The organism is Stutzerimonas tianxiuensis (assembly GCF_053470365.1).
Genome location: NZ_JBPVWS010000001.1, coordinates 458,332 through 515,334, shown reverse-complemented (window position 1 = coordinate 515,334; position 57,003 = coordinate 458,332). Strand labels below are relative to the sequence as shown.

Here is a 57,003-nt window from a genome sequence, read left to right as displayed (position 1 = left end):
CGGCTGCGCTCTTCGAGCCACTGCGTTGGTGTATCGAAATCGCGCTCCAGCGCCTCGGCAGCCAATAGCGCTTCGCTAGGCGGCTCGCCATAGTGCAGTCCACCGCTCGCCAGGATTGGCAGACCCGACGCCTTCGCCAATCGCGATGCATAACGCAGCCGCTCAAGGGCGATATGGCTGGGCTGATCGGAACCCCACGCGGGATCGGCCTGTTCTCGACCCGCGCCCAGCACGACAATTGCCTGTGCACGCTTTCCGAGGCTGCTCCATTCCGAACGATGCAGCGCCACTTCGCTTTCGATCGCTCGTGCTGCCCACTCAACAGTCACCGGCAGGCTCATCAGCCACAGCCCGCCGAACCCCAGCATGAAACAGAACGCTGCCAGCCGTGGTGAGCGACGCCGCAGCCACCAGGCCGCGAGCAATAACAACAGCAGCCCACCGGGCGGCAGCAGTAACTGTTTGAAGAAATAGCGTATTGGCATGTGCAGCTCCGGTCGATCGGCCGCTGCCACTTTACCTGCCGAGGCGCCCGCTTGTCGGCAGCACGGACGCCGTCAGTGCTTTGGGTAGGTATGCAACCGTTGCCGAGCACGAAGCAACTGCGAACCGCAAGCCGAGCAAGCGACCGCGCCGGCGCCCTCTGGCCAATGCACGCTGGTGCCACAGAGCGCGCAGACCATCGATTGCCGCAGCGCAGGCGGGCTCTGCTTGCAGTGCTTGCTCGAGTGCTGCCGCAACACATTGCGCAACGCTGGCCGGGTCGCCTGACGGTCCAGCTGCGCCTGTTCTTCGGCGGCGGCGTGCCAACCGGACAACCACTGCGAATCCTGCTGCAGGTAGGCACGGATCAGGTCGAACTCCGCAGGGGTCAACCCACCGACCTCCAATTCGGCCGTAGCGCCAGTCTCATCACCCGTTCTTCGTTCGGCTTCTTCCAAGGCCAGTGTCAGCCGCTGCAGCACGCGTCCGTACAGATTGCCCTCACCCGCCTGGCGTTCTTTACCCATGATTCACCTCGTGTTCATCCCGCCCCCTGTACAAGCGTAGTTCAGACTCGAACATCCACCTCGCGCGCGACAAACGGGGCGCTCAGCGCTGGCAAATCGGGTTTCCCTCGGTTGCGGAGGGTCATGTATGCTACGGCGCTTCTATGCGTTCGTATCCAACCCGTTGCGCCGCCGTGTCAGGCTTAGTGCCAGCCATGCGACAGCCCGAGCTGCCATGCGAACAGCCAGCCCCCTTTCCAACGCCAGTAGCCATGCACGAACAGTATCAGCCCCGCGAAATCGAAGCCGCCGCGCAGTCCCACTGGGACTCGCAGAAATCCTTTGAAGTAAGCGAACAGCCAGGCAAGGACACTTTCTATTGCCTGTCGATGTTCCCCTACCCCAGCGGCAAGCTGCACATGGGGCATGTGCGCAACTACACCATTGGCGATGTGATTGCCCGCTACCAGCGCATGCAGGGTAAGAATGTGCTGCAGCCCATGGGCTGGGACGCGTTCGGCATGCCGGCGGAAAACGCGGCAATGAAGAACAAGGTCGCGCCAGCCAAGTGGACCTACGAAAACATCGACTACATGCGCACCCAGCTCAAGAGCCTGGGACTGGCTGTCGACTGGACGCGAGAAGTCACGACCTGCAAGCCGGACTACTACCGCTGGGAGCAGTGGCTGTTCACCCGTCTGTACGAAAAGGGCGTCATCTATCGCAAGAACGGCACCGTCAACTGGGACCCGGTTGACCAGACCGTACTGGCAAACGAGCAGGTCATCGACGGTCGCGGCTGGCGCTCTGGCGCTCTGATCGAAAAGCGCGAAATCCCCATGTATTACTTCAAGATCACCGCCTACGCGGATGAGCTACTGGAGAGCCTGGACGAGCTGGATGGCTGGCCCGAACAGGTCAAGACCATGCAGCGCAACTGGATCGGCAAGTCGCGCGGCATGGAGATCAGCTTCCCTTACGACGCTGCCAGCATCGGCAGCGAAGGCGTGATGAAGGTCTTCACCACCCGCCCCGATACGCTGATGGGTGCCACCTATGTCGCGGTGGCCGCCGAACATCCGCTGGCCACCCTTGCGGCTCAAAATGATTCAGAACTGCAAGCGTTCATTGATGAATGCAAGCGCGGCGGCGTCGCTGAAGCCGACATCGCCACCCAGGAAAAGAAAGGCCTTGCCACTGCTTTGAAGGTACAGCACCCACTCACTGGCGAGCTGCTGCCGGTGTGGGTCGCCAACTACGTGCTAATGAACTACGGCGAAGGCGCAGTGATGGCCGTTCCGGCCCATGACGAACGCGACTTTGCCTTCGCGACCAAGTACGACCTGCCGATCAAACCTGTTGTGCGCACCAGCGCAGGAGACGAGACGCCTGCACCTTGGAACGACGCCTACGGTGAGCATGGCGAGCTGATCAATTCCCACGAATTCAACGGGCTGGATTTCGACGGCGCGTTCGACGCCATGGAAGCAGCCCTGCAGCGCAAAGGCCTCGGCCAGGCCCGCACCCAGTTCCGCCTGCGCGATTGGGGCATCAGCCGCCAGCGCTACTGGGGCTGCCCGATTCCGATCATCCACTGCCAGAGCTGCGGTGACGTACCGGTACCGGAAGACCAGCTCCCAGTAGTGCTGCCCGAAGACGTCGTTCCGGATGGCGCCGGTTCACCGCTGGCGCGCATGCCGGAGTTCTATGACTGCAGCTGTCCCAATTGCGGCGCCGCAGCCAAGCGCGAAACCGACACCATGGACACCTTTGTCGAATCGTCCTGGTACTTTGCTCGCTATGCCTCGCCGCATTATGACCAGGGCATGGTCGATCCTGCCGCAGCCAACCACTGGCTGCCGGTAGACCAGTACATCGGTGGCATCGAGCACGCGATCCTGCATCTGCTCTATGCGCGCTTCTTCCACAAGCTGATGCGTGACGAGGGGCTGGTCAGCTCCAACGAGCCGTTCAAGAACCTGCTCACGCAGGGCATGGTCATCGCGGACACCTACTACCGCACCCTGGAAAATGGCGGCAAGGACTGGTTCAACCCGGCCGACGTCATCGTCGAGCGCGACGCCAAGGCCAAAGTCATCGGTGCCAAACTCGCCAGCGATGGCCTGCCGGTAGAAATCGGCGGCACCGAGAAGATGTCGAAGTCAAAGAACAATGGTGTCGACCCGCAGGCGATGATCGACAGCTACGGCGCCGATACCTGCCGCCTGTTCATGATGTTCGCCTCGCCGCCGGACATGAGCCTGGAGTGGTCCGATTCCGGCGTCGAGGGTGCCAGTCGCTTCCTGCGCCGCGTCTGGCGCCTGGCACACGCCCACGTCAGCGCGGGTGCCGTTGCCCGACTGGACATCTCCAGCCTCGGTGATGAGCAAAAGGCCGTACGCCGCGCGATTCACCTGGCGATCAAGCAGGCCAGTCAAGATGTCGGCCAGCACCACAAATTCAACACCGCCATCGCCCAGGTGATGACGCTGATGAACGTCCTGGAGAAGGCAGCCGCGGATACCGAGCAGGACCGCGCGCTGCTTCAAGAAGGCCTCGAAACCGTTGCGCTGCTGCTGGCGCCGATTACGCCGCATATCTGTCATGAGCTCTGGCAGCAGCTAGGTCACAGCGGCTCGATCATCGATGCACAATGGCCGACGGTCGACGAGACTGCCCTGGTTCAGGACAGCCTGACACTGGTGGTCCAGGTCAACGGCAAGCTGCGCGGACAAATCGAAGTGTCCGCGAGCGCCACTCGTGAAGAGGTCGAAGCCACGGCCCGCGCCAACGAGAACGTTGTGCGCTTCACTGAAGGTCTGACGATCCGCAAGGTCATCGTGGTACCGGGCAAGCTGGTCAATATCGTCGCTAACTGATTCGTCTTGGCGCGTGCGCTAAGGCTGGCAAGGGGAAAACAACATGATCAAACGCAATCTGGTGGTGGTTGGCCTGGCCCTGCTGTTGAGCGCCTGCGGCTTCCAGCTGCGGGGAACGGGCGATACCAACTTCGCGCTCGATGAAGTCAATCTGCAAGCCCGCAACAGCTACGGCGAAACCGTGCAGCAGCTTGAAGAGTTACTCAAGGACAGCGGCGTCAGGGTTTATCCGGGTGCTCGCTACACCCTTGATCTGGTGCGTGAGCAGACCCGTCAACGCACCGCCAGCTATACGACCGCAGCACGCACTGCCGAGTACGAACTGACCCAGAGTCTCGACTACGAGATCCGCGGCCCGCAGAACACAGTGCTGCTGGAAGACCAGGTCGAAGTATCCAAGGTGTATGTCCATGACAGCAGCAACCTGATCAGTTCGGATCAGGAAGCCAGCCAGCTGCGCCGGGAAATGCGCCGCGAACTCCTGCAGCAGCTGAGCATGCGCCTACGCAATATCACACCGGCACAGCTCGACCAGCTGCAGCAGACCGCGGAAGCGAAGAAGCGCGCCGAAGCCGAGGCGATCGAGGCACAGATGCGCGAGCAGTCTGCACAACCTTTGCAGCCGCCCATCGAACTGCCGCTGCAATGAAGACCGGGGAGCCTGCTGACGCAGGCTTCCGATCGTTCCGATGAAGTTACCTCCCGCCCAGCTTGCCAAGCACCTGCAAGGCCCCCTAGCGCCGGTCTATGTGGTCAGTGGCGACGAGCACCTGCTCTGCCAGGAAGCCAGCGACGCCATCCGTGCGGCCTGCCGCCAACAAGATTTCAGCGAGCGCCAGGTACTCAACGTCGAAACCGGTTTCGACTGGGGCCAGCTCATCGAAGCCGGAGCCAGCCTCTCCCTGTTTGCGGAAAAGCGTCTGCTGGAGCTGCGCATCCCCAACGGCAAACCCGGCGACAAGGGCGCCGCGGCGCTGATCGACTACCTTGCACGACCTGCAGAAGACACCGTGCTGCTGATCAGCCTGCCCAAGCTTGACGGCAACACCCAAAAGACCAAGTGGGCCAAGGCGCTGATCGATGGCAAACAGGTGCAGTTCCTGCAGATCTGGCCGGTGGATGCGCAACAGCTGCCGCAGTGGATTCGACAACGCCTGGCACAGGCCGGTCTCGCCGCAGACCAGGAAGCCGTAGAACTGATCGCAGCCCGCGTCGAGGGCAATCTGTTGGCCGCCGCGCAGGAAATCGAAAAGTTAAAACTGCTAGCCGAGGGCGGCCAGGTAACCACCGAAACCGTGCAGGCTGCCGTGGCTGACAGCGCCCGCTACGACGTCTTCGGGCTGATTGATGCCGCGCTGCTTGGTCAGCCGGAGCACATTCTGCAGATGCTGGCTGGCTTGCGCGCCGAAGGGGTCGAGGCGCCGGTGATCCTCTGGGCCGTCGCGCGCGAAGTCCGCCAGCTGGCCAATATTGCCCATCAGTACGCTCAGGGCGTACCGCTAGACCGTGCGTTCAGCCAGGCTCGACCGCCGGTATGGGATAAGCGCAAACCTCTGGTCAGCAAAGCGCTTCAACGTCACGATGCAGCGGGCTGGCAACGCCTGCTGATGAGCGCGCAACAAATTGACGAACAGATCAAGGGCCAGGCCGAAGGCGATCCCTGGGTCGGATTGACTGATCTGTGCCTACAGCTGTGTGGACGTCAGATCCGGTTGTAGCGCGAGGCGAAGCAGTGCTGGGATCGGTCGCCTGATTCTCGCGAGTTGAATCGCGCTCCAGGCTTGCCAGCCCTCGGCAGGTGCTGGACATTTTTTGTACAACCCCTATGATGCCCTCGCCTGATCATGAGCAAGCAAGAGGGTACGTGATGAGCAAGCAACGAAAGCGGCCGAACAAGGCCAAAAGCCTGGCAGCGCAACCTCTGTTTCGCTGTCGCCAGGAACAGCCGAAAAAAGGCAAAGGCAGCTACCGCCGCGAAGCCTCCCAGTCCACCAACTGGGAGGCTTCGGTCCTTCTGGCGGCTTGAAAAGCCAAGCCCTTCAAAGCGTGATAATGTCACCTGCCGATGACCTGCCGAGAGTGGTGCATGCTTTACACCTTCGTCCCCGTCCTGCTGCTGCGAACTCTGATTGCCGGATCAGCCCTGAGCATAATGGTTGCCTGTGCCGCAGAGCCGGCCGCACCAACCGAGGTGGCCGCGACTAGTCAGCCGGCTCAGAGCACTGCCGAATCCAACGTGGTGCCACCCGAAGCCGAGCCTGCTCAACTGAGCTTCGCTGAATGGCGCGACGCTTTTCGCAGCGAGGCCCTTCAGGCGGGTGTCTCAGCGCAGGTTTTCGACCGCGCCTTTGCAGGTGTCACGCCTGACCCGAGCATCATCATTGCGGATCGCAGCCAGCCCGAATTCAGTCGACCGGTCTGGCAATATCTGGACGGCGCGCTATCAAAGCAGCGGGTTGAGCGCGGCCAGCGCCTGCTAACCCAACATCAAGCGACGCTGGACGACATTGAGGCGCGCTATGGTGTGGACCGGAACACGCTGGTGGCCATCTGGGGCCTGGAAAGCAGCTACGGACAGATCATGGGCGACAAGAGCGTCATTCGCTCGCTCGCAACTTTGGCACACGAGGGGCGACGCCCGGGCTTTGCCAAAAGCCAGTTGCTGGCTGCGCTGGAAATCCTCGAGCATGGCGACGTGAGTGCCGATCAGCTACGGGGTTCCTGGGCCGGCGCAATGGGACAGACCCAGTTCATTCCAACCACCTACAACACTCATGCCGTGGATTTCGATGGCGACGGCAGCCGTAACATCTGGAGCAGCTCTGCCGATGCGCTGGCTTCGGCCGCGCACTACCTGCAGGCCTCTGGCTGGAACGCCGGGCAACCGTGGGGCTTTGAGGTCAAGCTGCCGGACGGGTTCGAGTATGCGCAGGCTGACAACGCTATCCGCAAAACGGTAGCCGCCTGGCGCCAGCTCGGATTGACCGAACTACCGAGCGGCACTGATATGGATGAGGCAACAGCTACGCTGTTGCTCCCCGCTGGCTATCGCGGGCCGGCGTTCCTGGTGTTGGATAATTTCCGGGCCATTCTGCGCTACAACAACTCGTCATCCTATGCGCTGGCGATCGGGCTGCTGTCCGAGCGCTTCAACGGTGCCGGCCGGGTACGTGCAAGCTGGCCAAAAGGTGAGCAGCCACTGAGCCGCTCCGAGCGCGTCGAATTGCAGGAGCGCCTGACGATGCATGGCTTTGACCCAGGCACACCGGACGGCATCATTGGCGCCAATACCCGCAGTGCTATCCGTGGCTTTCAGCAACTGTTGGGCTGGCCCGCCGATGGCCATCCGACGCAGGAATTGCTGGGACGGCTCCGCGCGGAACCTTAGCGCACATGGCCGGATTATTCGGCTAGTGCCTGCCCCCGCCCTCTCACCGGCAATTCACATAGCAACCGCACGGCTCGCCTGACGCGACTGAACGGTCAGTGCCTGTGATAAACTGCGCAGCGGCCACAAGCCGCCTCGTCCACGGAGCCTCTAGCGGAGCCCAGAAAGCCGATGTCCGACACCTCCCAACCCAAGGCCATTGCCAGCGGCGAAAAATTCCGCACCACCCAGGGCATCACTGCAATCAAGGACGGCCAAAAGCGTCGCGCCTCAAGCGAGCCCCAGGTCTTCGAACCCAAGCCCAAATGGCTGCGGGTCAAGGCACCAAGCGGTAGCCGCTTCGAAGCGGTCAAGCGCAATGTCGGCGAACACCGCCTGAGCACCGTATGCCAGGAATCCCACTGCCCGAATATGGGCGAATGCTGGTCCAACGGTACTGCCACCATCATGCTGATGGGCTCGGTGTGCACCCGCGCGTGCCGCTTCTGCGCGGTAGACACCGGTAATCCCAACGGCTGGCTGGATCAGGAAGAGCCACAGAACACCGCCAAGTCGGTGGAGCTGATGGCGCTGCGCTATATCGTGCTGACCTCAGTGGACCGCGACGATCTGGATGACGGCGGCGCCGCACACTACGCGGCCTGTGTCCGCGCGATCAAGGAGCGTACGCCGCAGGTGGTCGTGGAGGCCCTGACGCCCGACTTTGACGGCGACCTGCAAGCTATCGAACGCGTGGCGGACTCAGGCCTTGAAGTGTTCGCGCAGAATGTCGAGACAGTCGAACGCCTGACCCATGAAGTACGCGACCCGCGTGCAGGCTACGAGAAGACCCTGCGGGTGCTGGAGCACGCCAAGCGCCATCGCCCCGAGATGCTGACCAAGACCAGCCTGATGCTGGGCTTGGGCGAAACCGACGAGGAAGTGTTGCAGACAATGGATGACCTCCGCGCCATTGGTGTGGACATCCTTACCCTTGGCCAGTACCTGCAGCCAACTCGTAACCACCTGCCGGTCAAACGCTGGGTCAGTCCGGAAGAATTCAACCGCTTCCGCGATATCGGTCTGGCGAAGGGCTTTATGGAAGTAGCCGCAGGCCCACTGGTGCGCTCCAGCTACCGAGCCGACCGGGTCTTCGAGAAGAACAACCTGGGCCTGGCCGCCCCGGTGCCGGTCCCCGGTCAGCCATTCGACAGCAGCCTGATACCAACCCTCAACCTGAACTGATCGAACCGGACACCGCCTGCTCCTGGCAACGCGCCTGGGCAGGCGGCGTCCTATCCGCCACTGGAAAAGCTGGCAGTCGCCCTACCTAGACTATTGCTACGTTTGTCAGGGTTTGCTGCTGCGCGTAGCCGAGGTGCTTGGCCAGCTGTTCGCGCATACGGGCACTGACCTCGGCAAAGGCTATTGGCCCAGCGACCAGATCCGCCAACTGTGTCATGCGCATGCCGGCATAGCCGCATGGGTTGATTCGCCCGAAGGGCTCGAGGTCCATGTCCACATTGAGCGCCAGCCCATGGAACGAGCGGCCGTTACGGATGCGCAGGCCGAGAGAGGCGATCTTGGCGCCACTAACGTACACGCCAGGCGCATCGGGCTTGGCCAAGGCGTCAACACCGTAGCTGGCAAGCAGATCAATCAAGCTAAGCTCGATACGGCTGACCAGCTCGCGCACACCAAAGCCCAGCCGCCTGACATCCAGCATCAAATAGCACACCAGCTGCCCAGGACCATGGTAGGTCACCTGTCCGCCCCGATCGGCCTGAACCACAGGAATATCGCCTGGTAACAGCAAGTGCTCCGGCTTGCCAGCCTGCCCCTGAGTAAACACCCGCGGATGCTGTAGCAACCAGATCTCGTCAACTGTGTCCGGCAGCCGTTCATTGGTAAAGCGCTGCATGGCTTGCCAGGCGATCGGATAGTCCACCAGGCCGAGCTCGCGCACCACCAGCGAGGGGCCACTCATCGTTGGGGCATCCTCTACCACAGAGCTAGCACCCAAGACAGGATTGGCGGGCTCGCCGCTCATCACAGCACCATGTGCACGCGCCCGGTAGCGCGCAGATCGACATGGATCGCCTGCAGCTGATCGACGCTGGTGGCGGTGATCAAGACCTGCACGGACAGAAACCGGCCGTTGCGACTGTCTCGAGTCACCAGAGTGGTTTCGTCAAAATCCGGCGCATGCCGACGGATAACCTCGACCACCGTGTCGCTGAAGCCCTCCCCCGCATCTCCAATTACTTTGATCGGATAACGCTCGCAGGGAAATTCGATTTTCGGCGGCTGTGTTTCGCTTTTACTTTCAGTCATGGCAACGGACTCATGATCCGCAAAGGGCGCGCCCGACGGACAGCCTGGGCGCGCTCAAGAGGTCAGTTGAAGAGATTGAAGAAGAACAGCTGAATGCTATCCCACAGACGGCTGAACAGCCCACCTTCTTCCACGGTCTGCAGTGCAATCAGATCGGTGCTTTGCACCACCTGTCCATCGAGACTGACCTCAACCTTGCCAACCACATCACCCTGCTGGATTGGCGCCGTGAGTTCGGGGTTAAAGGTCAGGCCGGCCTGCAGCTTGTCCATCTGCCCGCGCGGCAGGGTCATGGTCAGATCACCCGCAAGCCCGGCGCTCACCTGGTCCTGCTGACCCTTCCAGACACGGGACGTCGCTAGCTCAACACCTTTCTGATAGAAGGTCCGGGTTTCGAAGAAGCGGAAGCCATAGGTCAGCAGCTTCTGCGTCTCGGCGGCACGCGCCTGCTCGCTATTGGTGCCGAAGACAGCGGTGATCAGACGCATGTCATCACGCACTGCAGAAGCTACCAGGCAGTAGCCAGCCTCTTCAGTGTGGCCGGTCTTAAGGCCATCGACGGTTTTGTCACGCCACAGTAGAAGGTTGCGGTTCGGCTGCTTGATGTTGTTCCAGAAGAACTCCTTTTGCGCATAGATGCCGTAGTGCGCGGGATCCTCATGGATGATCGCGCGAGCCAGCTTGGCCATGTCGGCAGCGGACGAATAATGCTCTGGATGAGGCAGCCCGGTGGCATTCATGAAGTGCGTATTGCTCATGCCCAACCGCTGCGCTGTGCTGTTCATGAGGTCGGCGAACGCCTCTTCGCTACCGGCGATATGCTCAGCCATTGCCACGCTGGCGTCATTACCGGACTGGATAATGATGCCGTGCAGCAGATCGTCCACCGAAACCTGCGTATTGACCTGGATGAACATCCGCGAGCCGCCGGTGCGCCAGGCTTTTTCGCTGACGGTCACCATGTCGCTTTCGGAGATCTGCCCCTTCTTGATCTCCAGGGTGGCGATGTAAGCCGTCATCAGCTTGGTCAAGCTGGCGGGCGGCAGGCGCTCATCACCGGCATTCTCGACCAGAACCTTGCCGCTGGCGGCGTCCATCAGGACGTAAGATTTGGCCGCCAGCTGTGGCGGTGACGGAATGATCGGCTCGGCCCAGGCGGTGGGCGCTACGGCCAGCACGGTTAGGAGGAACAGCCGGTGCACGAAGGTGGTGATAGTCATTGCGCTCTCAGAAAGGTGGTGTGGCAAAAACGGTACAGGTCAGCGTGGTGTATCTATCAACGAGGTACAGGTTTAATCGCCGCTTACTCGCCGCGGGTTTCCCAGATTGGCAAGGCGAACGCTCTGTTCGAGCTGCGCAGCTTCATCGGGGGAGTCAATGGGCCCCAGGCGTACCCGGTGCAAGATCTGCTGCTGATGGACAACCGAACTTACGAACACCGGCGCACCGGTCATGCTGCTGAGCTTGTCACGCAGCAACTGAGCCGCATCCGGGTTTGCAAACGCGCCGACCTGCAGGTAGACCCCCGCCCCAGATACGTCTCGCGTGGTGTCATTGGCAACCTCAACCGGCACAGTTGCGCCAGCATGCTGCGCCGGTGGCGGCGTGTATTGCTCGACAGGTTGCGCCAGCGCAGCAACTGAGGGCTTAGCAACCTTTTGAGGCTGGGCCAGTACCATAGGCGCCGGCCTGCCACGCTCGGCCCACCACTGCTTCGGATCGATGCCTTCGACCTTGACCCGCGCGGTCCCGGTTTCGGCATAGCCCAGTTTCTTCGCCGCAGCAAAAGACAGATCAATGATTCGATCCGAGTAGAACGGGCCGCGATCGTTGACTCGAAGCACCACGGCCTTGCCATTGTCGAGGTTGGTGACCCGAACATAACTGGGTAGCGGCAGCGTCTTATGCGCGGCGCTCATGCCATACAGATCGTACTTTTCGCCGTTGGCCGTTGGCTGACCATGAAACTTGGTGCCGTACCAGGATGCCGTTCCGGTCGCCCGATAATTGCGTCCGTCCCCAATCGGGTAATAAGTTTTGCCCAGCACAGTGTAGGGATTGGCCTTGAACGGGCCGTTGTGCGGTGTTGGCGTTGCGTCTGGAATGCTGGAAACGTCGACATCCCACCAGGGCGCGCCATCCTTGTGCGGCCGTGAGTAGTCACCCGGCCCGCTGATGCCGGCGCTTTTCGCGGGGGCCGGCGATGACGGTGCAGGCGCCGACGAACATCCGACTACCAGCACAGCGAAGGCCGCTACCGCCAGCAAACGAGCGGTCATTGCGCACCCCGCGCCTGGACCAGCTGCTCGGAGAGCTGATGGACTGCCATGGCGTACATGACGCTGCGGTTATAACGGGTGATGACATAGAAGTTGGGCAAGCCGACCCAGTACTCGTCGCCGTCGGCACCCTCCAGGCGAAAGGCCGTTACCGCAGTGTCGTCGGGCATCTTCGTTTCGGCTGGCCACTGCCAACCCAGCTCGCGCAATTCCGCGGCATTCTTCACAGGCTCAAGTCCTTCGGTCAGACCTTCGCCATGTCGCTCACCATTGACCGTAGCCCGCGCTACCACTGGCGCGCCGGCAGTCCAACCGTGCTGCTTGAAATAGTTGGCGGCGCTGCCAATTGCATCGACCGGGTTCTTCCAGATATCGATGCGACCGTCTGCATCGAAGTCCACCGCATAGGCGCGAAAGCTGCTCGGCATGAATTGCGGCAGCCCCATGGCACCGGCATAGGAACCGGTCAGCGTGAGAGGGTCGACTTGCTCTTCACGGGCCAGCAAGAGGAACTCTTTGAGCTGTTGGCGGAAGAATGGCTGGCGCGGCGGGTAGTCGAAGCCCAGGGTCGACAAAGCATCTATGACCCGGTAGTTGCCCGTGTTGCGACCGTAGAAGGTTTCAACGCCGATGATGGCGACGATCACCTGTGCCGGCACACCGAATTCCTGCTCGGCGCGCGCCAGCGTCGCCTCATTCTCGCGCCAGAAGTCCACGCCTTGGGCAATCCGCGAATCGGTCATGAAGATCGGTCGATATTCTTTCCACGCTTTGACGCGCTCGGCCGGTCGGGAGATGGCATCGAGGATCACCTGCTTGCGCTCCGCCTGCGCCAGCACTTCGGCCACCTGCTCACTGGCAAACCCGTAATCCTGAGTCATTTCGCGCACGAAATCGGCGACCTTTTCGCCCTGATAATCTGCCGCAAAAACCGCTGGAGAGTTTCCTAGCGCCGCGAAAAGACCCGCTCCGCAGAGCGCTCGTGTCAACCAGCCACGCCGTAATCGATCCAAGAAATTCACTCTATTCAAACCTGTGCGATCCACTTGCGATGGGTGTGGATCGACATCAAAACCCCGAACCCTGATAGCAGGGTTACCAATGAAGTGCCACCGAAACTGATGAAGGGCAACGGCACCCCTACCACCGGCAACAGACCACTGACCATGCCGATGTTGATGAATACGTAAACGAAGAAGGTCATCGTCAGCGCACCGGCCAGCAACTTGCCAAACAGCGTTTGCGCCTGAACGGTGATGACCAAACCACGCGCAATCAGTAGCAGGTACAGCAGCAGCAGCAGGCAAACGCCCACCAGGCCGAACTCTTCAGCCAGAACCGCAATGATAAAGTCCGTATGGCTTTCGGGCAAAAAATCCAGATGCGACTGAGTACCCAGCAACCAACCCTTGCCAAACACGCCGCCCGAACCAATCGCGGCCTTCGACTGGATGATGTTCCAGCCGGTTCCCAGCGGGTCGCTTTCCGGATCGAGGAATGTGTGCACGCGCTGTTTCTGGTAGTTGTGCAGCACGAAATACCACATGGCCACGGCAATCGGCACCAGCGCCGCGATCGCGCTCATGATCCAGCGCCAGCGCAACCCGGCGATGAACAGCACGAAAGCACCGGAGACCAGTACCAGCAACGAAGTGCCAAGGTCCGGCTGCTTGAGGATCAACACGAAGGGCGTGAGGATCAGGCCCAGACTGACCATGGTGTGCTTGATACCAGGCGGCAAGGCGCGCGCGGACAGATACCAGGCGATGGTCATCGGCATGATGATCTTCATGAACTCGGACGGCTGGAAGCGAATCACCCCGGGTATATTGATCCACCGGGTCGCCCCCATTGCGGTGTAGCCGACGAACTCCACAGCAACCAGCAATGCCACAACCGCCAGATAACCCGCCGGCACCCAGCGCGCCATGAACCTTGGTTCCAACTGCGCTATGACCAGCATGGCGCCCAATCCGAAGCCATAGGAAGTCGCCTGTTTGATCAGAAGATCAACATTCTTGCCGCCAGCGGAATAAAGGACGAACAGGCTTCCGGCCGCGAGCATCAGCAGCAGCAGGAGCAGCACCCCATCGATGTGCATACGCTGTAACAGTGACGCCCGGCGACGCATCACATCGGACGTTGAAAGCGTGCGGTCAAACGTTCCGCTCACGGTTTGGGCCTCTCTGCCGTCAGGGGCGGGGCGTACTCGGCCTTCAACTCGCCCGCCTCGTTGAGCAGCCATGCATCCATGACCTGCTTGGCCACTGGCGCGGCTACGCCGGAGCCGGACTCGCCGTTCTCGACCATGACAGCTACAGCAATCTGCGGGTCATGCACAGGCGCGAAGGCGACGAACAAGGCGTGGTCGCGATGGCGTTCGGCGAGTTTGCCGCTGTCGTACTTTTCGCCCTGCTTGATGGCCACGACCTGCGCCGTACCGCTCTTGCCGGCGATGAGGTAGGCGGCGGTGTCGCCAACCTTCTTTGCCGTGCCGCGGGCGCCGTGCAGCACCTTCACCATTCCGTTGATGGAAGCATCCCAGTAATCGGGGTCGCGAAGCTGAATGTCGGGCATCGGTTCAGGATCGACAGGTATTTCTCCTTCGATGCTTTTCGCCAGGTGCGGCCTGATCCACTTACCGTGAGTCGCCATCAGCGCGGTCGCCTGGGCGAGCTGCAAGGGCGTGGTTTGCATGTAACCCTGACCGATGCCGAGGATGACTGTCTCGCCCGGATACCAAGCCTGCCGGTAACGGCCACGCTTCCAGTCTCGCGACGGCATCAGGCCGGCAGTTTCCTCGAACATGTCCAGCGCCACGCGCTGGCCGAGACCGAAGCGGCTCATGTAGTCATGCATGCGGTCGATGCCCATCTTGTGGGCGAGGTCGTAAAAATAGGTGTCATTGGACCGCATGATCGCGGTTTCCAGATCTACCCAGCCGTCGCCGCCGCGATTCCAGTTCCGGTACTTGTGCTTGACGTTGGGCAGCTGAAAGAAGCCGGGGTCGAACACGCGACTGTTCTCGGTCACCACACCGGCATCCAGGCCAGCCACCGCCATCATCGGTTTGATCGTCGACCCCGGTGGGTAGAGCCCGCGCAGAACACGGTTGAACAATGGGCGATCTATGGAATCGCGAAGCGCGCCATACGCCTTGAAACTGATACCAGTGACGAACAGATTGGGGTCGAAGCTAGGCTGACTGACCATCGCCAGCACCTCGCCAGTCTTCGGCTGCAACGCGACCACTGCACCGCGGCGGCCTGCCAGCGCAGCCTCGGCAGCTTGCTGAAGTTCAAGATCGAGGGTCAGCATCAGATCCTTGCCAGGGATCGGATCGGTGCGCTTGAGCACCCGTAGCACCCGCCCACGCGCGTTGGTTTCGACCTCCTCGTAACCCACCTGCCCGTGCAGCGAGTCCTCGTAGAAGCGCTCGATGCCAGTCTTGCCGATGTGGTGGGTGCCGCTGTAATTGACCGGATCGAGCTGTTTGAGCTCGGCCTCGTTGATTCGACCGACATATCCGACCGAATGAGCGAAGTGCTCGCCCTCTGGGTAATGCCGCACCAGCTGGGCTGCGACCTCAACCCCCGGCAGACGGAACTGATCGACGGCAATCCGCGCAATCTGCTCTTCCGACAGCTCATACATGATCGGCACCGGCTCGAACGGCCTGCGCCCCTGCAGCACCCGTTTTTCGAACAATTCGCGCTCTTCACTCGAGAGCGCCAGCACCTCGACCACCGTATCCAAGGTCTCACGCCAGTCTCCAGCGCGCTCGCGCGTCACCGTCAGGCTGAAGCTTGGCCGGTTATCGGCGATGATTTTGCCGTTGCGATCAAAAATCAGGCCCCGATTGGGCGGAATGGGCTGCACATGGACCCGGTTGTTCTCCGAAAGCGTCGAATGGTGCTGGTACTGCACCACTTGCAGGTAATACAGGCGCGCAATCAACACGCCGATCAGCAGCAATACGATTGCCCCGCCCACAAAAACGCGACTACGCACCAAACGGGCGTCTTTTTCGTGGTCCTTGAGGGGAATCGGCTGGGACATCTTCGGTTTTAGCTGAACTACTTGTGGTAAGGGTGACCTGACAGCAACGTCCAGGCCCGATAGATCTGTTCGCCGATGAGAATACGAACCAGCGGGTGGGGCAACGTCAGCGGTGACAACGACCAGCGTTGTTCGCTGCGTGCGCACACCTCAGGGGCCAGCCCTTCCGGCCCGCCCACCATGAGATTGACGTTGCGCGCATCGAGCCGCCAACGCTCCAGCTCACCAGCCAGCTGCTCAGTGCTCCAGGGTCGCCCCGTCACTTCAAGCGTGACGATGCGCTCGCCGGGTTGAACCTTCGCCAGCATGGCCTCGCCTTCCTGACGAATCAACCGCGCCACGTCGGCATTCTTGCCGCGAGTGTTGAGGGATATTTCATGCAGCTCCAGCGGCAGCTCAGACGGCAGACGCTTGGCATACTCATGCCAACCGTCCTCCACCCAGCGCGGCATCTTCGAGCCCACCGCAATCAGCTTGATCCGCACGGATCGGCTATTCCTGCTCGCCCGCGTGCTGCGCGCGGCTCTGCTCGGCACCCTGCCAGAGGCGCTCGAGGTCATAGAACTGACGAGTAGGCACTTGCATCACATGCACCACGACATCGCCCAGGTCGAGCAGAGCCCACTCACCGCCGTCCAGACCTTCGCTGCCCAGAGGGCGCACGCCCTGCTCCTTGACCTTCTCGAGCACGTTTTCGGCCAGTGATTTCACGTGACGGCTGGAGGTGCCGCTGGCGATCACCATGAAGTCGGTAACGCTGGTCTTGCCGCGGACATCGATGGTCGTGATGTCAGCGCCTTTCAGATCTTCCAGGGCGCTAACGGCCAGCTGGGCCAAAGAATCATTTTGCATAATGTGAAACAACCTCAGTTCGACGCCCGGTACAGTCCGTGCGCGTTGATATAAGCCAGTACGGCGTCCGGTACGAGAAAGCGTACAGACCGGCCGCTGGCCAGAAAATGACGAATACGTGTTGCCGACACTCCTAGCGGCGCCTGCCAGACGAAAGCAATTTGCCCACTGCTGCCGGCAATGGTCAGCGGGTCGTTCACGCTGCGAGCCGCCAGCAGGTCCCGCAGCGCTTCCGGCGCTTCGCTGTCGGCATCCGGCCGTTGCATGACCAGAATATGGCAATGCTCGAGCAGCTCATCCCAGCGATGCCAAGTAGGAAGTCCGCAGAAGGCATCCCAACCCACAATGAGAAAAATCTGATCATCATCGTTCAGCTCGGCACGCAAGGACTCCAGCGTGTCGAGGGTGTAGGACGGCTTGTCACGCTCCAACTCGCGCGCATCGACTGTCAGCGGAGGCAAGTCCTGCACCGCCAGTCGAACCATGGTCAAGCGATCCTGCGCGGAGCTGTTTGGCGCCTCACGGTGCGGCGGACGAAAGTTGGGGACCAGACGAACCTCATCAAGCCCAACCATTTCAGACACTTCCAGAGCGCCGCGCAAATGCCCGATATGCACCGGGTCGAAGGTGCCACCGAGCAGGCCGATGCGCCGAGGGGTGCCGGTCTCCCTCATCAAGTTCGCACGTGACCGTCGCCAAATACCACATACTTCTCACTGGTCAGGCCTTCCAGACCGACCGGGCCGCGGGCGTGCAGTTTGTCGGTGGAAATACCGATCTCAGCCCCTAGCCCGTACTCGAAGCCGTCGGCAAAGCGAGTAGAGGCGTTGATCATCACCGACGCCGAATCGACCTCAGTAATAAAGCGCCGCGCATCGGTGAAGTTTTCCGTGACGATCGCGTCGGTATGCTGCGAGCCGTAGCGGTTGATGTGCTGGATGGCTTCATCCAGAGAATCGACGATGCGGATCGACAGGATCGGCGCGTTGTATTCGGTGGACCAGTCCTCTTCGCTGGCAGCCAACACGTGGCTACCCAGCAGTTCACGGGTCCGTGGGCAGCCACGCAGCTCAACGCCCTTTTCGCAATAGATTGCCGCCAGCGGTGGCAGCACTCGGGTAGCGATGGACGCGTGGACCAGAAGGGTTTCCATGGTGTTGCATGGCGCATAGCGCTGGGTCTTGGCGTTGTCGGCGATGCGGATGGCCTTGTCGACGTCGGCCGCCTGATCGATGAACACGTGGCAGATGCCGTCCAGATGCTTGATCACCGGCACCTTGGCGTCTCGGCTGATGCGCTCGATCAGCCCCTTGCCACCGCGCGGCACGATCACATCCACGTAATCCGGCATGGTGATCAAAGCCCCAACGGCGGCGCGGTCGGTGGTCTCGACAACCTGCACCGCCGCAGCTGGCAGCTCGGCCTCGGCCAGGCCCAGCTGAATGCAGCGAGCGATGGCCTGGTTCGAATGAATCGCTTCCGAGCCGCCACGCAAAATTGTGGCATTGCCTGACTTGAGACACAGGCTGGCCGCATCGATGGTCACATTGGGCCGCGACTCGTAGATGATGCCAACCACGCCTAGCGGCACGCGCATCTTGCCAACCTGAATGCCGGATGGCAGGTAGCGCATGTCGCGGATCTCACCGATGGGGTCAGGCAGGCTCGCAACCTGGCGCAGCCCCTCGATCATGTCGTCGATACGCGCCGGCGTTAGCGCCAGACGATCAAGCATCGCCTCGTCCAGACCATTGGCACGCCCGGCCTCGAGGTCTTCACGATTGGCACGGACCAGCTCCTCGCGCGCCGCATCAAGCGCGGTGGCGGCGGCCTGCAAGGCACGGTTCTTCTGCACCGTGGAGGCACGCGCTAGTACGCGCGACGCCTCGCGCGCGGCGCGACCGAGGCGGGTCATGTAGTCGAGTACGGACTCGGTCATGGTCTGGCTGGCCTGATCGAACGGAAAGCGGCTGATTATAGCGACCCGCACGCCTCGCGCACAGCGGCGCCGGGCGAATGGCTAAAAGTCTCTGACTGCAGGTTACGCACAACCCAGCGGGCTGTGAGTAACCACCAGCGTCGGCAACCGCAGGAGGCCATCGCCAGGGCTATCATGATTAGTCGTTTGAAACCCGGGCGCCAGATGCCGGGTCGAAGCGTCTCGAACCAAGGAAAAAAGACCCATGCCGGAATGGCTCACCGCACTCTCCAGTTGGCTGGCTGAAAACCCTCAGTGGCTTGGCCTTAGCCTGTTTGTCGTCGCCTGTCTCGAATGCCTTGCCGTTGTGGGCTTGCTGATGCCCGGCACGGTGCTGGTATTCGCCATCGCGGTAGTTGCCGGAAGCGGCGTACTCAGTCTCGGCGAGACATTGCTTTTGGGTTACGCCGGCGGACTGCTCGGCGATCTGCTGTCGTACGGGCTGGGACGACGCTACCACCAGAATATTCGCAGTATCCGCGGCCTGCGCGACCATCCGGAATGGCTGAATAGCGCCGAGGTGTACTTCGAGCGTTACGGCATCGCCAGCCTTCTTGTTGGACGCTTCATCGGCCCGCTGCGGCCCATGCTGCCGGTAACCGCTGGCATGCTCGATATGCCGTTCGGGCGCTTTCTCTTGGTCAGCCTGGTCGCCGCGGCCGGCTGGTCGATGGCTTATCTGCTGCCCGGCTGGGCAGCGGGAGCCGCCGTGCGACTGCCTTTACCGGAGGGTTTCTGGAGCGAGGCCGGCTTCGTCACCGCCGCGTTGCTCCTGCTCGTCGGCGGCGTAGTGCATGGCAGCCTGCATCAGATGCGCTGGGTTACTCCGCTTGCGGCTGGCCTCAGCGCCGCCGTTCTGATCGGCCTGTTTATCGGCTGGCCCTACCTGGTGGAATTTGACGAAGGGCTGATGACGGTCGTTCAGGGTGAGCGCAGCCCGATATTCGACCGTTTCATGGTGGTCGTCACACGAGCCGGTGATTTCCACACCCAGCTGTGGGCGGCCGTATTGCTGAGCCTGCTGCTGATCGTCACCAAGCAGCTGCGCGCGGCAGCATTCGCCATTCTCACGCTGCTGGGCACCGCACTGGCCAACGGCGCGCTTAAAGCCACATTCGGCAGGATCCGGCCGGAAATCCTGCTGGAACCTCTGCACAGTTACAGCTTCCCCAGCGGTCATAGCTCGGCAGCCTTTGCCTTCTTTCTCACGCTGGGAGTTCTCGCCGGTCGCGGACAGCCGCCGCGCCTGCGTCTGGCCTGGGTGCTATTGGGCGCACTGCCGGCCACCGCAATCGCACTGTCGCGGGTTTACCTGGGTGTTCACTGGCCAACCGACGTCATCGCCGGCGCGGTGCTGGCGGCGAGCATTTGCGCCGCCAGCCTGGCCGTTGTTCAATGGCGCGCCCCGATGACGGCACTGTCGCCGAAAATATGGTGGCTGATCCTGCCGGCCACGCTGGGACTGATCGGGGCCTTTGCGATCTGGGCATTGCCAGGCGCCATGCTGCTGTATCGCTATCAGTAGCATCCAGCGACCGGGCGTCTTTGCTATTCGGTCGAATCGCCCTGCAACTGCTCCAGCCAGCGCTGGATGGACTGCAACTGCAGTTCAGGATCGTCCAGCTGCAGCAAGTCGAGTTTCTGATCAGGCCGAAACGGCAACAGGTAGGCCAACTGGTGCGCCAGCGATCGCTGACCCTGCGCGGCACTGCACATCCCCAGCGCCTCGACCATCGGGTGGCGACCGAGCGCCTCTAGCAACAGCGCCAGCTCGAGATGCTCATCGTCCAAGGGCGGATCGACGCCTTCATCGCGCCAGGTGACTTCGGCAACGGTCAGCTGATCGCGCTGCACTTCGGCCGACAGCACATCGAAGCGACGACCGCCTTCGACGCGAATCCCCAGCAACCCATTAGGCCGCTGCTGCCAGTCGCGAATCAGCGCTTCACAACCAGTCAGGGCATATTCGGCCGGCGCCAGCCCCACCTCGCTACCCTCGATGAGGCGCACCACACCGAAGCCATGCCCGGCCTTCAGACAGCTGCTGACCATGTCCAGATAGCGCGCCTCAAAAAGCTGCAAATCGAGGGTGCACCCCGGAAACAACACGGTATCGAGCGGAAACAACGGTAGCTTCATTCAGCCTCCTTACGACAGCATCAGCACGGCCAAGGGCAACAGCACCGCGGTCATCACACCCATCAGGCTCATCGCCAGCGCCGCAAAGGCGCCGCACTCATCGCCCTCCTGCAGCGCCTGGGCGGTTCCCACCGCATGCGCGGTCAGACCCAGCGCCATGCCGCGGGCGGCAGGATGCTGAACGCCAAAGCGGCGCAACAGTTCCGGACCAATGATCGCACCGATGATGCCGGTGATCATCACGAAAACGGCGGCCAGCGCCACCACGCCACCGATCTGCTCGGCCACCAGCATGGCGATTGGGGAGGTAACTGACTTGGGCGCCAGGGTCATCAGGATCATCTGGTCGGCACCAAAAGCCCAGGCCAGCACCATCCCCAGCGCCGTGGCGCCGATGCCAGCCAGTAGCAGGGTAAGCATGATCGGCCCGAACAGTTCGCGGATCCTGCGCAGATTCAGATACAGCGGCACGGCAAGCGCCACCGTAGTTGGCCCGAGGAGCACGGTCAGCATCTGGGCGCTGTCGCGATATTCCTCATAGCTCAGGCCGCAAAGCACAAGCGTACCGACCACCACCACCATCGACACCAGCACTGGCTGCAGAAATACCCAGCGTGTTTTTTCGTAAGCCGCATAGGCCACCTGGAATGCTGCCAAGGTGATCGCCACGCCAAACAAGGGGTGATGGATTACCGCCTCCCAGGCCGCTTGCCACTGCATGGCGATCATGCGCGACCTGCCTTGCGTTGCTGACGGCGAATCAGTGTCTGCATCAACCAGCCGGTAAATACCAGTGACACCACCAGCGAGAGCACCAGCACGCCAACGATGGCCCAGAAATCCTCGAGAATCGCTCCGGTGTAGGCCATCACGCCCACGGCGGGCGGCACCAGCAACAGGGGCAGATAACGCAACAGACTACTCGCAGCGACCTGCAGCGATTCACTCGCCTGGCCACGAGCCAACAACGCTATGAACAGCAACAGCAAGCCAATGATGGGCCCCGGCAACATCGGCAGCACCATTACGTTGAGCGCAGTGCCGAGCAATTGAAACAGCAGCAGCCAGGTTAGTCCGCGTAGCAGCATGGAAGCCTCCAGAGCAAAGGAGCGCAATTATAAGCATCTAGCCACCGCGACACGCGGCGCAGCTTCCGATCAGCCTATGGCGCGCCATTCGCACCAACCATGCTTGGTTGATTCGCCCTCGGCTGCGTGCTGATCTAGCGTTGCGCCACATCCGAACAAAACAACAAACGCCGGAGGATATATGCCGCAAGTACCCGTAGCAGAACTCAAGGATTACATTGGCAAAGAGCTAGGCCGCTCCGAATGGTTCACCGTCGATCAGCAGCGAGTCGATCAGTTCGCCGACTGCACCGGTGATCACCAGTTCATCCACATAGACCCGGAAAAGGCCGCGCAGACCCCGTTCGGCGGAACCATCGCGCACGGCTTCCTCTCGCTGTCGCTACTGCCGATGTTGATGGACGAGCTGATGATCCGTCCCGAAGGGACCAAGATGGGCGTCAACTACGGGCTCGACAGCCTGCGCTTTATCCAGCCGGTCAGAGTGGGCTCGCGGGTTCGCGTATCAGCGACGCTGCTCGACGCTTACGAGAAGAACCCGGGCCAGTGGCTCCTGAAATCGCGTGCCGTGATGGAAATCGAGGGTGTGGAGAAGCCTGCTTACATTGCCGAGACCCTGGCACTCTGCGTTGTCTGACCAAATGGGCGCAGTTGTCGCACCCCGCTGAGTTTGCGGCATACTGCGGCGTCGCCCCTCTGGATAGCCGCATGCGCCACCTCGCTCCAGCTCTGCTCGCCTGCTTTCTGACCGCTTGCGGTGATGGCGAACCGTTAATGCCCGCCGACGCCGTGCTGCCCGATGGCGGCCGCTACCGGGGCGAGGTGATCGATGGGCTATTGCAGGGCGAGGGGCGTATCGACTACCCCAACGGCAGCCATTACATCGGATCTTTCAGGGACGGGCAGTGGCATGGCCAGGGTGTCTGGCGAGGCGCTAATGGCGATCGCTACGAAGGCGCGTTCAAACAGGGATTATTCGATGGCCAGGGTCGCTTCAGCTACGCCAGTGGAGGCGTTTATGAGGGGCATTTCGAACGAGGAAGCCTCAACGGCAAGGGCCGCTACAACGAGCCCGGACTGAGCTACGAGGGGGATTTCAAGGATGGCCTCTACCACGGCACTGGCAAGCTGCAGGAGGCAGAGGGCTCCAACTATGAGGGTGCGTTTGCCAGTGGCCAGCCCAATGGCGAGGGCACCCGCAGCGACCCAAGCGGCGTATTCAGCGGCACCTTCACCGACGGCCGACTCAGCGGCGAGGGTCTTTACCGCGGCAACGACGGTGAGCATTACCTGGGCCAGTTCGAGGATGACCTCTTCCATGGTCAGGGCCGCTACGAAGACGCTGCCGGCAACGTCTGGAAAGGCGAGTTTAAAAACGGCGAACTCAGCGGCAGCGGTGAATATGTCGGCATTGACGGCACGCGCTACGGCGGACACTTCAAGCGCTGGCAGTACCACGGCGAAGGTGACCTGCAACAGCCTGGTGGTGGCCGCTACAGTGGCCGTTTTCGCGAAGGCCAGTTCAATGGAGTTGGCACGCTTCTCCTCGCGGACGGCACTCAAAGGAGCGGCACCTGGCGGGCCGGTCATCTGATTGAGAACGTTCAAGGCAAGCGCCTCGCCGACCCGCTGGAGCTAGGCCTGCTGCGCCAGGGAGCGCTGCTGGCGGACGCCCTTGATGCGGTGCCGGCCTCCACTCCGGCAGCCGAACTCTACGGCCTGACCCTTGCCGGCGATGGCCAGCAGAGCGTGTTTATGCGTGAGGTCGACTATGTCGACAACTTCTTGGCCGAACGCTTCGCCGCCCGCGGTCAGATAAGCCTCGTCAACCACCGCGACCACCTTGCAGACCGGCCACTGGCGACGCGCGAAAACCTCAAGCGCGCAATTGCCCGCCTGGCCGAGCGCAGCGGCCCGGAAGACCTGATCTTCATCTACTTGACCAGTCACGGCTCGGCCGACCACCAGCTGGTACTGGCCCAGCCCCGATTGGCCCTGGAAGATTTGCCCGCCGAGGACCTGGCCGCGCTGATGCAGCCACTCGCCGACCGCAACAAGATCCTAGTCATCTCGGCCTGCTATTCCGGCGGTTTTATCGAGCCACTGAAGAGCCCCAATACGCTCGTGATTACCGCAGCTCGCGCCGACCGAGTGTCCTTTGGCTGCTCCGAGGAAAGCGACTTCACCTACTTCGGCCGCGCCCTCTTCGCCGAGGCCTTGCAGGAAACTTCGGATATTGTGCAGGCATTCACGCTGGCACAGGCGAAGGTTGCCGAACGGGAGCAAGCCGACCACTATCAAGCTTCGGAGCCGCAAATATGGGCGCCCGAGCAGGTTGTCGAACACTGGCGGAAGCTGAGCAATCGGCAGCCAGTGCCATCTGACTGATCGTTACAGGAAGCCAAACCATGTATTTGACGCCACAGCGTATTTTGCTTGCCGGCGCCACCGGGCTAACCGGCGAGCACCTGCTCGACCGCCTGCTCAACGAACCCACCGTGGAGTGCGTGCTCGCTCCCAGCCGCAAGCAGCTGGCCGGACATTCGCGGCTCGAAAACCCGATCGGTCCGCTGCAGGCGCTACTGCCGCAGCTGTCGGGCAGTATCGACACCGCGTTCTGCTGCCTGGGCAGCACACTGAAGGACGCCGGAAGCCAGGAAGCCTTCCGCGCCATCGATCATGATCTGGTTGTCGCCTTCGCTAAACGCGCCCGAGAACTGGGCGCACGGCATCTGCTGGTCGTCAGCTCACTGGGCGCCGACCCCGCCAGTTCGATTTTCTACTGCCGCGTCAAGGGCGAAATGGAGCAAGCGCTACGCGCCCAGGGCTGGCCGCAACTGACCATCGTACGTCCATCGCAGCTGCTGGGGCCGCGCATGCAAGTCCGTCCGGTCGAACGCCTTACCGCCCCGCTCTCTTATCTGCTGCCAGGCAAATACCGCGGCATCTCGGCCTGCATTCTGGCGCGCGCGCTTTGGCGCCTGGCGCTGGAAGAAGCCGAAGGCACGCGGGTGATCGAGTCGGACGAGCTGCGCAAATTGGGGCGGTAACCGGTTACAGACTGCGTCCATGCACACGCAGTCTGTAACCAGAGTGCTCCTACCTCGCCCACCCTGCAATGTGATCAGTACTTGATGAAGTGCTCGCGATAATGGCGCAGCTCGGCGATCGACTCACGGATGTCGTCCAGCGCCAGATGCGTGCCACCTTTCTTGAAGCCAGCCAGCACTTCCGGTGCCCAACGTGCCGCTAGCTCTTTGAGCGTCGAGACGTCCAGGTTGCGGTAGTGGAAGTAGGCCTCCAGGCGAGGCATGCGGCGGTAGAGAAAACGCCGATCCTGGCAGATGCTGTTGCCACAGATAGGCGACTTGCCCTTGGGCACCCATTGCTCAAGAAACGCCAGCGTCTGGGCTTCGGCTTCCTCGGTACAAACCTGGCTGTCGCGCACCCGCTGAGTCAGACCGGAGCCACCGTGCTGGCGCGTATTCCACTCGTCCATACCAGCGAGGATTTCATCGCTCTGATGGATGGCGATGACCGGCCCTTCGGCCAGCACGTTGAGCTGACTGTCGGTAACGATGGTTGCCATCTCGATGATGACGTCGTTGTCCGGATCCAGGCCGGTCATTTCCAGGTCGATCCAGATGAGATTCTGCGGGTTCTGCATGGTGAGCTCCTTGGCTTTGGCGCGCAGTTTAGCCGCTCGCGGAGTGCCCGTCAGGTCGTGCGGCCACCCCAGGCCGCCAGATCAACAGGCGTGAATGCCGCCAGTCATCGATGGCGAGGATTTCCTGCGGCTCAACGTCAGGCACCTCGAAACTGTTGCTGATCAACAGCGCGCCTGGGTTCATCTCCACCCGGGCCTTATCCCACAGTGCCGGCATGGGTGCCGGCGAAAGAAAGCAATAGACCACATCGTAGTCAGCCAGCGGCTCGCGCCAGAAACTGCGGAAACGGACCCGGCAGTTGCGCTGGAACAGGCAGCGCAACCAGCACAACCCAAAAGTGAGCGGCGCCGTCTCGACACCGACGAAATGTGCAGACGGGTACCGCCGCGCCAGCCGCAACAGGGTGCCGCCGAGTCCACTGCCCATATCGATAAAGCGGAACCCGTCAGGCAAAGCGGCTAGCCGACGCGCCAGGCACTGCTCGGCTGCCGAACCGGTGAGGTACAGCGGCACTCTTTCCGTCAGCGCGTTCCAGTTCAGCATCAGCAAGATCAGAAAGCCGAGCAGCAGCAACCAGGGCGGCAGCGCATGATCTTGCAAAAGCACCAAACCTGGGACGAAGCCAAGATTGATTGGCAGCCACCAGCGCGACAATCCGAGGCGCTGACCGATCACTGCAGCGACCGCACCTTGCACACAGGCAGCCCCGAAAAGGCTGAGATGCCAGCCAAGCAGTCGCGCCAGTGCAAGCAGCAACAGCCAACAGAGCAGCAGCGACAGCAATTGACTGAGAAGCGCCAGCAAGGCGGGATAACGGGTAAATGAGGAGACAGGCATGGGCGCTCGCCGCCAGCGGTAGATACTGGCTAGTCTACCGGCCGGAAGCCCAGCAAAAACAGGCCCGCAGCGTGTTCTCACGGGCATGTTAGACTCGCCCTCTTTTCATACCTGGGCACCGCACACAAATGGCCAAACGCCAACTCAACCGCCGGCAAAGCTGGCGCATCGAGAAGATCCAGGAAGAACGCGCCACTCGCGCAGCGCGCCGTGAATCGCGTGCGGTGGAAGAACTCGAGGGCGGCGATCTCGGCCCGGAACAGACCGGCCTGGTCATCGCCCACTTCGGCGTGCAGGTCGAAGTCGAGGCTCAGGAAGGCGAGCACTGTGGTCAGGTCTTCCGCTGCCACCTGCGGGCAAACCTGCCAGCACTGGTAACTGGCGATCGAGTGGTCTGGCGGCCGGGCAACCAGGGCATCGGTGTCATCGTCGCGCAACTGCCGCGCCAGTCCGAACTCTGCCGACCCGACACGCGAGGTCAGCTCAAGCCGGTGGCGGCCAACGTCGACCTGATCGTTATCGTCTTTGCCCCACTGCCCGAACCCCACGCCAATCTCATCGACCGCTACCTGATTGCCGCCGAGCACGCCGGCATCACGCCGCTGTTGCTGCTAAACAAGGCCGATCTGATCGACGCACAGAACGAAGGCGCATTGAATTCGTTGTTAGGGGTCTATCGTCAGCTGGGCTATCCACTGATGGAGGTTTCAGCACACGGCGGCGCAGGCATGGAGGCATTGCAGGCGCGACTCGACGGGCACGTCAGCGTATTTGTCGGCCAGTCCGGGGTGGGCAAGTCGTCGCTGGTCAACAGCCTGTTGCCCGGTGTCGACACCCGGGTGGGCGCGCTGTCAGAAATGACCGGCAAGGGCACGCACACCACCACGACCGCACGACTGTTTCATTTCCCTGGCGGTGGCGAGCTGATCGACTCTCCAGGCATCCGTGAATTCGGCCTGGGCCACGTAAGCCGCTTTGACGTCGAGGCCGGTTTCATCGAGTTCCAGGAGCTGCTGGGGCACTGTCGCTTCCGCGACTGCAAGCATGACCGCGAGCCAGGCTGCGCCCTGCTCAAAGCACTGGAGGAGGGCCAGATTCAGCCACAGCGCATGGCCAGCTACCGACATATCATCAGCGGCCTGACAGAAGCCGACTACTGACAAGCGCCAAACAGAAGCGGTTGAGATGCCCGGCTCAGTTCCCGCCGGGCTGATCGAACTGCAGCACGCCGTCCTCGAAGATGTTCAGCCGCTCGCGCAACTGCGGCGCTTGCAGCGGGTCAGGTGGCGCAGCTGAGGGCGCCGGCCCGTTGCCTGCTGATGTGGCTGCTGAGTCTGCGCTTTTCCCCGTCGCGTCCGACTGCTCGCCCTCGATGTCGCGCTGCGCCTTTCTGGTTAGCACCAGAATATCGATGCGGCGGTTGACGGGGTTCAGCGGGTTCTCTCGATCGAAAAGGGCCGAAGAGGCATAGCCCACCACCCGAGCAATCTGCTCATCCGGATAGCCACCGGCAACCAGCGTGCGCCGAGCCGCGTTGGCACGCCCGGCCGACAACTCCCAGTTACCGAATTCGCCGCGCCCGGAATAAGGCTTGGCATCGGTGTGGCCGCTGATGCTGATCTTGTTCGGCACCGCACGGATGGTGTCGGCCATGGCCAACAGAATATCCTCGAAGTACGGCTGCAATTGGGCACTGCCGAGGGCGAACATTGGACGGTTGGCCGCATCCATGATCTGGATACGCAAACCGTCCTGGGTGATTTCAAAGAGGATCTGATCCTTGAAGCGGGTCAGCTCCGGATTTTCGTCAACCTTGTTCTGCAGCTCCTGAAGCAACAGGTCGAGACGTTCACGCTCCAACTGCTCGGCAAAGGTTTCCGCCTGCTCCGCATCCATCGCGGTGTCGGTCTGCTGCACTGACGGGTCGACGACGTCGTTGAGCGTACGGTCCGGCGCAGGCGTTGGCGTACCGCCCAGATCGATCACATGCGGACTGGCGCTTTCGGTGAAGCCAATCGGGTCCTGGAAATAGCCCGAAATCGCACGTTTCTGTTCAGGCGTGGCCGAGGACATCAGCCACATCACCAGAAAGAACGCCATCATGGCGGTCGCAAAGTCGGCGAAAGCAATCTTCCAGGCGCCACCGTGGTGGCCCGCGGCGACCTTCTTGACCCGCTTGACGATGATTGGTTGGGTATTGTCCATGATTGCGCTTAGCTACCACGCATCGCTTGTTCAAGCTCAGCGAAACTTGGACGGTGCGCAGGCAGCAGCACCTTGCGACCAAACTCCACCGCCAGCGTCGGCGGCATGCCGGACGCCGAGGCCACCAGAGTCGCCTTGATGCCCTCGTACAGATTCAGTTCTTCCTTGGCGTCGTGCTCGAGCGCCGCCGCCAGCGGGCCGAAGAAGCCGTAGGACGCCAGAATGCCGAGGAAGGTACCTACCAGGGCCGTACCAACTTTCTCACCGATCTCCGCGTTGGTTGCCGAAGCGAGCACCGACATGGTGATCACGATACCCAGTACCGCAGCCACGATCCCCATCGCGGGCAAGCCGTCGGCAATCTTCGCCACGGCGTGAGACGGATGTTCAAGTTCCTCCTTGAGGCCATTGAGTTCCATGTCGAACAGGCCTTCCAGCTCGTGCGGGGCCATGTTTCCCGAGGACATGATGCGCAGGTAATCACAGACGAAGGCCGTCATCCGCTCGTCCTTCAGGATCGCCGGGTACTTGCTGAAAATCGGGCTGGCGGCTGGATCTTCGAGGTCTGCTTCGATGGCCATCATGCCCTCGCGGCGGCTCTTGTTGAGGATCTCGTAGAGCATCCCCAGCACTTCCAGGTAGTACTTGTGCGTAAAGCGATTGCCAAACATCTGCAGCGATTTCTTGAACACGATTTTGGTCGTGCTGCCAGGGTTGGCCTGCAGAAAGCCGCCAAGTGCGGCACCACCGATGATCATTACCTCGAACGGGTGAATGAGTGCGGCGACTTTGCCGCCGGACAGAATGAAACCGCCAAGGACGCTGGCGATTACCACGATGATGCCGATTATTTTTGCCATAGGTAGGTACGTCTAAAACCTGATCTCAGGGCACCTGAAACAAGCCGCGCGATGTCGCACGAGCTCGATTGGGGTCAGGCGGAAGGGCAGATGAAAAGAATTGTTCTGGTTATCGGAACTTTTGCGCCAGACTAAAGGCCATCCCGATGAAATGCTAGTTCGGCGGCGCCATGACTACGACACCACTCCCCCGCACGCTTGAAGCCTGGGTCAAGACGTTGGACGCCGTTGTCCTGCCGGCGGCTGCCGGTCCTTATGCCCGCGTGCAACGGGCCTTGGGCGACAGCAGCCTTTCCATGCGCGAGATTTCAGACCTCATTCAGGAAAGTCCGGTCCTCGCACTTACCGTGATCCGCGAAGCCAACCGCAGCGCGGCATCAACCAGCAAACCGGCCGAGAGCCTTGAGGTTGCGCTGAGCCGCATCGGCTTGAAGCGCGCCGAAGCCCTGTTTGCAAAAGTGCCCGCCGCGCAGCCAACCGATATTCCAGCGCCATTGCGGCAGTTGATGTTGATCAGCAGTCACGCCAGCCAGCAGGCAAACGGGTTGTTCGCCTCACGCCTCGCGCGGCTCTGGCAGGAGATCCACTGGAGCAGTCTGCTGTTTCTGTCGCCGGCCTGGGCACTTGTCGCCGCGCACCCGCAGTTGCTGGAAGACTGGGAGCAGCGCGTTCTGGTCAAGCGCGAGCCCGCTCGCCAGGTCGAGCAGTCATTGCTCGGCGTCTCCTTGCTCGAGCTCTGCATTGCCACCGCCGAGCATTGGGGGCTGCCCGGCTGGATTGCCCAAGGCTACCGGCTCCTCAACGAACACCGGCGGATGCTGATCAAGGCACTGCATATCGCCCGCGATAATGAACACCCCTTGCACCAGCAACAAATGCTCGACGCCGACCCCGCGCTGCGCCGCTGGCTCACCTTGCCGAGCAACACCATTGTGCTCGCCAACGGCCTGGCGCTGTCGGCGCACCACAGCTGGAGCGGCATTCACAGCCTGCGCTGGCAGCGGCTCGCCGGGCTCTACCTTCAGGTCCCGCTCGCCGAATTGCAGCAAATGGCGCATCAGCAGGCGGTGGCCAGCGCCCGCGTGATCGGCCCAACCGAACTGTGGCAACCGGCCCAGGGCCTGCTCTGGCCATGGGAAAGCCTATTCCAGGTGGAAAAAGCCGCGAAACTGCCAGACACCGAAATCCTGGCCCAGTGGCGCGAGCACTGCCGCGAGCTGCTCAGCGTTCCCTGCCCATTCGACAATGTGCTGCAACTCACTACCACGGCCTGCAAGGCACTGACGTGCGCGGGCATGGAACGCGTACTGTTGCTGATGGTAGATCGCAAGCAGCAACGCCTGGTCGGCCAGCAAGCCAGCGGACTGCCAAGTGAGGCAACCCGCCTGACACTCGAACCCGAGCAAAGCCAGGTGTTGCGCAGACTGTTGGAAAAACCGGCTCTACTGAGGCTGAAGCCGGATAACCTTGCCCAATTCACCGCGCTGTTACCCGGCACACTGAAAGCACTGTTCCCCAGCGAACACGTCCTGTTGCGCTCAGTCGGCTTGGACGATCGTGTGGTGATGCTGCTGGTGGTCGATCAGAACAACACGGCATTCAGCGAGATGGGGCTGCAGGCCTTCGCCAAGACGGCCCAGTGCATTGAGCGCGCCCTGGCGACGTTCAGCAAACGCGTCCGCTGATTTTTTCGCTAGACTGCCCCTTTCCATCCGCTTGAGGCTTGCCGTGTCCGCCTTTTCCACCCTGCCGCTGGTAATCGAACCGGCCGATCTGGCCGAGCGCCTGAATGCACCGGAGCTGATTCTGGTCGACCTGACCAGCGCGGCCCGCTACGCCGAAGGACACCTGCCTGGCGCACGCTTCGTCGACCCCAAGCAGACTCAGCTCGGTCAACCGCCGGCGCCGGGACAACTACCCGGAAAGCCTCAGCTGGAAGCGCTGTTTGGAGCACTGGGTCATCGTGACGACGCCGTCTACGTGGTCTACGACGACGAAGGGGGTGGCTGGGCCGGCCGCTTCATCTGGCTGCTCGACGTTATCGGCCATTCCCATTACCACTATCTGAACGGCGGGTTGCACGCCTGGCTGGCGGAACAGCGCCCTCTGTCGCAAGACAGCCCTGTCGCTGCAGGCGGGCCGGTTCCGCTGCAGCTCGACGAAGCCCCTAGCGCGACCCGTGAATATCTCGAAAGCCGGCTCGGCGCTTCCGACCTGGTCATCTGGGATGCGCGCTCGCCTGAGGAATACCGCGGCGAGAAAGCACTCGCAGCACGCGCGGGGCACATACCCGGCGCCGTCAACTTCGAGTGGACCGCAGCCATGGACCCGGCACGCGCGATGCGCATCCGCGAAGACATCGCTGAACGGCTGGAAGCGCTCGGCATTACCGCCGACAAAGAAATTGTCACCCACTGCCAGACGCACCACCGCTCCGGCTTCACCTACCTGCTGGCCAAGGCCTTGGGCTATCCGCGGGTCAAGGGATACCCTGGCTCCTGGGGCGAATGGGGCAACCTACCCGATACCCCGATCCAGCAATGAAAAGGTCATCCATGAAAGATCGCTTGTTTGTATTCATCCAGTACCTGCTGCCACATCACCTTATTTCGCGCCTCGCCGGCTGCCTCGCCGAGTGCCGCCTGCCCTGGGTGAAAAACAGCTTCATCAAGGCCTTCATTCGTCATTTCGGCGTGCCGATGCACGAAGCGCAGATCGAAGAGCCGACTGCCTTCGAACATTTCAATGCCTTCTTTACCAGAGCGCTGAAAGACGGCGCCCGCCCGCTCGACCCGACCCCCGGAGCGGTCCTCAACCCCTGTGACGGCGCCATCAGCCAGCTCGGCAAGATCGAGCAAGGGCGAATTTTCCAGGCCAAGGGTCACAGCTACAGCGTGATGGAACTGCTTGGCGGCGACCACCAACGTGCCGCGCCTTTCATGGGTGGAGATTTCGCCACCGTTTACCTGTCGCCGAAGGACTACCATCGGGTGCATATGCCGCTGGCAGGCACCCTGAGGGAGATGGTTTACGTGCCGGGCCGCATCTTCTCGGTGAACACCGTCACGGCTGAAGGGGTCCCGGAGTTGTTCGCTCGCAACGAGCGGGTGGTCTGCCTGTTCGATACCGAACACGGACCGATGGCCATGGTGCTGGTGGGCGCAATGATCGTCGCCAGCATCGAAACCGTCTGGGCCGGACTGGTTACGCCGCCCAAACGCACGCTCAAGACCTTTCACTACGACGAAGCAGCGCGCGGACCCATACATCTGGAGAAGGGGGCAGAAATGGGCCGCTTCAAGCTCGGCTCCACCGTTATTCTGCTGTTTGGAGCGGACCGGATTGCCTGGTCCGAGCAGCTGTCGGCACTGACACCGGTCCGCATGGGAGAAGGGCTTGGCCAAGCCAAGCCGGCGAGCGACATAGCGCTAACGCCATCTGACGCTCCTCAGCTCTGACACCCGCCAATGGTCGGCTAGCGCTGGCCAATTGCTGCTGGTTCGCTATGATTGACCATAACGATTGCATATTGACATTACGGCGTGACGAGCCCCCAAAGGCCACCATCGCCGTTGGTGGTACGCCTGCAGGCATGCCACGGAGTTCATCGCTTGGATAATCAGAGCCAGCCATTATTGTTGCGCGTGCCGTCGCCGGATTGTCAGGAGCTATCCTTCTGCGAACCCAGCGTGCGCGGCGTCAGACGCTGGCTTTCCGGCCTGCCCAAGGCGAACCTTGGGGAGACTGCGCGACAGCTGTATCAGGCCATGCGCGAGATCAATCAGCTTCGTACGCCGGCGGCGAACAGACTGCAGCTGCTTGAATTGCTGCGGCCAGAAATCCATTTCGTCTGCCGGGAACTGGAACGCTACTTCATCAACCAGCCCATCGTGCTCGGCGAGCGACCGCGAAAGGTGGCGAGCCTTTGCCAGGCACTGCACAACCACCTCGCCATCGGTTACAAGCTGATCTCCGCCGAGCTGGCCCCACAGACTGGGCGTGACCGTCTGCAGCTGCTCACCATTGCCCTGCAGCGTGCTATCCGCAGCCTCAGCACCATGCTCGTGCGCTCTACACAGCTCTACAGTCCAACTCCTGAAGGCCTGTGGCTGGAGCTGCACCAGCTGTACGCGTTGGCCGTTACGCACGGCGTACACCGCACCATCGTTAATGACGACCTGTGCTACAGGGTCCCAGGCCTCAGCGCGGAACAGAGCTATATCGTTGCGCTGATGCTGGGCAGCGCACGCTGCAACCAGATGCGTCAGCAAGGTATTGGTCAACTCGCGCAGCTGCTCGAACCCTGGAGTGCCCTGGTGCATCTGCAGGCCGGGCTGGGCCCGACCAGCCTGTTCGGCGTATCCCCGCGTATCGATGGTCCACCGCGCTACAGATCGATGTATCCCGCCAGTACCCGCGTCGATCTACTGGGCATCGATCCACATGGTCTGGTCAAAGCCATCCAGTCACACCTGCAGTCGCCCGCAGAGGCCCCTGAGCACAAAGCCCTCGCCATCCCAGAAGGGCTGAACCCGGACCTGTTGCAACATCTGGTTGCCGCCTGGGGCGACATTTCCGAGCGCAGCTTTCAACGTGCGCCGACACAGGGCGCGATGACCCTGTGCATCGGCATGAGCGCATTGCACTACTACCTGGCAGATCAACGCCCCTTCGGCGAGCTGCTGAAACGCGCAGACGAGACTCGCTCCGCTGTATTCAAGCTGAACAATGCCGCGCCTGACGTCTGGTCCGTGGCGTACGACGCCCAGGTCATAGTGGAAGAAGAGCGACTTCCAGACGAGGACCATATTGAGTTCGTGCCTGTTACCGCATCGACCAAGGTGATTGAGGAAGGCGAGGCCGCACTACCTGCAGCCGATAACCTGTTTCCCACATTCGAAGTGCAACGGGTCGACCAGAGCCCTGGTGGTTACTGCCTGTCCTGGCCGGGCGAGGTCCCCGCGCAACTTCAGGCAGGCGAGCTGCTCGGCCTGCAGGACACCGCCAGCAAAACCTGGAGCGTCGCAGTGGTGCGCTGGGTCCGCCAAGTCCGCGGCAGCGGACCGCAGATGGGGGTTGAGCTCATCGCGCCTCAGGCACAGCCCTGTGGGCTTCGCTTGCTACGCAAGACTGATCAGGGCAGCGAATACCTGCGCGCCCTGCTGCTACCGGAAATCAGCGTGATCTCGCGCCCAACTACGCTGATCGTTCCGCGACTGCCCTTTCAGGAAGGCCAGAAGGTGCAGATCAACCAGAACGGTGATGAGCACCGCGCAATGCTCTGTTGCCGGCAAGCGGGCACCAGCAGCTATAACCAGTTCGAGTATCAGTTGCTAGGCCTCACCGCTTCCGCTCAGGAGACGCCGATCACAGCGCGGGGCACCCAGGCGACTTCACGGGGCGAAGATTTTGACTCACTCTGGAACACGCTGTAGATTGCCGATCACCGTTTTTTAGCCTCCACGCCCCTTCTACGGCGCGTTCTAAAGCTGCAGCCATGGCCCCGCAAAAGAAAACCATCCGCCTGCTGATCCTCGAGGATTCGCAGAATGAAGCTGAGCGACTGGTCAGCCTGTTTCGTAACGCAGGCCAGGCGACGCGCGTTCATCGATTGACGTCCAGCGAAGACTTGGCCGATGTGCTGCAGCAGACCTGGGATTTGCTGATCAATGCGCCGACCAGTACCAACCTCGATCCTAGCGAAGCTATAGGTGCGATCCGCAAGCAAGCCAAGGACATCCCGGTCATCCAACTGATCGACGGCAACGACAGCGACGCGATTACCGAAGCCCTTGCTCTGGGCGCTCAGGGCGCGCTGCCACAAGGTGAGGATGAATGGCTGATTCTGGTAGCCAGCAGGGAGCTGGCGAACCTCGAAGAGCGCCGCGCTCGCCGCTCCGCTGAACTGGCGCTACGCGAAGCCGAAAAGCGTTGTCAGCTGCTGCTCGAGAGCTCGGTGGATGCCATTGCCTATGTCCATGACGGCATGCATATCTACGCCAACCGCGCCTATCTCGAGCTGTTTGGCTACGAGGATGTGGAAGAGCTCGAAGGCATGCCTATGATTGACCTGATTGCATCCTGCGATCAGGGCGAGTTCAAAGGTTTCCTGAAGAACTATCAAAGCTTGCAGGGCAGCGCCGAGCTGGTTTGCGGAGGCGTCCGCGCCGATGGCAGCAGCTTCAAGGCAAGCATGCATTTTTCGCCAGCCAGCTATGACGGAGAGCCCTGCATCCAGGTCGTCATACGTGCAGAGAGCGACAATGCCGAACTGGAAAAGCTGCGCGAGATCAGCAGCCAGGATCTGGTCACCGGCCTTTACAACCGCAACCATTTCCTTGAGTCGCTGGATGGCGCAGTTGAGCGCGCCGTGAATGTCGGAAAGAACTCCAGCCTCGCCTACATCCGCATTGATCGCTTCGCCAGCCTGCAGGCCGAGATCGGTCTTGGCGATTCGGATCGACTGCTGGCCGAACTGGCGCAACTGCTGCGCAGGCAGTTTCCACAGAATGCCGAGCTGGCGCGCTTCGGGGATGATGCCTTCGCGGTCCTGATGGAGGAGGCTACGCCCAAGCAGCTTGAACAGCCCCTGACCGAATTGCTGAAGAAGGTCGAAGGACATCTGTTCGATGTCGGCGGCCGCACCGTTCAGACCAGTCTGAGTATCGGTGTTGCCGCCCTCGACGAACAGACTGCGAAAGCTCGGGACGTGGTTGACCGCGCGCACCGCTGCGCCGAAGAGCTGACCGATGGCAATGCTCTGAGAATCTATGACCCGGCCCGCGAGCTGGCGGCTGCCGCAAGCCGCGGCAATGTCCTCGCGATGCTGCAGCAGGCGCTGGAAAAGAACAGCTTCCGCCTGCTGTTCCAACCGATCATCAGTCTGCGCGGGGATAGCCACGAACACTATGAGGTGCTGCTTCGCCTGCTCGATCCCGAAGGCGCAGAGGTGCCACCGGGCGAGTTCCTCGATGCGGCGAAAGAGGCAGGACTAGCCAGCAAGATAGATCGCTGGGTGCTGCTCAACTCGATCAAACTGCTCGCCGAGCACCGCAATAAGGGCCACAGCACGCGATTGATGGTTCACCTGTCCGGCACCAGCCTGCAGGATCCATCCCTGCTCAGCTGGCTGGGAGCGGCTCTCAAGGCTTCAAGACTGCCGCCTGATTCACTGGTTTTCCAACTGGACGAAAACGACGCCGTCGCTTACTTGAGACAGGCCAAGGCGCTCACTCAGGGGCTTGCAGGACTCGGCTGCCGCGTAGCGCTGAACCAGTTCGGCTGCGTGCTGAACCCACTCAATACACTGAAGCACCTTGACGCCGATTTTGTGAAAATCGATGGTTCCTATACTCAGGACCTGAGCCGTCAGGAGAATCAGGAAGCGCTCAAGCAGCTCCTGGCGCAGCTGCATGAGCAGGCCAAGCAGACCATTGTGCCCTTCGTAGACAGCGCCACCGTACTGGCCACACTCTGGCAGGCGGGCGTCGGCTATATCCAAGGGCAATACCTGCAGGGCCCGAGCCAGTCGATGGACTACAACTTTTCCTCTGACGAGGATTGACTGCCAGCGGAACGACCTCCCTGCGACCGCTCGTATCTCTCCCGACCAAAGGACCGCTCCAACCCACCGCGATCCCGCAGTAATTGACCTCTGTCAGGCTCCATTGCCAGGGTTGGACTAGAGTGTTCTGACCCAGCCTGCGAGGAAAGCATCATGACCATGATGAGAGCCGCCGCGTTCGTCGAACCCGGTCGAATCGAGCTTGTTGACAAACCCATCCCCGACGTCGGACCCAACGACGCCCTGGTCCGCATCACCACCACGACCATCTGCGGCACCGATGTACACATTCTCAAGGGTGAGTACCCCGTCGCCGCCGGCCTGACCATTGGTCACGAACCCGTGGGGGTGATCGAGAAGCTCGGCAGCAATATACAGGGCTACCAGGAGGGTCAGCGCGTCATCGCCGGCGCGATCTGCCCTAACTTCTCTTCTTATGCCAGCCAGGACGGTCTTTCCTCGCAGGACGGCGGCTGCGCCTGCCACGGCTACAAGCCGATGGGCGGCTGGCGGTTCGGTAACACCATCGACGGCACCCAGGCCGAGTACGTACTGGTCCCGGACGCTCAGGGCAACCTGGCGCCGGTCCCAGACGGCCTCACCGACGAACAGGTGCTGATGTGTCCCGACATCATGTCTACCGGATTCGCTGGCGCCGAAGCCGCCAAGATCAAGATCGGCGACATAGTGGCCATCTTTGCTCAGGGCCCGATCGGACTCTGCGCGACCGCTGGGGCACGCCTGCGGGGTGCCGGGATGATCATCGTGGTCGACGGTGTCGATGCGCGCCTGGACATTGCGCGACAGATGGGTGCTGACGTGACATTGAATTTCAAGCAAACGGATGTAGTCGAGGAAATCCTCCGGCTCACCGGTGGCCGCGGCGTCGACGCCTCCATCGAAGCACTTGGCCAACAGTCGACATTCGAGAGCGCCTTGCGCGTGCTCAAGCCTGGCGGCACGCTTTCTAGCCTGGGCGTGTACTCAGCCGACCTCACCATTCCGCTTGGCGCCTTCCATGCCGGGCTCGGCGACCACAAGATCGTGACCTCGCTGTGCCCGGGCGGGAAGGAGCGGATGCGACGGTTGCTGAACGTGGTGGCCTCAGGGCGCGTAGACCTCGCCCCCTTGGTGACCCATCATTACGCCCTCGACGACATCACCAACGCCTATGAGCTCTTCGCCAATCAGCGCGACGGCGTGCTCAAGGTGGCTATAAAGCCATAAGGCAAGCCTTAGCTGGAAGCTGAAGCCTTAACCGCTTAGCTACCAGCTCCCCTATTCCGTTCCTTCACGATCGCGGAAGCCAAGCAGGTAAAGAATCCCGTCCAAGCCCAAGGTCGAGATAGCTTGCTTGGCCGACTGTTTGACCAGAGGCTTGGCTCGGAAGGCGACACCCAACCCCGCCAACCCAAGCATCGGCAAATCATTGGCACCGTCGCCGACGGCAATGGTCTGCTCCAGCCTCAGGCCCTCCCGCTCGGCCAGCTCGCGAAGCAGATCCGCCTTGCGCTGTGCGTCGACAATAGGCTCCTGTGCTACGCCGGTGAGCTTGCCATCGACTATCTCCAACTCGTTGGCATAGACGTAGTCGATGCCCAGTCTGGCTTGCAGCTGTTTAGCAAAATAAGTGAAGCCCCCCGACAGGATGGCGGTCTTATAGCCGAGGCGCTTCAGCTCGGCAAAAAGCAGTTCGGCGCCTTCGGTGAGCCTGAGCCGGGCACCTACCTCCGCGAGCGCGCGCTCCTCAAGGCCTTCGAGCAATGCCAGGCGCTCCCGGAAGCTCGCGCGAAAGTCCAACTCGCCGCGCATGGCGCGTTCGGTGATTTCCGAAACCTGGTCGCCAACGCCGGCCACCTTGGCCAACTCGTCAATGACTTCCGCCTCAATCAGTGTCGAGTCCATGTCGAACACCGCCAGCCGGCGATTACGACGGAAAACCGAGTCGCGCTGAAAAGCGATATCGACGTTGAGCTCCTGCGCCACGCTGAGAAACTCGGCGCGCAACGCCGCAGTATCGGCAGGCTCGCCGCGAACCGAAAACTCGATGCAACCCTTGCCCAGCTCTTCCGGCATGTCCAGCGGTTGGCGACCGGAAAGACGGTCGATGTGATCGATGTTCAAGCCATACTTGGCGGTGATCGAGCTGACGCGCTGCAACTGCTCGGCGGTCACCTTGCGGGTCAACAGGGTGACGATGTGCCGGGGCTTGCCCTGCCCGGCCACCCACTGCTGGTAGTCTGCCTCCGCAACGGGCGTGAAGCGCACCTGTTGATCATGTTTGTACCCCATGAACAGCACGTCCTTGAGGACAGAAGAGGCACGCTCGGTATCGGGTATTTCCACCAGAATGCCAAACGACAGGGTGTCGTGGATCACGGCCTGACCGATATCCAGGATATTCACACCACCTTGAGCGAGTACGCCGGTGATTGCCGCGGTCAGCCCGGGGCGGTCTTCCCCAGTGATGTTAATCAGGACGATTTCGCGCAAGGCGCAGCTCCTATGCAAAGAAGACCGGCATTCTATAACAGCAGGACTGCGCTAACGCTTCAGCACACCACCAGTTTTCAACATGCATCTGCACTCTGCCGGGTCTGCAATTCGTCTGCTTTGACTGAGTGACCTTTAGCCCCCACAGCGCTTTCCGTATACTGCGCGCCACTTTCCTCAAGAGTAGAGCCGCGCTCTGTGAACCGGCCCGCATCCGTCAAGCCCGACAATTTCTTCCTGCTGATCTATCGCGCATTGCGCCAGCGTCGTGTTCCGCTGGTTCTGCGGGTAGCCAGCCACACGCTACTGCTGGTCGCGCTGGCCCTGATCATCTACGCCTGGGTCATGGGCATGCAATTCAAGCATGCAATGGAGCAGCAGGCCGATGCCCTGGGCCAAAGCCTGATCACCCAGACGGCCGCCTCGGCGACGGATCTGCTGGTGGCCAACGACATCCTTAGCCTCAATGTGCTGCTGAGCAATCTGGTGAAGAACCCGCTGGTGGCGCATGCGGCGATCTACAGTGTGGACAACCGCGTGCTGGCCGAGTCGGGCGCCCGCCCGCAGCGAAGTCTGTTGGGCGACGAGGAAGGCCTCTACTCCACCCCCATCAGTTTCCAGGAGGTGATCGCCGGGCACTTGCGCATCAGCCTCGACATGCAGCAGTTCCAGCAACCAATGACCATCAGCCTGCAAAGCATGGGGTTGCTCAGCCTCATCCTGCTGGCGCTGACTCTTACGCTAAGCATGCGCCTGGGCCGGCAGCTCTCGCTTCCCCTGATGCAGTTGCGCCTGTGGTTGCGCGACCCCGATGACCCCGCGCCGGGCGCAGGTCGGCAAGATGAGATTGGTGAACTTGCGCGGCAGCTGCAGGCACGCCTGGTGCCCGAAAAGCCGGAGCCGGAGATCGAGCTGGACGACAGCATGGAGGATCTCTATTCGGCGCATTTCGAGGTGCCAGTCGCAGTTCCGGTCAACGACTACGAACGTTCCGACACGGATCTTCGGAGCCATCTCGACGATGTGGCTGAAAGCCTCCCGACGGAAGATCAGGCTACGGACGACTCATTCGAAAACGATTTCGATGACGATCCGCCCTTCGATGAGCCCAAGTCGCAGCCAGCGCCTGCCCCGGCAGTGGTCACCCCCGCAGCGCCAGCCACGACTGGCAAAAGCGGTGTGCTGGCGATTCAGCTCGGTGCCCAGGAACAACTGCGCCGCTTACCCCGCGCACGGCTGACTGAGTTGCTGCAGCGCTACAGCGACTGCCTGCAACAGGCCTCAACCTTGTATCAGGCCGAACTGCATACGCTCAACGACGGCAGCAGCCTGATGCTCTTCCACAGCCAGGACGACGAGCAGAACTACCTGACCCATGCGCTCTGCTGTGGCGAGCTGATGCGCGCGCTGGGTCACGCCCTGCAGATCGAGGTCGCCGATAGCGGCATCACGCTGCAACTGCAGCTGGGGCTCACTCAAGGCGAAGGGCTTTATGACCTGAGCCAGGGTGATCTGCTGCTCAGCGAGCCGGCACAGGCCGCGCTGGCCATGTCGCAGCACAGCCGTAACCTGCTGCTGGTCGAACGCGGAATTGGCGAAGACAACCTGATTCGCCAGCGTGCTCGCATCCGCCCCATTGCAAGCCCGGAGGGCGCCTGCTGCGTCGAACGGCTGCTCGAACCCTACCCCTCGCTACTGGAGCGCCAGCTCGCGCGCATGCACGAGCTGCGCAACCGCATCAGCTGACGCCAGCACTCGGCCGAAACATGAGAGTCGGCCATCGTGGCCGTGGCGTCAGTCGGAAAGGTTGAAAATCCGCAGAGCGCAATCAGCGCGCTCGCATCGCTGCGGAGCGATTGTCGGATAGCTACTACAAGGGGCTGGCGCCAGCTACGCCAGCGAAACTGTCCACGGCGTAGCGGGTACGATCCGCCTACCGTGGATTGCCCAACTGAGCGCAACGGCGCGTATGGACGCTTTGAGCAAGGGTCACCTGCTCAGAAGCGAAACACTTCCAGGTCTGTCCTGATGGGCTCCACCGCTGGGATTGCCGGAGCAGCCTCTGGCTTGTTCGGTGCTTTGCTGACGCTGTGTTTGGTTCGCGCCTTGGCCACCATCACTGGCTCCACCGCACTCGCCATCATTTCGCCAAGCCGCTGCAGGAGCAGGCTTTGCGCGCGCACCTGATCGGTCGCGCTGCCTTGATGCTGCTCCTGCAACCGAACCAGACGACTGCTTTGGCGCTTACCCTGCCCGTCCAGCACGCGCCATTGAGCTTCCAGCACAGCAGGATGCTGAGGACCGGAATCCAGGCGGGTAATCTCAAGCTCAATCTGAACCTCAGGGCTGAAGCCCTTACTGCCGGGACTCAGCTCCAGGCTCTGAGTCTTCAGGCGTGAGGCCAACTGGCGCAACAGCAACTGACTGATGTCGCCCTGCAGGCTGCCTGCCCAGCGCGCCCGCTGGCCGTCAGCGGCGAGGCTGCCATCCGGCAGCCGCTGCAGCAAGGCGTCGTGCTGCAGATAGTCTGCCAACCTCACCGGCCCCAAGAGAACCGCTGCGCCATCCGCCGCTTGCGCCGGCATCTCCACAGCGCCGTTGTCGAGTCGATACATCGGCACGGGTTGGGTGACACACCCGGCCAGACTGGCACAGGCAAGTAGCAATACAGTTGTGAAGCGTTGCACGTTCATCTCTACCTTTGCACCGGACTTGGGCGACGTCGCAAGGCGGCTATCTGTCGGCGCCGCCGCCATCCTTTACCGTCAGCCACCGCGCTGATTGTCTTTCTGGCCCGCGACGCAGCCGGCAATTGCAGCCACCGCATCGCTAATCGGCTAAATCGGAAGGCGGCTATCTTCCGCGAAACGCCCATCAGAAGCCAGCCTTCAGGGCCTCTTCTACCCGGTAACTTATTCGACCAACAGCGCATCCACGCGCTGGAAGCCGCGCGGCAGCTTGTTGCCCCGCCGTCCGCGCTCGCCCTTGTAATGTTCCAGATCCTCGCTCTTCAGCGACAAGGTACGCTTGCCGGCCTGCAAGACCAGCGTCGAGCCTTCCGGCAGCACGGCGAGATCCGTCAGATACTCTTCACGACTGGCGACCCGATCCCCCGGAATGCCGATGATCTTGTTGCCTTTGCCCTTGCCCAGCTGCGGTAGATCGCGCACCGGGAATACCAGCAGACGCCCCTCGGTCGTAACGGCCGCCAACCAGTCCTGGTCACGGCTTTTCAGCGGCCGAGGCGCGACGACTCGCGCGCCAGCAGGCAACGACAGCAATGCTTTGCCGGCCTTGTTCTTGGCCTGCAGATCCTCGCCTTTAACCACAAAGCCATAACCGGCATCCGAAGCTATTACATACAGCGACTCGTCTTCAGGCAACAACACGCACTCGAAACCGGCGCCAGGAGGTGGCGTCAGACGGCCTGTGAGCGGCTCGCCCTGGCCGCGCGCCGAGGGCAGCGAGTGGGCCGCCAGCGAATAGCTGCGCCCGGACGAATCGATAAACACGGCGTATTGATTGGAGCGACCTGCAGCGGCCGCCCTGAAGCCGTCGCCGGCCTTGTAGGACAGCCCGGTGGCATCGATGTCATGGCCCTTGGCGCAGCGCGCCCAGCCCTTCTCGGAAATCACCACGGTGACCGGCTCGGAAGGCAGTAGCTCGTTTTCCGATAGCGCGCGGGCTTCGGCGCGCGCAACGATTGGCGAACGGCGGTCGTCGCCGTAGGTCTCGGCGTCAGCGATCAGCTCCTTGCGTACCAGCTTCTTCAGCTTGGCCTCGCTGCCGAGCAATGCCAACAGCTTTTCGCGCTCTTTGGCCAGCTCGTCCTGCTCGCCGCGGATCTTCATTTCCTCCAGCCGCGCCAACTGGCGCAAGCGGGTGTCGAGGATGTAATCGGCCTGAAGCTCGGACAGCTCGAAGCGCGCCATCAACACAGGCTTGGGCTGATCCTCGGTACGGATGATATGGATCACCTCGTCGAGGTTGAGAAAGGCGACCAGCAAACCTTCCAACAGGTGCAGGCGTCGCTCGACCTTGTCCAGACGGAACTGCAGGCGCCGCCGGACGGTGCCGATGCGGTAAGTCAGCCACTCGCTGAGCAGCACCTGGAGGTTCTTCACCTGCGGTCGGCCATCAAGGCCGATAACGTTGGTGTTGACCCGGTAGCTCGACTCCAGTTCGGTGGTGGCGAACAGGTGCTGCATCAGCTCGTCGGCGTCTACCCGGTTGGATCGTGGAATGATGACGATCCGGCACGGGTTCTCGTGATCCGATTCGTCACGAAGATCAGCGACCATCGGCAGCTTCTTCGCCTGCATCTGCGCCGCGATCTGCTCCAGCACCTTGGAGCCAGAGACCTGATGCGGCAGGGAGGTGACCACGATATCGCCGTCCTCGACGCGATACACCGCGCGCATACGCACCGAGCCTCGGCCGGTTTCGTAAATCTTCAGCAGATCGGCGCGTGGTGTGACGATTTCCGCCTCGGTCGGGTAGTCCGGGCCCTGCACATGCTCACAGAGCTGTTCGACGGTGGTTTTCGGGTCGTCCAGCAAACGCACGCACGCGGCGGCCACTTCGCGCAGGTTGTGCGGCGGCACGTCGGTCGCCATGCCGACCGCGATCCCCGTAGTGCCATTAAGCAGCAGGTTGGGCAGGCGCGCGGGCAGGGTCGCGGGCTCGTCCAGGGTACCGTCGAAGTTGGGCACCCAATCCACGGTCCCCTGACCCAGCTCGGTGAGCAAGACCTCGGAGTAGCGCGACAGCCGTGCCTCGGTGTAACGCATGGCCGCGAAGGATTTTGGATCGTCCGGCGCGCCCCAGTTACCTTGCCCGTCGACCAGCGTATAGCGGTAGCTGAACGGCTGAGCCATCAGCACCATGGCTTCATAACAGGCCGAATCACCATGGGGGTGAAACTTGCCGAGCACGTCGCCCACCGTTCGCGCCGACTTCTTGTGCTTCGAATCGGCGTTCAGTCCCAGTTCGCTCATCGCATAGATGATGCGCCGCTGCACGGGCTTGAGCCCATCACCGATATGCGGCAGTGCGCGATCCATGATCACGTACATCGAATAATTCAGATAGGCCTGCTCGGTGAAGTCGGCAAGGGAGCGACGCTCCACGCCGTCCAGGCTCAGGTCGATAGTTTCGCTCATGGTCGATCCGTGGCGTGTTGGCGCAGCACCAGAGTGCCGGCGCGCTGGGTGAATTCGAGTTGTTTCAGGGCGCTCATACCAAGCAGGATCTGCTCACCGCCAAAGCCGGGCGCCACGATGGCACGTACGTCGCGCAGCAGAATGTCGCCAAGGGCGAGACTGTCCAGTACGGTCCGGTAACCGGTGGTCTGCCCGTTGGCGGTGTGCAGCATCACCGGAGCGCCGCGGGATAGGCCGAGGCGATCACCCAGCTTGGCGGGAATTGCGACATCTGTAGCGCCGGTGTCCAGCAGAAAGGTCACTGTCTCGCCATTGATTTGGCCATCGGCCACGAAATGCCCCTGGGGGTTGCTGTCCAGGTGCACCTCTATCTGTTCGCCCTGAATGACCGACACCGGCTCGCGATTGGGGTTGAAGCGGCTCTGTTCCCAGTCCGAAAAAAACCGCGTGGCCAACAGCAACCCAGCCCCCCAGGCCAGGACCAGCATGATGCGCCCGGCGCGACGCCCGGCAGGCTGACTCACTGCTTGGCACCCCAACCGCCCTTGGGCGCAGCAAAGCGCCAGACGACAGGACGCTTCTCGCCGTCGGCACGCGTAAGCTCATTGTTGTCGAGCCCGATCCAGGCGCCTTCCGCGTCGACCCAGAGGGCTTCGGCATTGCCGAAAGGCGTGTCGTAACGGCGCGACTCAGCCATTGCCGTGTCTGCATAGGACCAGCAGGCCTCACGGTGCCCATTCTCCACATTCCGCCGACAGACCCGGTGAGTCACCGGTTCGAGCGTAAACAGTTTTCCGTTATGGAAGGTGAGCCCTGAAAAGCGCCGCGGCTGGGTGTCGTCGCCCATCTCGGGGGGCGTTGAATCGCGCCCGCCGCCGACCAGCAATACACAGCCGCCAGTACAGCGCCAGCTGTTCTGCGTTCGGTGGGTCACCATCAAACCTCGGCGACTGTGCTCTGCGGCCAGCCACAAACGATCGGCGCCCGGATCGACCGCTACGCCTTCGAACATGGCGTTGAACTTGAGCAGCATCCCGCTAGCCCTTGCCTGACGCACCACCGCGCCCGACAAATTGAGCCACTCTGCAGTGCCCGCTGGACTTACTCGCAGCACAGCGGCATGCGCTTCGCTGACCAGATAACGATTGCCCAGGCTGTCGCAGCTCAGGCCTTCGAAATCCATCTCTCCACCGCGCAACATGCCAGTGAAGGCGGAGCGCACACGTACGCCCCACGACAGGCCAGTATTCGGCACGGGAGGCAACTCGAAACGCTCGGCCTCGGCCTGCCAGACGGTATCGCTGGCATCGAGGCGGTACAGCACATTGTCCTCTCGGTCGGATACCGCCCAGAGCGCATCACCGCACCAGGCCAGCCCGGACAGATTACCCGCAGCGATCCCTTCGACGGGATGCTCGCTGAGCATGGTCAGTTCGGGCGCGGCGGCTGCCGAGAACGGCACCGCCAGCACGCCCAACAGCGCCACCCAACGAAGGTTCAAAGCAGCACCTCCGCGAGGTTGCCCTTGGATTCCAGCCAGCTCTTGCGATCGCCGGCGCGCTTCTTGGCCAACAGCATGTCCATGATTTCACGCGTGCCGTCGAAGTCATCCAGGGTCAATTGCACGAGTCGGCGTGTATTTGGGTCCATGGTGGTTTCGCGCAGCTGAGGCGGGTTCATTTCGCCCAAACCCTTGAAGCGCGTGACCTGCGGCTTGCCACGACGTTTCTCTGCCAGCAGGCGATCGAGGATGCCGTCACGCTCGGCTTCGTCGAGTGCATAAAAGATGTCCTTGCCCAGGTCGATGCGGTACAGCGGCGGCATGGCCACATAGACATGACCGGCATCCACCAGCGGGCGGAAGTGACGAACGAACAGCGCACAGAGCAGGGTTGCGATGTGCAGACCATCCGAGTCAGCGTCAGCGAGGATACAAATCTTGCCGTAGCGCAACTGGGAAATGTCCGCAGCGCCGGGATCGACGCCGATGGCCACGGCGATATCGTGCACCTCCTGGCTGGCCAGCACCTCGCCGCCGTCGACTTCCCAGGTATTCAGGATCTTGCCGCGTAACGGCATGATTGCCTGAAATTCCTTGTCGCGCGCCTGCTTGGCGGAACCGCCCGCGGAATCACCCTCGACCAGAAACAACTCGGAGCGCGCCGGATCCTGCCCCGCGCAGTCGGCCAGCTTGCCGGGCAGCGCCGGTCCCTGGGTGACACGCTTGCGCTCGACCTTCTTGCTCGCTTTGAGCCGGCGCCCGGCGTTGCTGATGGCTAGTTCGGCCAGCTGCAAGCCCAGCTCGGGATGGGCATTGAGCCACAGACTGAAAGCATCCTTGACCACCCCGGAAACGAACGCGGCCGACTCCCGCGAAGACAGACGCTCCTTGGTCTGACCGGAGAACTGCGGCTCCTGCATCTTTGTCGAGAGCACGAATGCGATCCGCTCCCAGACGTCTTCCGGCGCAAGTTTGACGCCTCGTGGCAGAAGATTGCGGAACTCGCAGAATTCCCGCATGGCATCCAGCAACCCCTGACGCAGGCCGTTGACGTGGGTGCCGCCCTGCGCAGTGGGGATCAGGTTGACATAGCTTTCCTGAACACTGTCCCCGCCCTCCGGTAGCCACAGAAGGGCCCAGTCAACCGCCTCCTTGCTGCCGGCCAAGCTACCGCAGAAGGGCTCGTCGGGTAGCCGAGCAAACTCGCTGACAGCGTCAACCAGATATGAGCGCAGACCGTCCTCGTAATGCCACTCGGTCTTCTCCCCGGTGTTCTTGTCCTCGAAGCTGACATTCAGTCCCGGACAAAGCACGGCTTTGGCCTTGAGCACATGCTTGAGTCGACTGATCGAGAATTTCGGGCTATCGAAGTACTTCGGATCGGCCCAGAAGTGCACGCTGGTGCCGGTATTGCGCTTGCCAACCGTTCCGATGATGTCCAGCTCGCTGGCTTTGAAACCGTCGGCGAATGCCATGCGGTATTCGTTGCTCTCACGCTTGACCGTCACCTCCACTCGGGTCGACAACGCGTTGACCACGGAAATGCCAACCCCGTGAAGACCACCGGAAAACTGGTAGTTCTTGTTCGAGAATTTGCCGCCGGCGTGCAGCTTGGTGAGGATCAGCTCGACGCCTGAAACCCCCTCCTCTGGATGGATGTCCACCGGCATGCCGCGACCATCGTCGATCACCTGAAGGGAATTATCCTGATGCAGGATGACCTGGACCGAGCTGGCGTGCCCCGCCAACGCTTCGTCGACACTGTTGTCGATAACTTCCTGGGCGAGGTGATTGGGCCGCGAGGTGTCGGTGTACATGCCTGGTCGCTTGCGCACCGGATCCAGGCCGGAGAGGACTTCAATGGCTTCGGCGGTATAAGACATGTGCGTCTCGTGATGTCCTTATAAATCGGAAAAATCGACGTCTGCAAACAGGGCCGGATCGAAGCCGGCAAACGCCAGCAAGGCAGGAAGCCGCTCGGCAAACCCCTGGAAACCATGATCGCCACCGGCCTGGATGCGCACCGCACAGCCCCTGTAGTAATCAGCCGCATGGCGGTAATCCAGCGTTTCGTCACCTGTCTGCAACCAGACCTGGTAGCGCTCGGCATCTTGCGGCGATGGCACCTCCAGCTCGGCCAGTGCGGTGACATGGTCTTCGGTCAGATCCCAAACCTCGCCGCTGTAGAGGTTGGTTTGGGGGCCGAGATAACCATCGAAACGGCAATGAGGCGTAACGGCCGGATTGATCAGCAGGGCCTTGAGGCCGTGTCGTTCGGCGAGATGCGTTGCATAGTATCCGCCGAGGGAGCTGCCGACCAGCAGCGGCCGCCCCAGCTCTGCAATCGCCGTCTCAAGCTGCGCAATGGCCTGTCGTGGATGATGATGCAACGCCGGCACCTGCAGCGAGTCAGTTCGGTCCAGCCGACCCAGCGCTGCTGTCAGCTGGCTGGCCTTATGCGACAACGGTGAGCTGTTGAGGCCATGCATATAGAGAATGGTGGGCTGTACGCGAGGCATGCTGATTCGCTGGACTGACAAAGGATGGGAAGGCTACAAGGCGAGGCGCGCACGCTGCAAGCCGCCAGGGAAGCCCGAGACCAATCAGTGTGGGACTGCGTCAGCTACAAACGCCTTCACAGACCTGCGAAGATCAATACCCTTTGACGCAGTAATCGACTACGAAGTCGATGCCAACCACTCGCGAAACACCGGTATCGAGCGAGCCGTCAGCGTACAGCCGCAACCAGCGGTAGCCGGGCGCAAGCGTATCGACTTGAAAGTCTTCGCTGCCGGGCGCGAACTGCACACCGGTAGATGGAGTGGCTAGCAGGCGAACACCACGACGCTCGCTATCGAACGCCTGATGGATGTGCCCCCAGAGCAGCGCTTTGACGCAGCTGAAACGGTCAAGCACTTCGAACAGCGCCTCACGGTTGTGCAGTCCGATACTGTCCATCCAGCGGCTGCCAATCGAGACCGGGTGATGGTGCAGGCAGACCAGATGAGGTCGGTCCGGTGCCTGCTGCAGGGTTCTTTCCAGCAAGGCCAATTGCTCGTCACTGAGCATGCCGAAGACCGCGCCCGGCACCAGCGTATCGAGCATGACGACCCGCCACGCACCGATATCAAGCACTGGCGCCATCATATCGCTGCCACGGGTCGCCTCTTGCATCGGGGCTAACTCGTCATGGTTGCCTGGACACCAGCGAACCGGCGCGTCGATACGCTCGGACAACTGGCGAAACCGCTTATAGGAGGCAAGGGAGCCGTCCTGGGAAAGATCGCCGGTCGCCAGCATCAGGTCGATACGCGGCTGCTCATCGAGAACCAGATCGACGACGCGCTGCAGACTCTCAGCCGTATCCATCCCCAATAGCTTGCCGCCTGCTTCGGCGAACAGGTGACTATCGGTCAGTTGTACGAGCAATACCGAGTCGTTTTCAACAGTGAGCGGCGCAGCAGCCAAGACCCGTCTCCTTTGGCGAAATCGCAGAAGAATTATGGTGGCTGGGAGTTGCAGGGGTAAACCGCGCGATGCGGGCATGCATCACAGAACCGCTTGGGAGCATCACAGAATCAATAGCACAACGCCAGCATCAGTTCAGGCGTGCACTGTTCCGCTTAAAGCACAAACTCAAGCTCATGACCGCAAGCCAGGCAGTGACCGAGCCATTCCCCGAGGAACAGGTTGAGCTGATTTTTTTCGTCTGGCTGATGCATTTGCGCGTTGGGATAGCTATAGATGCCGCGGAAACGCCGGGCGTTCTCGGCGCCAATCACTTCAGCCATACGCGCATCATGGTAGACACGCACGTCCATCTGCGGCACTGGCAACCAGGGCAGACAGTCCTGCTGACTGATCTGAACGGTGGTGGTGTAGGGGCAGCTCTCGGTGACAGTCAGCACCAGCACGCCGAGCAGTCGGTCCCCTTGGCTCATGGCGATCCGACGTGTGTCCGGGCGGTTGCGCATCTCCGGAAGCAAACGCATCAGACGCAGATAATTTGCCTCGCAGGCCGCCTGAAGTTCCAGCAGGTCGACGCGGTATCGCTCGCGGGTTCGCCTCATATCCATGCCTCCCTGATTTCGCTGCGGTTCAACGCCAGCCACTGCAGCGCGATGATCGTCGCCGCGTTATCGATCCGGCCATCGCGCAGCGCCTCCAATGCTTCATCAAGAGACCACACCGCTGCTCGGATGTCTTCACCCTCCTCTTCCAGCCCGAACACGCCGCCAGCGCCAACACTGCTACAGCGTCCAACGTAGAGATGTATGCGCTCGGTGCTGCCTCCTGGCGAAGGATAGTAAACAGACACCGGCCAGAGCTCGCCGAGCTCCAGGCCTGCCTCTTCCACCGACTCCCTGCGCGCCACCTCTTCAGGCTGTTCGTCCTTATCGATCAGGCCGGCCACCGTTTCCACCAACCACGGGTTGTCGCCATGCGCCATGGCGCCGACACGAAACTGCTCGATCAATACGACCTCGTCGCGCTGAGGATCATAAGGAAGCACGCAGACGGCATCGTGCCGAACAAACAGCTCGCGCTCGATCTCGGCGCCCATGCCCCCTCGGAACAGACGATGGCGAAGGCGGAAGCGGTCAAGGTTGTAAAAGCCACTGAAGCAGCGCTCGCGGCTGATGATCTCGACATCGTCGGCGCCTGCTTTGAAAATATCGTTCATGCACTACTCACATATCGGGTTGTTCCAGCACCTGCCGGCGCCGAAAAAAGGCTGCAACCGTCACAGCGTGAGCGGTCTCTCTGCTGCCATCCTAGCGCGCCGCTTGCTCGGGCGCAGCCCTTTGCAGACCACTCGCATGAAGGAAGATGCCCAGCTGGCGATTCTCGAACTTCGCTCCGCCCACGCACTCGAACCCGCACTGAAGCCGCCGCAGGAGCCAATCCATTGATGCCACTTCGCAATGCCATCGTCTTAACAGCGTTCAGCCTGCTCATAGGTGGTTGCCAACACTTCGGTGGCGAGCCGCCCGTAAACGTTCGCCAGATCCTCAGCGAGCAACGTCCGACCAGCTGCCCTGAGCGAGACGATAGCTGCCCCTTGGTGAACATAGATACTCAGCTGTTTGAAAACGAGCCCGCACTGAACGCGCTGATCGACCAGCGGTTGCGCGAGATGACGGTAGTCAGCCCGGATGCTCAGGTCCCGGCGTCACTCGAGGGCTATCAACAGACCTTCCTGCAAGACGCGGAACCCGGCTGGAGCAGCTACCTTCAAGCCAAGTTGCGTGAGCAGCATGGGCCGCTGCTGGTGGTGGAGCTTTCGAGCTATATACACACCGGCGGCGCTCACGGAATGCCCGGGCGCGGCTTCATCAATTACGACCGAGAGCAGGACCGTGAGCTGAAGCTTGCCGATGTTGTACTGCCCGGAAAGGAAGGCGCTTTCTGGCGTGTCGCAGCGAAGGCGCACCAGCAATGGCTGCAAGTCAACGAGCACGACGCCGCTTTCAGCCGCCAATGGCCCTTCCAGCGGACCGCCAACATTGCGCTGCTACAAGACAAGGTGCTGCTCAAATATGACGTCTACAGCATCGCGCCGTATTCGAGCGGGCACCCTGAACTGGAGATTGCGTACCGCGAGCTCAACGGGATACTGAAACCGGCCTACCTGCCGTAGCCCCGCCAAAACGACTCAACACCAGCAGCAACCCGCCGGAGAGGAACAGTGCCGGCAGGCTGGCACCAATTTCCGGCCAGGCGTTTGCCAGCAAATGGTAGACGGCCGCACCGCAGCCCCACGCCAGCAACGTCTCCCAGCGCAACATCGTACTGGCCACCTGCAGCCGGCCGCGCCTCCTGAGCAGGTAGTGATCCACCAGCACCACACCAAACAACGGAGCGAACACCGAGCCGATCAGCAGCAGGAAGTTCTGGTACTCCGCCAACGGTGCGAACCAGGCGATCAAGGTACACAGCGCACCAATGGCCAGCGCCAGCCGCTCGACCTTGAACGGCAGCAGCAGGCCAACCGAGACCGCAGCGGAATGGATGTCGGCAAAAGCATTCTCCGACTCGTCCAGCAGGATCAATAGCAGCGGGATCCCCAGGCCAGCACCGGCGAGCGCCAACAGCAGGGCGTTAACCTCACCGCTGTCAGCAAAGGCCAGGGTATAAGCAACACCAAGGCTCATCAGCCAGACGTTACCCACAAAAAAGCCCAGCACGGTGCCGCCGAAAACGCGCCGCGCCGCCTTACCGAAGCGCGAGTAGTCTGCGATCAGCGGAAGCCAGGACAGCGGCATAGCGATGGCAATGTCGAAGCCCAGCGCAAACGGCAGCGAGCCGTCACCCTGACGTGCCCACAGCGCCTGGAGATCGGCCTTGTCGAACAGGTTCCAGGTCAGCCAGACGCAGGCGCCGAGCAGCAACCATATGCCCCATTTGCGCAGAATCTTACGGACGAAGGTCAACGGGCCGGTGATTGCCAGTAGCGTCGCCAGCGCACCGAAGAACAACGTCCAGAGTGCGGGGTTGACCCAACCGCTTTGCTCGCCAAACGCCCGCGCAGACAGCACGCTTGCCGCATCGCGCATGACAATGATCTCGAATGCGCCCCAGCCGACCAGCTGAACCAGATTCAACAAGGCCGGGAGCACCGCGCCGCGGTCACCCAGTGTTCGCTTCAGATTGGCCATTGAGGACAATCCTGTGTCGCTGCCGATCACCGCAACCGCCCCGAGCAATATCACGCCGACCGCAGTGCCGCTGAGGATGGCCAGCAAGGCGCCGCTCATGCCCAGGCCCGGCGCCAGCAACGCGCCGAGTTGCAACACCATCAGGCCGACGCCCAGCGAGAACCACAGGGAGAACAGATCACGCCCACCGAATACACGGTGCTCAGCGGCGATCATCTGATGCGGGGAATAACGACCTAGAATGTTCACATTGTTATCTCAGAGAAACCGGTTGCCCGGCACAACCGTGAGCACGATTTTTCGCCTCACGAAAAGGAAAACCAGCAGCGATCCGAAGATGACGCCGAAGGCTTATCTGCTTCAAATAGAGAGGTACCGATTGGCCGCCGAATCATTTCGGCAGGACCGGTTGGTCGATGGGTGTAAAAGGCTCCGCCGTTTTCCACCCTACAGTTGGGCCATGCAGCTGCCCCCCCCGGCGTGACCGCACCGCGATAAGCGGTTAGGCCCGACTCTGCTGTGTCGTAGGGTGAATCACGCTTCATCGATCCACCCTACTACACAGCCACCGGAGTGATGGCAAACCGGCCGCTACACCTGCTTGTAGATTACCGAGCCTTCATCCTTGAATCGCGAGGACTGCTCCTTGAAGCCGGCCTCGATCGCTTTTTGCTCATCAGTCAGCCCGTTCTGCGACGCGTATTCGCGCACTTCCTGGGTGATCTTCATCGAGCAGAACTTCGGCCCGCACATGGAGCAGAAATGCGCGACCTTGGCCGAATCCTTCGGCAGGGTCTCGTCATGGAAGGCGCGTGCGGTGTCCGGGTCGAGGCCGAGGTTGAACTGGTCTTCCCAGCGGAATTCGAAGCGCGCCTTACTCAAGGCATTGTCGCGAATCTGCGCGCCCGGATGGCCTTTGGCGAGGTCCGCGGCGTGTGCCGCGATCTTGTACGTGATGATGCCGGTCTTGACGTCATCCTTGTTCGGCAGGCCGAGGTGCTCCTTCGGCGTGACGTAGCAGAGCATGGCGCAACCAAACCAGCCGATCATGGCCGCACCGATGCCCGAGGTGATGTGATCGTAGCCGGGCGCGATGTCGGTAGTCAGCGGGCCGAGGGTGTAGAACGGCGCCTCATCGCAGCATTCCAGCTGCTTGTCCATGTTCTCCTTGATCATCTGCATCGGCACGTGGCCAGGGCCTTCGATCATGCACTGCACGTCGTGCTTCCAGGCGATCTTGGTCAGCTCACCGAGGGTTTCCAGCTCACCGAACTGCGCGGCGTCATTGGCGTCGGCAATCGAGCCGGGACGCAGGCCATCGCCCAGCGAGAAGCTGACGTCGTAGGCCTTCATGATTTCGCAGATTTCCTCGAAGTGGGTGTAGAGGAAATTCTCCTGGTGATGCGCCAGACACCACTTGGCCATGATCGAGCCGCCGCGGCTGACGATGCCGGTCACGCGCTTGGCGGTCAGCGGTACATAGCGCAACAGCACACCGGCGTGGATGGTGAAGTAGTCCACGCCCTGCTCGGCTTGCTCGATGAGCGTGTCGCGGAACAGCTCCCAGGTCAGGTCTTCGGCCACGCCGTTGACCTTCTCCAAAGCCTGATAAATCGGCACGGTCCCGATCGGCACCGGCGAGTTACGGATGATCCACTCGCGGGTTTCGTGGATGTGCTTGCCGGTGGACAGGTCCATCACGGTGTCCGAGCCCCAGCGAATGCCCCAGGTCAGCTTGGCGACTTCTTCTTCAATCGAGGAGCCCAGCGCCGAGTTGCCGATATTGCCGTTGATCTTCACCAGAAAGTTACGCCCGATGATCATCGGCTCCAGCTCGGTGTGGTTGATGTTGGCGGGGATGATCGCGCGGCCGCGGGCCACTTCGTCACGCACGAACTCGGCGGTGATCTCCTTCGGGATCGACGCCCCGAAACTCTGCCCGGCATGTTGCTCGGTGAGCAGGCCGGCGGCGCGCGCTTCCTGCAGCTTCATGTTTTCGCGGATGGCGATGTATTCCATCTCGGGCGTGATGATGCCCTGACGCGCGTAATGCATCTGGCTGACGTTCTTGCCCGGCTTGGCGCGGCGCGGATTGCGCACATGGGCGAAGCGCATCTTGGTCAGCTCGGCATCGGCCAGGCGCTGCTGGCCGAACTGCGAGGTCAGGCCGTCAAGCAGTTCGGTGTCGCCACGGTCATCGATCCAGGCCGAGCGCACGTCGGCCAAGCCTTTCCGCACATCGATGGTCACGCTCGGATCGGTGTAGGGACCGGAGGTGTCGTACACCAGCACCGGCGCGTTGATCTCACCGCCGAAATCCGTGGGTGTGACGTCGAGACTGATCTCGCGCATCGGCACGCGGATGTCGGGTCGCGAACCTTGCACATAGATTTTCTGCGAACGCGGAAAAGGCTGGATCGACCCCTGGTCGACCTGGGCTGATTCACTCAGGTTTTGTTGTTCTGCACGCATCAGGCTGGCTCCTCGAAAGTTGTCGGGGCGAACCTGAAAAACACGGCGGATAAAGGGCATCGGGCGCGCCGGAACTGGCGCCGAGAGAGCTTGCCGGAACGACTGGCGAGCACATCTTGTTCCCTACGCAGGCCTTAACCTGATCAGGTTCAACGGGATCCGGAACTTTCCGATCTCAGCCTTCGCTTCAAGGCACCCCGACAAGAACGGGGCCGAGTCTAATCAAGACTGACCGGGAATACCATGCCGATGGCAAGCGCCGCGACCGTCGGGTCACATCCCTCCCCGCCCACCCTGCTGCCTGATCGCCTCCAACAAGGTCCCGAACACCCTGCTCAAGCGCCTTGACCGCCCGCATGACCACGCATAGCCTTGCCCATCACTTCGCTTCAGGGAAAGACGCACATGCTGCGCAGACTCACGCTGGCACTCGCCGTGACCGCCGCCTCGTCCGGGCTGACCTGTGCCCAGACAGCGCCACCGCTTTCCGCTCGGACCGACCTGGTCAGCGTCTACCGACAGGCCGTTGAGAACAACGCCGACCTTGCGGCGGCTCGCGCGCAGTTCCAGGCGATCCAGGAAGTCGTGCCCCAGGCCCGTGCCGGTTTGCTACCGAACCTCAGCGGCGGCGCGGAGCTCAGCAATACGCGCACCGATGTCGATACATCCATGGGTTCGCGTTCGCTGTCACGCAGCGGCACCGTCTATCAGGCAACCCTCAGCCAGCCGATCTTTCGCCCTGAACGCTGGTTCCAGTTACAGGCGGCTGAGGCCATCAGCGAACAGGCCGCGCTGGAGTATTCAATCGCCGAACAGGATCTGATTCGCCTGACCGCGCAAGCCTACTTCGCCGTATTGCGCGCCCAGGACAATCTTGCCGCGGCCAAGGCCGAAGAGTCAGCTTTTCAGCGCCAGCTCGACCAGGCCAATGAGCGTTTCGAAGTTGGCTTGTCCGACCGGACGGATGTTCTGGAAGCACAAGCAGGCTTCGATACCGCACGCGCTAACCGGCTGCTCACGCAACGGCAAGTGGACGATGCGTTCCAGGCCCTGTTTACCCTGACCAACCGCGAATACCTGGCTCTGGAAGGCATTGAGCACAGCTTGCCGGTGCTGCCGCCCATTCCCAACGACGCCAGCGCCTGGGTCAACACCGCCACGCAACAGAACCTCGACCTGCTGGCCAGTAATCAGGCCGTCAACGCTGCCGAGGAAACGCTGCGCCAGCGCCGTTCGGGTCATGCCCCAACACTCGACGCCGTGGCGCGTTACAGCAAGGGCGACAACGACAGCCTGGGGTTCACCAATACGGGTAGCGAAGCGGTGACCGGTATCCCGCGCTACACCGGTGATGTCGAGCAGCGCAGCATCGGGCTGCAGCTGAACATTCCACTTTATAGCGGCGGCCTGATCAGCTCTCAGCGCCGCGAAGCCTTCCATCAGCTGACCCAGACCGAGCAACAGCGCGAAAGCTTGCGTCGCCAGGTGGTCGAGACCACGCGCAACCTCTATCGGGCGGTGAATACCGATGTGGAGCAAGTGCAGGCGCGGCGGCAATCGATCGTTTCCAACCAGAGCGCGCTAGAAGCCACCGATATCGGCTATCAGGTCGGTACTC

The 57,003-nt window shown here is 61.7% G+C and carries 53 protein-coding genes and 1 riboswitch (2 of these 54 cut by a window edge); of the genes, 21 read left to right on the top strand and 32 right to left on the bottom strand.

Translation table 11 applies throughout. The features are described from left to right. Both ACSSNI_RS02155 and ACSSNI_RS02150 read right to left on the bottom strand, forming a co-directional pair. A protein-coding gene (locus tag ACSSNI_RS02155) for a YdcF family protein (RefSeq protein WP_200639842.1) crosses the window boundary here: on the bottom strand, positions 1-485 show its 5' portion. It extends 289 nt beyond the left edge of the window; the window shows 485 of its 774 coding nt (coding positions 1-485); it begins with the start codon at positions 483-485; the stop codon falls past the left edge of the window. Between the two features lie 72 nt (positions 486-557). Then, positions 558-1,010: a hypothetical protein gene (locus ACSSNI_RS02150; RefSeq protein WP_200639843.1), complete on the bottom strand. Its 453-nt coding sequence runs from the start codon at positions 1,008-1,010 to the stop codon at positions 558-560. Between the two features lie 251 nt (positions 1,011-1,261). On the opposite strand from ACSSNI_RS02150, the gene leuS reads away from it, so the two are divergent. From leuS to lipA, 6 genes are all read left to right on the top strand, one after another. Then, on the top strand, positions 1,262-3,868 hold the full coding sequence (leuS, locus tag ACSSNI_RS02145) for a leucine--tRNA ligase (RefSeq protein WP_200639844.1): 2,607 nt from the start codon (positions 1,262-1,264) through the stop codon (positions 3,866-3,868). A 43-nt stretch (positions 3,869-3,911) separates the two neighbouring features. Then, the gene (locus ACSSNI_RS02140) at positions 3,912-4,517 is read left to right on the top strand and encodes an LPS-assembly lipoprotein LptE (RefSeq protein ID WP_200639845.1); all 606 of its coding nucleotides are present in this window, start codon (positions 3,912-3,914) and stop codon (positions 4,515-4,517) included. 40 nt (positions 4,518-4,557) lie between these two features. Next, positions 4,558-5,586, top strand: coding sequence for a DNA polymerase III subunit delta (holA, locus tag ACSSNI_RS02135; protein ID WP_200639846.1), 1,029 nt, complete (start codon positions 4,558-4,560; stop codon positions 5,584-5,586). Positions 5,587-5,735: 149 nt separating this feature from the next. Beyond that, complete coding sequence (gene arfA, locus ACSSNI_RS02130; RefSeq protein WP_102837468.1) at positions 5,736-5,894, top strand: alternative ribosome rescue factor ArfA; 159 nt, start codon at positions 5,736-5,738, stop codon at positions 5,892-5,894. Positions 5,895-5,954: 60 nt separating this feature from the next. Next, entirely contained in the window at positions 5,955-7,256 is a 1,302-nt protein-coding gene (locus ACSSNI_RS02125) for a lytic murein transglycosylase (RefSeq protein ID WP_200639847.1), read from the top strand. Between the two features lie 171 nt (positions 7,257-7,427). Then, complete coding sequence (lipA, locus tag ACSSNI_RS02120; protein WP_102837470.1) at positions 7,428-8,480, top strand: lipoyl synthase; 1,053 nt, start codon at positions 7,428-7,430, stop codon at positions 8,478-8,480. An 85-nt stretch (positions 8,481-8,565) separates the two neighbouring features. Here lipA and lipB read toward each other — a convergent pair whose 3' ends face one another. From lipB to ACSSNI_RS02065, 11 genes are all read right to left on the bottom strand, one after another. After that, the gene (gene lipB, locus ACSSNI_RS02115) at positions 8,566-9,222 is read right to left on the bottom strand and encodes a lipoyl(octanoyl) transferase LipB (protein WP_200639848.1); all 657 of its coding nucleotides are present in this window, start codon (positions 9,220-9,222) and stop codon (positions 8,566-8,568) included. Between the two features lie 62 nt (positions 9,223-9,284). Continuing rightward, entirely contained in the window at positions 9,285-9,569 is a 285-nt protein-coding gene (locus ACSSNI_RS02110) for a DUF493 domain-containing protein (RefSeq protein WP_102837471.1), read from the bottom strand. Between the two features lie 62 nt (positions 9,570-9,631). Then, positions 9,632-10,789, bottom strand: a complete 1,158-nt coding sequence (locus tag ACSSNI_RS02105; RefSeq protein WP_200639849.1) for a D-alanyl-D-alanine carboxypeptidase family protein — start codon at positions 10,787-10,789, stop codon at positions 9,632-9,634. A gap of 72 nt (positions 10,790-10,861) precedes the next feature. After that, entirely contained in the window at positions 10,862-11,848 is a 987-nt protein-coding gene (locus tag ACSSNI_RS02100) for a septal ring lytic transglycosylase RlpA family protein (protein ID WP_200639850.1), read from the bottom strand. Continuing rightward, on the bottom strand, positions 11,845-12,729 hold the full coding sequence (gene mltB, locus ACSSNI_RS02095; protein ID WP_234484670.1) for a lytic murein transglycosylase B: 885 nt from the start codon (positions 12,727-12,729) through the stop codon (positions 11,845-11,847). The genes ACSSNI_RS02100 and mltB overlap by 4 nt, the downstream gene beginning before the upstream one ends. 146 nt (positions 12,730-12,875) lie before the next feature. After that, entirely contained in the window at positions 12,876-14,021 is a 1,146-nt protein-coding gene (gene rodA, locus ACSSNI_RS02090; RefSeq protein ID WP_325166592.1) for a rod shape-determining protein RodA, read from the bottom strand. Further along, positions 14,018-15,907, bottom strand: coding sequence for a penicillin-binding protein 2 (mrdA, locus tag ACSSNI_RS02085; RefSeq protein ID WP_200639851.1), 1,890 nt, complete (start codon positions 15,905-15,907; stop codon positions 14,018-14,020). The genes rodA and mrdA overlap by 4 nt, the downstream gene beginning before the upstream one ends. Before the next feature lie 17 nt (positions 15,908-15,924). Beyond that, the gene (gene rlmH, locus ACSSNI_RS02080; RefSeq protein WP_019340033.1) at positions 15,925-16,392 is read right to left on the bottom strand and encodes a 23S rRNA (pseudouridine(1915)-N(3))-methyltransferase RlmH; all 468 of its coding nucleotides are present in this window, start codon (positions 16,390-16,392) and stop codon (positions 15,925-15,927) included. Positions 16,393-16,399: 7 nt separating this feature from the next. After that, positions 16,400-16,759, bottom strand: a complete 360-nt coding sequence (gene rsfS / locus ACSSNI_RS02075) for a ribosome silencing factor (RefSeq protein WP_102837477.1) — start codon at positions 16,757-16,759, stop codon at positions 16,400-16,402. A 14-nt stretch (positions 16,760-16,773) separates the two neighbouring features. Next, positions 16,774-17,433, bottom strand: coding sequence for a nicotinate-nucleotide adenylyltransferase (nadD, locus tag ACSSNI_RS02070; RefSeq protein ID WP_200639852.1), 660 nt, complete (start codon positions 17,431-17,433; stop codon positions 16,774-16,776). After that, positions 17,433-18,698 (bottom strand): glutamate-5-semialdehyde dehydrogenase, encoded by a 1,266-nt coding sequence (locus ACSSNI_RS02065; RefSeq protein WP_448258946.1) that lies wholly within the window; start codon positions 18,696-18,698, stop codon positions 17,433-17,435. Before ACSSNI_RS02065 ends, nadD begins: the two co-directional genes overlap by 1 nt. Before the next feature lie 244 nt (positions 18,699-18,942). Between ACSSNI_RS02065 and ACSSNI_RS02060 the strand changes: the two genes are divergently transcribed. Continuing rightward, positions 18,943-20,262 (top strand): bifunctional DedA family/phosphatase PAP2 family protein, encoded by a 1,320-nt coding sequence (locus tag ACSSNI_RS02060; RefSeq protein ID WP_200639854.1) that lies wholly within the window; start codon positions 18,943-18,945, stop codon positions 20,260-20,262. Positions 20,263-20,285: 23 nt separating this feature from the next. Here ACSSNI_RS02060 and ACSSNI_RS02055 read toward each other — a convergent pair whose 3' ends face one another. From ACSSNI_RS02055 to ACSSNI_RS02045, 3 genes are read right to left on the bottom strand one after another with little or no spacing between them, the layout of a single operon-like run. Further along, positions 20,286-20,876: an LON peptidase substrate-binding domain-containing protein gene (locus ACSSNI_RS02055; RefSeq protein WP_200639855.1), complete on the bottom strand. Its 591-nt coding sequence runs from the start codon at positions 20,874-20,876 to the stop codon at positions 20,286-20,288. A 9-nt stretch (positions 20,877-20,885) separates the two neighbouring features. Further along, entirely contained in the window at positions 20,886-21,596 is a 711-nt protein-coding gene (locus tag ACSSNI_RS02050; protein WP_200640683.1) for an LrgB family protein, read from the bottom strand. A gap of 5 nt (positions 21,597-21,601) precedes the next feature. After that, complete coding sequence (locus tag ACSSNI_RS02045) at positions 21,602-21,964, bottom strand: CidA/LrgA family protein (RefSeq protein WP_200639856.1); 363 nt, start codon at positions 21,962-21,964, stop codon at positions 21,602-21,604. 181 nt (positions 21,965-22,145) lie between these two features. On the opposite strand from ACSSNI_RS02045, the gene ACSSNI_RS02040 reads away from it, so the two are divergent. The 3 genes from ACSSNI_RS02040 to ACSSNI_RS02030 all read left to right on the top strand — a co-directional run bounded on the left by ACSSNI_RS02040 (position 22,146) and on the right by ACSSNI_RS02030 (position 25,014). Next, on the top strand, positions 22,146-22,601 hold the full coding sequence (locus ACSSNI_RS02040; protein ID WP_200639857.1) for a MaoC family dehydratase: 456 nt from the start codon (positions 22,146-22,148) through the stop codon (positions 22,599-22,601). 71 nt (positions 22,602-22,672) lie between these two features. Then, positions 22,673-24,352, top strand: a complete 1,680-nt coding sequence (locus ACSSNI_RS02035; RefSeq protein WP_200639858.1) for a C13 family peptidase — start codon at positions 22,673-22,675, stop codon at positions 24,350-24,352. Positions 24,353-24,372: 20 nt separating this feature from the next. Beyond that, a complete protein-coding gene (locus ACSSNI_RS02030) occupies positions 24,373-25,014 on the top strand; it encodes an oxidoreductase (RefSeq protein WP_200639859.1) in 642 nt (213 codons plus the stop codon). A gap of 74 nt (positions 25,015-25,088) precedes the next feature. Here ACSSNI_RS02030 and orn read toward each other — a convergent pair whose 3' ends face one another. Both orn and ACSSNI_RS02020 read right to left on the bottom strand, forming a co-directional pair. Further along, complete coding sequence (gene orn, locus ACSSNI_RS02025) at positions 25,089-25,631, bottom strand: oligoribonuclease (RefSeq protein ID WP_200639860.1); 543 nt, start codon at positions 25,629-25,631, stop codon at positions 25,089-25,091. 28 nt (positions 25,632-25,659) lie between these two features. Then, complete coding sequence (locus tag ACSSNI_RS02020) at positions 25,660-26,469, bottom strand: class I SAM-dependent methyltransferase (RefSeq protein ID WP_200639861.1); 810 nt, start codon at positions 26,467-26,469, stop codon at positions 25,660-25,662. A 128-nt stretch (positions 26,470-26,597) separates the two neighbouring features. Between ACSSNI_RS02020 and rsgA the strand changes: the two genes are divergently transcribed. Then, on the top strand, positions 26,598-27,629 hold the full coding sequence (gene rsgA / locus ACSSNI_RS02015; RefSeq protein ID WP_200639862.1) for a small ribosomal subunit biogenesis GTPase RsgA: 1,032 nt from the start codon (positions 26,598-26,600) through the stop codon (positions 27,627-27,629). Positions 27,630-27,663: 34 nt separating this feature from the next. On the opposite strand, the gene motB is transcribed toward rsgA, so the two are convergent. Both motB and motA read right to left on the bottom strand, forming a co-directional pair. Then, complete coding sequence (gene motB / locus ACSSNI_RS02010) at positions 27,664-28,674, bottom strand: flagellar motor protein MotB (RefSeq protein ID WP_200639863.1); 1,011 nt, start codon at positions 28,672-28,674, stop codon at positions 27,664-27,666. Between the two features lie 8 nt (positions 28,675-28,682). Further along, positions 28,683-29,534 (bottom strand): flagellar motor stator protein MotA, encoded by an 852-nt coding sequence (gene motA, locus ACSSNI_RS02005; protein ID WP_102837490.1) that lies wholly within the window; start codon positions 29,532-29,534, stop codon positions 28,683-28,685. A gap of 170 nt (positions 29,535-29,704) precedes the next feature. Between motA and ACSSNI_RS02000 the strand changes: the two genes are divergently transcribed. From ACSSNI_RS02000 to ACSSNI_RS01975, 6 genes are all read left to right on the top strand, one after another. Then, entirely contained in the window at positions 29,705-31,219 is a 1,515-nt protein-coding gene (locus ACSSNI_RS02000) for an HDOD domain-containing protein (protein ID WP_200639864.1), read from the top strand. 43 nt (positions 31,220-31,262) lie between these two features. Then, positions 31,263-32,078, top strand: a complete 816-nt coding sequence (locus ACSSNI_RS01995) for a rhodanese-like domain-containing protein (RefSeq protein ID WP_200639865.1) — start codon at positions 31,263-31,265, stop codon at positions 32,076-32,078. Between the two features lie 11 nt (positions 32,079-32,089). Then, a complete protein-coding gene (gene asd, locus ACSSNI_RS01990) occupies positions 32,090-32,992 on the top strand; it encodes an archaetidylserine decarboxylase (RefSeq protein WP_148925330.1) in 903 nt (300 codons plus the stop codon). 153 nt (positions 32,993-33,145) lie between these two features. Continuing rightward, positions 33,146-34,969, top strand: coding sequence for a molecular chaperone (locus ACSSNI_RS01985; RefSeq protein ID WP_200639866.1), 1,824 nt, complete (start codon positions 33,146-33,148; stop codon positions 34,967-34,969). 62 nt (positions 34,970-35,031) lie between these two features. Then, positions 35,032-37,098, top strand: a complete 2,067-nt coding sequence (locus ACSSNI_RS01980) for an EAL domain-containing response regulator (protein WP_200639867.1) — start codon at positions 35,032-35,034, stop codon at positions 37,096-37,098. A 150-nt stretch (positions 37,099-37,248) separates the two neighbouring features. Then, positions 37,249-38,325 carry an NAD(P)-dependent alcohol dehydrogenase gene (locus ACSSNI_RS01975; RefSeq protein ID WP_200640685.1) on the top strand — a complete coding sequence of 359 codons (1,077 nt, stop codon included), beginning with the start codon at positions 37,249-37,251 and terminating at the stop codon, positions 38,323-38,325. A 51-nt stretch (positions 38,326-38,376) separates the two neighbouring features. Here ACSSNI_RS01975 and serB read toward each other — a convergent pair whose 3' ends face one another. Next, positions 38,377-39,591 carry a phosphoserine phosphatase SerB gene (serB, locus tag ACSSNI_RS01970; RefSeq protein ID WP_019340011.1) on the bottom strand — a complete coding sequence of 405 codons (1,215 nt, stop codon included), beginning with the start codon at positions 39,589-39,591 and terminating at the stop codon, positions 38,377-38,379. A 198-nt stretch (positions 39,592-39,789) separates the two neighbouring features. Here serB and ACSSNI_RS01965 point away from each other — a divergent pair, with 198 nt between their 5' ends. Continuing rightward, positions 39,790-41,337, top strand: a complete 1,548-nt coding sequence (locus tag ACSSNI_RS01965) for an AhpA/YtjB family protein (RefSeq protein WP_200639868.1) — start codon at positions 39,790-39,792, stop codon at positions 41,335-41,337. 251 nt (positions 41,338-41,588) lie between these two features. Here ACSSNI_RS01965 and ACSSNI_RS01960 read toward each other — a convergent pair whose 3' ends face one another. The 9 genes from ACSSNI_RS01960 to ACSSNI_RS01920 all read right to left on the bottom strand — a co-directional run bounded on the left by ACSSNI_RS01960 (position 41,589) and on the right by ACSSNI_RS01920 (position 50,938). Further along, positions 41,589-42,284 carry a PqiC family protein gene (locus ACSSNI_RS01960; RefSeq protein ID WP_200639869.1) on the bottom strand — a complete coding sequence of 232 codons (696 nt, stop codon included), beginning with the start codon at positions 42,282-42,284 and terminating at the stop codon, positions 41,589-41,591. A 219-nt stretch (positions 42,285-42,503) separates the two neighbouring features. Next, a complete protein-coding gene (gene parC, locus ACSSNI_RS01955) occupies positions 42,504-44,753 on the bottom strand; it encodes a DNA topoisomerase IV subunit A (RefSeq protein WP_200639870.1) in 2,250 nt (749 codons plus the stop codon). After that, positions 44,750-45,277 (bottom strand): retropepsin-like aspartic protease family protein, encoded by a 528-nt coding sequence (locus ACSSNI_RS01950; protein ID WP_200639871.1) that lies wholly within the window; start codon positions 45,275-45,277, stop codon positions 44,750-44,752. Before ACSSNI_RS01950 ends, parC begins: the two co-directional genes overlap by 4 nt. After that, complete coding sequence (locus ACSSNI_RS01945) at positions 45,274-46,254, bottom strand: esterase-like activity of phytase family protein (RefSeq protein ID WP_200639872.1); 981 nt, start codon at positions 46,252-46,254, stop codon at positions 45,274-45,276. Before ACSSNI_RS01945 ends, ACSSNI_RS01950 begins: the two co-directional genes overlap by 4 nt. Next, entirely contained in the window at positions 46,251-48,137 is a 1,887-nt protein-coding gene (gene parE, locus ACSSNI_RS01940; protein WP_148925336.1) for a DNA topoisomerase IV subunit B, read from the bottom strand. The genes ACSSNI_RS01945 and parE overlap by 4 nt, the downstream gene beginning before the upstream one ends. Positions 48,138-48,155: 18 nt before the next feature. Then, positions 48,156-48,773 (bottom strand): YqiA/YcfP family alpha/beta fold hydrolase, encoded by a 618-nt coding sequence (locus ACSSNI_RS01935; protein WP_200639873.1) that lies wholly within the window; start codon positions 48,771-48,773, stop codon positions 48,156-48,158. A gap of 133 nt (positions 48,774-48,906) precedes the next feature. Then, positions 48,907-49,722 carry a 3',5'-cyclic-AMP phosphodiesterase gene (cpdA, locus tag ACSSNI_RS01930; protein ID WP_200639874.1) on the bottom strand — a complete coding sequence of 272 codons (816 nt, stop codon included), beginning with the start codon at positions 49,720-49,722 and terminating at the stop codon, positions 48,907-48,909. A 155-nt stretch (positions 49,723-49,877) separates the two neighbouring features. Continuing rightward, entirely contained in the window at positions 49,878-50,324 is a 447-nt protein-coding gene (locus ACSSNI_RS01925; RefSeq protein WP_200639875.1) for a DUF1249 domain-containing protein, read from the bottom strand. Further along, complete coding sequence (locus ACSSNI_RS01920; protein WP_102837507.1) at positions 50,321-50,938, bottom strand: NUDIX domain-containing protein; 618 nt, start codon at positions 50,936-50,938, stop codon at positions 50,321-50,323. Before ACSSNI_RS01920 ends, ACSSNI_RS01925 begins: the two co-directional genes overlap by 4 nt. Between ACSSNI_RS01920 and ACSSNI_RS01915 the strand changes: the two genes are divergently transcribed. Both ACSSNI_RS01915 and ACSSNI_RS01910 read left to right on the top strand, forming a co-directional pair. Continuing rightward, positions 50,937-51,167: a hypothetical protein gene (locus tag ACSSNI_RS01915; RefSeq protein ID WP_200639876.1), complete on the top strand. Its 231-nt coding sequence runs from the start codon at positions 50,937-50,939 to the stop codon at positions 51,165-51,167. The genes ACSSNI_RS01920 and ACSSNI_RS01915 overlap by 2 nt on opposite strands. Beyond that, positions 51,167-51,895, top strand: coding sequence for an RsiV family protein (locus ACSSNI_RS01910; protein ID WP_200639877.1), 729 nt, complete (start codon positions 51,167-51,169; stop codon positions 51,893-51,895). Before ACSSNI_RS01915 ends, ACSSNI_RS01910 begins: the two co-directional genes overlap by 1 nt. Here the strand turns inward: ACSSNI_RS01910 and cytX are convergent. Continuing rightward, a complete protein-coding gene (gene cytX / locus ACSSNI_RS01905) occupies positions 51,861-53,129 on the bottom strand; it encodes a putative hydroxymethylpyrimidine transporter CytX (protein WP_200640687.1) in 1,269 nt (422 codons plus the stop codon). The genes ACSSNI_RS01910 and cytX overlap by 35 nt on opposite strands. Positions 53,130-53,504: 375 nt before the next feature. Next, positions 53,505-55,385 carry a phosphomethylpyrimidine synthase ThiC gene (thiC, locus tag ACSSNI_RS01900; RefSeq protein ID WP_102837564.1) on the bottom strand — a complete coding sequence of 627 codons (1,881 nt, stop codon included), beginning with the start codon at positions 55,383-55,385 and terminating at the stop codon, positions 53,505-53,507. Between the two features lie 103 nt (positions 55,386-55,488). After that, positions 55,489-55,595, bottom strand: a riboswitch (TPP riboswitch). A 195-nt stretch (positions 55,596-55,790) separates the two neighbouring features. On the opposite strand from thiC, the gene ACSSNI_RS01895 reads away from it, so the two are divergent. Beyond that, positions 55,791-57,003 carry the 5' portion of a TolC family outer membrane protein gene (locus tag ACSSNI_RS01895; protein ID WP_148925343.1) on the top strand. 239 nt of this gene lie beyond the right edge of the window, so only the first 1,213 of its 1,452 coding nucleotides appear in the window; the start codon lies at positions 55,791-55,793; its stop codon lies off the right edge, out of view.

Excerpts from the sequence above, each read along its gene's own strand:
- holA (WP_200639846.1), top strand. The coding sequence starts at position 4,558 with ATGAAGTTACCTCCCGCCCAGCTTGCCAAGCACCTGCAAGGCCCCCTA.
- ACSSNI_RS02150 (WP_200639843.1), bottom strand. The coding sequence starts at position 1,010 with ATGGGTAAAGAACGCCAGGCGGGTGAGGGCAATCTGTACGGACGCGTG.
- parC (WP_200639870.1), bottom strand. The coding sequence starts at position 44,753 with ATGAGCGAAACTATCGACCTGAGCCTGGACGGCGTGGAGCGTCGCTCC.
- ACSSNI_RS01980 (WP_200639867.1), top strand. The coding sequence starts at position 35,032 with ATGGCCCCGCAAAAGAAAACCATCCGCCTGCTGATCCTCGAGGATTCG.
- ACSSNI_RS02110 (WP_102837471.1), bottom strand. The coding sequence starts at position 9,569 with ATGACTGAAAGTAAAAGCGAAACACAGCCGCCGAAAATCGAATTTCCC.
- cytX (WP_200640687.1), bottom strand. The coding sequence starts at position 53,129 with ATGATCGCCGCTGAGCACCGTGTATTCGGTGGGCGTGATCTGTTCTCC.
- ACSSNI_RS01910 (WP_200639877.1), top strand. The coding sequence starts at position 51,167 with ATGCCACTTCGCAATGCCATCGTCTTAACAGCGTTCAGCCTGCTCATA.
- thiC (WP_102837564.1), bottom strand. The coding sequence starts at position 55,385 with ATGCGTGCAGAACAACAAAACCTGAGTGAATCAGCCCAGGTCGACCAG.
- leuS (WP_200639844.1), top strand. The coding sequence starts at position 1,262 with ATGCACGAACAGTATCAGCCCCGCGAAATCGAAGCCGCCGCGCAGTCC.
- asd (WP_148925330.1), top strand. The coding sequence starts at position 32,090 with ATGAAAGATCGCTTGTTTGTATTCATCCAGTACCTGCTGCCACATCAC.
- ACSSNI_RS01935 (WP_200639873.1), bottom strand. The coding sequence starts at position 48,773 with ATGCCTCGCGTACAGCCCACCATTCTCTATATGCATGGCCTCAACAGC.
- ACSSNI_RS02100 (WP_200639850.1), bottom strand. The coding sequence starts at position 11,848 with ATGACCGCTCGTTTGCTGGCGGTAGCGGCCTTCGCTGTGCTGGTAGTC.
- arfA (WP_102837468.1), top strand. The coding sequence starts at position 5,736 with ATGAGCAAGCAACGAAAGCGGCCGAACAAGGCCAAAAGCCTGGCAGCG.
- ACSSNI_RS01920 (WP_102837507.1), bottom strand. The coding sequence starts at position 50,938 with ATGAACGATATTTTCAAAGCAGGCGCCGACGATGTCGAGATCATCAGC.
- ACSSNI_RS02105 (WP_200639849.1), bottom strand. The coding sequence starts at position 10,789 with ATGACTATCACCACCTTCGTGCACCGGCTGTTCCTCCTAACCGTGCTG.
- ACSSNI_RS02035 (WP_200639858.1), top strand. The coding sequence starts at position 22,673 with ATGCGCCACCTCGCTCCAGCTCTGCTCGCCTGCTTTCTGACCGCTTGC.
- lipB (WP_200639848.1), bottom strand. The coding sequence starts at position 9,222 with ATGAGTGGCCCCTCGCTGGTGGTGCGCGAGCTCGGCCTGGTGGACTAT.
- ACSSNI_RS02040 (WP_200639857.1), top strand. The coding sequence starts at position 22,146 with ATGCCGCAAGTACCCGTAGCAGAACTCAAGGATTACATTGGCAAAGAG.
- mltB (WP_234484670.1), bottom strand. The coding sequence starts at position 12,729 with ATGACTCAGGATTACGGGTTTGCCAGTGAGCAGGTGGCCGAAGTGCTG.
- orn (WP_200639860.1), bottom strand. The coding sequence starts at position 25,631 with ATGCAGAACCCGCAGAATCTCATCTGGATCGACCTGGAAATGACCGGC.
- ACSSNI_RS01915 (WP_200639876.1), top strand. The coding sequence starts at position 50,937 with ATGCACTACTCACATATCGGGTTGTTCCAGCACCTGCCGGCGCCGAAA.
- ACSSNI_RS02020 (WP_200639861.1), bottom strand. The coding sequence starts at position 26,469 with ATGCCTGTCTCCTCATTTACCCGTTATCCCGCCTTGCTGGCGCTTCTC.
- ACSSNI_RS02050 (WP_200640683.1), bottom strand. The coding sequence starts at position 21,596 with ATGCAGTGGCAAGCGGCCTGGGAGGCGGTAATCCATCACCCCTTGTTT.
- ACSSNI_RS01925 (WP_200639875.1), bottom strand. The coding sequence starts at position 50,324 with ATGAGGCGAACCCGCGAGCGATACCGCGTCGACCTGCTGGAACTTCAG.
- parE (WP_148925336.1), bottom strand. The coding sequence starts at position 48,137 with ATGTCTTATACCGCCGAAGCCATTGAAGTCCTCTCCGGCCTGGATCCG.
- motA (WP_102837490.1), bottom strand. The coding sequence starts at position 29,534 with ATGGCAAAAATAATCGGCATCATCGTGGTAATCGCCAGCGTCCTTGGC.
- ACSSNI_RS02045 (WP_200639856.1), bottom strand. The coding sequence starts at position 21,964 with ATGCTGCTACGCGGACTAACCTGGCTGCTGCTGTTTCAATTGCTCGGC.
- mrdA (WP_200639851.1), bottom strand. The coding sequence starts at position 15,907 with ATGTCCCAGCCGATTCCCCTCAAGGACCACGAAAAAGACGCCCGTTTG.
- ACSSNI_RS02055 (WP_200639855.1), bottom strand. The coding sequence starts at position 20,876 with ATGAAGCTACCGTTGTTTCCGCTCGATACCGTGTTGTTTCCGGGGTGC.
- ACSSNI_RS02000 (WP_200639864.1), top strand. The coding sequence starts at position 29,705 with ATGACTACGACACCACTCCCCCGCACGCTTGAAGCCTGGGTCAAGACG.
- ACSSNI_RS02030 (WP_200639859.1), top strand. The coding sequence starts at position 24,373 with ATGTATTTGACGCCACAGCGTATTTTGCTTGCCGGCGCCACCGGGCTA.
- ACSSNI_RS02060 (WP_200639854.1), top strand. The coding sequence starts at position 18,943 with ATGCCGGAATGGCTCACCGCACTCTCCAGTTGGCTGGCTGAAAACCCT.
- rsgA (WP_200639862.1), top strand. The coding sequence starts at position 26,598 with ATGGCCAAACGCCAACTCAACCGCCGGCAAAGCTGGCGCATCGAGAAG.
- ACSSNI_RS01960 (WP_200639869.1), bottom strand. The coding sequence starts at position 42,284 with ATGAACGTGCAACGCTTCACAACTGTATTGCTACTTGCCTGTGCCAGT.
- ACSSNI_RS02125 (WP_200639847.1), top strand. The coding sequence starts at position 5,955 with ATGCTTTACACCTTCGTCCCCGTCCTGCTGCTGCGAACTCTGATTGCC.
- motB (WP_200639863.1), bottom strand. The coding sequence starts at position 28,674 with ATGGACAATACCCAACCAATCATCGTCAAGCGGGTCAAGAAGGTCGCC.
- lipA (WP_102837470.1), top strand. The coding sequence starts at position 7,428 with ATGTCCGACACCTCCCAACCCAAGGCCATTGCCAGCGGCGAAAAATTC.
- ACSSNI_RS02065 (WP_448258946.1), bottom strand. The coding sequence starts at position 18,698 with ATGACCGAGTCCGTACTCGACTACATGACCCGCCTCGGTCGCGCCGCG.
- ACSSNI_RS02140 (WP_200639845.1), top strand. The coding sequence starts at position 3,912 with ATGATCAAACGCAATCTGGTGGTGGTTGGCCTGGCCCTGCTGTTGAGC.
- nadD (WP_200639852.1), bottom strand. The coding sequence starts at position 17,433 with ATGAGGGAGACCGGCACCCCTCGGCGCATCGGCCTGCTCGGTGGCACC.
- rsfS (WP_102837477.1), bottom strand. The coding sequence starts at position 16,759 with ATGCAAAATGATTCTTTGGCCCAGCTGGCCGTTAGCGCCCTGGAAGAT.